The organism is Enterobacter sp. 22452 (assembly GCF_052045065.1).
Classification (GTDB): domain Bacteria; phylum Pseudomonadota; class Gammaproteobacteria; order Enterobacterales; family Enterobacteriaceae; genus Enterobacter; species Enterobacter mori.
In genome coordinates, this window is sequence record NZ_JBQEOB010000010.1 from 56,062 (window position 1) to 113,732 (window position 57,671).

Sequence of the window (57,671 nt, forward strand, 5' to 3'; positions counted from 1 at the left end):
GGTTTTGTCCAGATACGTAAATCTATGAGCCCCGTCGCGGTTAACAACCTCAGAAAAACCCTACAATTTCAGGCAGTACATATTGGCTAAGGAGCAGTGATATGCGTGTTACTGGTTTAACCCCGCAAGATCTCATGGCTTATGGTATTCACGACGTCCAGGAAATCGTCTACAACCCCGATTACGATACGCTGTATCAGGAAGAGCTCAATCCAGCACTGGAAGGATACGAGCGAGGTGTGTTGACAAACCTTGGTGCTATCGCCGTCGATACCGGTATTTTTACCGGTCGTTCGCCGAAAGATAAGTATATCGTCCGAGACGAAACCACCCGCGATACGCTGTGGTGGGCTGATAAGGGCAAAGGGAAGAACGACAACAAACCGCTCTCCCCGGAGACCTGGCAGCATCTGAAAGGGCTCGTCACTCACCAACTCTCCGGCAAGCGTCTGTTCATTGTCGACGCTTTCTGCGGCGCTAACGCCGACACCCGCCTTTCCGTGCGTTTCATTACCGAAGTGGCCTGGCAGGCGCATTTCGTTAAGAATATGTTTATTCGTCCGACCGACGAAGAGCTGCAGGACTTCACCCCAGACTTCATCGTGATGAACGGTGCGAAATGCACGAATCCACAGTGGAAAGAGCAGGGTCTGAACTCCGAAAACTTTGTTGCCTTCAACCTGACCGAGCGTATCCAGCTGATTGGCGGTACCTGGTACGGCGGCGAGATGAAGAAAGGGATGTTCTCTGTCATGAACTACCTGCTGCCGCTGCGCGGTATCGCCTCCATGCACTGCTCGGCGAACGTCGGCGAGAAAGGCGACGTGGCGGTATTCTTCGGCCTGTCCGGCACCGGGAAAACAACCCTCTCTACCGACCCGAAACGCCGCCTGATTGGCGATGACGAACACGGCTGGGACGACGACGGGGTGTTTAACTTCGAAGGCGGCTGCTACGCGAAGACCATTCGCCTGTCTGAAGAGGCCGAACCGGATATCTTCCACGCGATCCGCCGCGACGCGCTGCTCGAAAACGTCACCGTGCGTGCCGACGGCTCCATCGACTTCGACGATGCGTCGAAAACCGAAAACACCCGTGTGTCGTATCCGATTTACCACATCGACAATATCGTAAAGCCGGTGTCAAAAGCGGGTCATGCTACGAAGGTGATTTTCCTGACGGCGGATGCGTTCGGCGTGCTGCCACCGGTTTCCCGCCTGACCGCCAGCCAGACGCAGTACCACTTCCTCTCGGGCTTTACCGCCAAGCTGGCAGGTACCGAGCGCGGTGTGACGGAGCCAACCCCAACCTTCTCCGCCTGCTTCGGCGCGGCCTTCCTGTCGCTGCATCCGACGCAGTACGCTGAAGTGCTGGTAAAACGCATGCAGGCATCCGGCGCGCAGGCTTACCTGGTGAACACCGGCTGGAACGGCACCGGCAAGCGTATCTCCATCAAGGATACTCGCGCGATTATCGACGCCATTCTGGATGGTTCTCTGGACGACGCTGAAACCTTCACGCTGCCAATGTTTGACCTGGCGATCCCAACGTCTCTGCCGGGTGTGGATACGCATATCCTCGACCCGCGCAATACGTACGGTTCACCGGAGCAGTGGCGTGAGAAGGCGGAATCGCTGGCGAAGCTGTTTATTGAGAACTTCGAGAAGTATACCGACACCCCGGCAGGCGAAGCGCTGGTGAGCGCGGGTCCGAAGCTGTAATGCCTTCCCCCTCTCCCCGTGGGAGAGGGGGAAGGCATCAGGCCGCAGAGGTCTTATGTTGTCGGGTGGCGGCTTCGCCTTACCCGACCTACAAAAAAGGGTGGCGAGTGCCACCCTTTTTTTAACCCTCTTTCACCTGCCCCCGCGTCACCGGTACCGGCAGCCAGGCGCGAATGCTCAGCCCACCCCGTTCGCTGGTGCCAATCTCCAGCAATCCGTTATGGTTATCGATAATACGCTGCACAATCGCCAGGCCTAAACCGGTTCCGCTGGTGCTGCGCGCGCTGTCGCCACGTACAAACGGCTGGAACAGATGCTTACGCTGCTCAGGCTTAATGCCAGGGCCATCGTCTTCCACCTGGAACCAGGCGCGGTTGAGTTCAGACCCGCTGCTGACTTTAATCCAGCCATTGCCGTAGCGCGCCGCGTTGACCACCATGTTCGCCACTGCACGTTTGATGGAGAGCGGGTGCATGCGTACCTGGATCTCCCCCGCCTGCAGGTCGGTATCAATCTCACGCTCGTAGCCGCTTTCCGCCGCCACCACCTCGCCCAGCACCGCGTTCAGGTCAGCCATTTCCATCGGCATCTCCTGCCCGGTGCGCAGGTAATCGATGAACTGCTCAATGATGGCGTTACACTCTTCGATATCCTTGTTGATGGACTCGGCAAGGTAGCCGTCCTCTTCCCCCATCATCTCCGTCGCCAGGCGAATACGCGTCAGCGGCGTGCGCAGATCATGGCTGACCCCCGCCATCAGCAGCGTACGGTCATCCGCCAGCTGCTTCACGCCTGCCGCCATATGGTTAAACGCGCGCGTCACCGAACGGACTTCTGAGGCGCCATACTCGCGCAGCGGTGGAGGAATAATCCCTTTACCGACCTGCAGCGCCGCGTGCTCCAGGTCGACCAGCGGTCGGTTCTGTATACGGATAAACAGCCACGCGCCACCTATCGCCAGCAGCATGATGGCCAGGGTGTAGCGGAACAGCGGCGAGAAGTCGCCCTGATGGATTTCGGTCAGCGGGACGCGCACCCAGATGTTGGGTGAGAGCCAGGTTTTCAGCCAGACGACCGGCGAGCTTTTGTTGACCTCAACGCGCACTTCCGTTGGGCCGCCCAGCTGCTGCGCCATCTGCTGGCTAAGGAATTCGTAGTGCTGCGCCCAGCGCAGGCCAGCGTCTTCTGCCGCTTCGTTGGAGTAGAGCGAAATGCCCAGCTCACGGTAGATTTCACGGCGAAACGCCGGGGGAACAACCAGCTGCGTGCCGTCCTCCAGCTGCAGCTTATCGGTCATCAGCATACGGACTTCGTAGGCAAGGACCTTATTAAACTGCTGGAGGCTCGGCAGGATCGCAAAGTTCAGCACCACCAGATAGGTCGTCACCAGGCTGACGAATAGCAGGGTGACGATCAATAACAGGGTGCGGGCAAACGAGCTTCGCGGCGAGAAGCGCATTCGCCTCATGCTTTAGAGCCGTCCGGGACAAACACGTAGCCCAGACCCCACACGGTCTGAATATAACGAGGATGCGCCGGATCTTCTTCCACCATGCGGCGCAGGCGGGAGATCTGCACGTCGATGGAGCGTTCCATTGCGGAGTATTCGCGACCGCGCGCCAGGTTCATCAGCTTGTCACGGGAGAGCGGCTCACGCGGGTGGCTGACCAGCGCTTTCAGTACCGCAAACTCGCCGCTGGTGAGCGGCATTGGCTCGTCTTCACGGAACATCTCACGGGTGCCGAGGTTCAGCTTGAACTTACCGAAGGCAATCACCGCTTCTTCCTGGGAAGGCGCGCCCGGCAGTTCGTTCGCCTGACGGCGCAGCACAGCGCGAATACGCGCCAGCAGCTCGCGCGGGTTAAACGGTTTTGGAATGTAGTCGTCTGCGCCAATTTCGAGGCCCACGATACGGTCAACCTCTTCGCCCTTCGCCGTCACCATGATAATCGGCATCGGGTTGCTCTGGCTGCGCAGACGGCGGCAGATGGAAAGCCCGTCTTCGCCCGGTAGCATCAGGTCAAGGACCATCAGGTGGAAAGATTCACGGGTCAGCAGACGGTCCATCTGCTCAGCGTTCGCGACGCTACGAACCTGGAAGCCCTGCTCGGTCAGATAACGCTCAAGCAGCGCGCGCAGGCGCATGTCGTCATCCACGACCAGAATTTTGTAGTTTTCTTGCATTGTGTGTACTCCCAAAGGTTCGGATAGTCTTTGTAACAGCGTATTCTAAAAAAGTGCACGTATTCGACCAGCTAATTCTGGTATAAATTCTAGTCGAAATTGTTACAAAGCATATTTAACAGCAGCTTATCTGCTCATTTCATCACATAAATCATTATTAATCCTGTCTGTTACACTGTGTGGTACGTATTGTGCGCAAGACAGTAAACCGGCAGCAAAGGCTTCACCATGAAAACGCCCCTGATCACCCGCGAAGGGTACGAGAAACTCAAAAAAGAGATGGATTACCTGTGGCGCGAAGAGCGTCCCGAGGTGACCAAAAAAGTTACCTGGGCGGCAAGCCTGGGCGATCGCAGCGAAAATGCGGATTACCAGTACAACAAAAAGCGACTGCGTGAGATCGACCGTCGGGTTCGCTACCTGACGAAGTGCCTTGAGAACCTGAAAATTGTCGATTACTCCCCGCAGCAGGAGGGCAAAGTGTTCTTCGGCGCGTGGGTTGAAATTGAAAACGACGACGGCAACACCCTGCGGTTTCGCATCGTGGGCTACGATGAAATTTTTGGTCGTAAGGATTACATCTCCATCGACTCACCCATGGCGCGCGCGCTGCTGAAAAAGGAAGTGGGCGATCTGGCCGTCGTTCAGACCCCTTCCGGCGAAGCCAGCTGGTACGTGAACGAAATCGAGTACGTTAAATAGTCCGAGAGCGCCCTCCACGGCTGGCATTTTGCCGTGTCAGCCCGTATAACTATCCCCTGATTTTTTCGACTCAACAGATGATAAAGCCATGATGAAAGATTCGCTCTGCCGCATTATTGCGGGTGATATTCAGGCCAGAGCCGAACAGGTAGAAGCTGCCGTTCGCCTGCTTGATGAAGGGAACACCGTGCCGTTTATTGCACGCTATCGTAAGGAAGTCACCGGTGGTCTGGATGACACGCAGCTGCGTAACCTGGAAACGCGTCTGGGTTATTTGCGCGAGCTGGAAGAACGTCGGCAGGCAATCCTCAAATCCATTGGCGAACAGGGCAAGCTGACCAGCGAGCTGGAAAACGCCATCAATGGCACCCTGAGCAAAACCGAACTCGAAGATCTCTATCTGCCGTATAAACCGAAGCGCCGCACGCGTGGGCAGATTGCGATTGAAGCGGGTCTTGAGCCGCTGGCCGACCTGCTGTGGAACGAGCCGTCCCACGATCCCGATACCGAAGCGGCGAAATTTATCGACGCTGACAAAGGCGTAGCGGACACCAAAGCCGCCCTCGACGGCGCGCGCTACATTCTGATGGAGCGTTTCTCTGAAGACGCCGCCCTGCTCGCTAAAGTGCGTGATTACCTGTGGAAGAATGCCCACATCGTCTCTACCGTCGTCACGGGTAAAGAGGAAGAAGGCGCGAAATTCCGCGACTACTTCGATCACCACGAACCGATCTCTACCGCCCCTTCACACCGCGCGCTGGCGATGTTCCGCGGCCGCAACGAAGGCGTGCTCCAGCTCTCCCTGAATGCAGACCCGCAGTTTGACGAGCCGCCGAAAGAGAGCCACTGCGAGCAGATCATTATCGACCATCTCGGCCTGCGCCTGAACAACGCCCCGGCGGACAGCTGGCGTAAAGGCGTGGTGAGCTGGACCTGGCGCATTAAGGTGCTGATGCACCTCGAAACCGAGCTGATGGGCACCGTGCGCGAGCGCGCCGAAGACGAAGCCATTAACGTTTTCGCCCGCAACCTGCACGACCTGCTGATGGCCGCCCCTGCTGGCCTGCGCGCGACCATGGGTCTCGATCCGGGCCTGCGTACCGGCGTGAAGGTTGCCGTCGTTGACGGCACCGGCAAGCTTGTCGCCACCGACACCATTTACCCGCACACCGGTCAGGCAGCGAAAGCGGCCGTCGTGGTGGCGGCGCTGTGCGAGAAGTACAACGTGGAGCTGGTCGCCATCGGCAACGGTACGGCCTCACGTGAAACCGAGCGTTTCTACCTCGACGTGCAGAAACAGTTCCCGAAAGTGACGGCGCAGAAAGTGATCGTCAGCGAAGCGGGCGCATCCGTCTATTCCGCGTCTGAACTGGCAGCGCTGGAGTTCCCGGACCTGGACGTTTCCCTGCGCGGCGCGGTCTCTATCGCACGCCGTTTACAGGATCCGCTGGCCGAACTGGTGAAGATCGACCCGAAATCCATCGGCGTGGGCCAGTATCAGCACGACGTGAGCCAGACGCAGCTGGCGCGCAAGCTGGATGCGGTGGTGGAAGACTGCGTAAACGCCGTCGGCGTTGACCTGAACACCGCCTCCGTTCCCCTGCTGACCCGCGTGGCGGGCTTAACCCGCATGATGGCGCAGAACATCGTCGCCTGGCGTGATGAGAACGGTCAGTTCCAGAACCGTCAGCAGCTGCTGAAGGTGAGCCGTCTGGGGCCCAAAGCCTTTGAGCAGTGCGCGGGCTTCCTGCGTATCAACCACGGCGATAACCCGCTCGATGCCTCTACCGTGCACCCGGAAGCCTACCCTGTAGTGGAGCGCATTCTGGCCGCGACCCAGCAGGCGCTGAAAGACCTGATGGGCGACAGCAGCGCGCTGCGTAACCTGAAAGCATCGGATTTCACCGACGAGCAGTTTGGCGTGCCGACGGTTAGCGACATCATCAAAGAGCTGGAAAAACCGGGCCGCGATCCGCGCCCTGAGTTTAAAACCGCGACCTTTGCCGACGGCGTGGAGACCATGAACGACCTGCTGCCCGGCATGGTGCTGGAAGGTGCGGTCACCAATGTCACCAACTTTGGCGCGTTTGTGGATATCGGCGTGCATCAGGACGGTCTGGTCCATATCTCTTCCCTCGCCGACAAGTTCGTTGAAGACCCGCATACCGTGGTCAAAGCGGGCGACATCGTGAAGGTGAAAGTGCTGGAAGTGGATCTGCAGCGCAAGCGTATCGCCCTGACCATGCGTCTGGACGAGCAGCCGGGCGAAACCAACGCGCGCCGCGGCGGCAACGGCGGCGGTCGCGAACAGCAGCGTCCGGCAGCGAAGGCCGCGAAACCGCGCGGGCGTGACGCGCAGCCTGCGGGCAACAGCGCGATGATGGATGCGCTGGCAGCGGCAATGGGTAAGAAACGCTAAGCTTGTCAATGCCCGGTGGCGCTACGCTTACCGGGCCTACGGTTTTGTAGGCCGGGCAAACGCAGTGCCGCCCGGCAAGCAGACCGCAGGTAATTAAAATAAATATGGCGACTCCATATTTAAACCACTATTTATCACTCCATTAACAAATAAGCTTTTTATTCCTTCCCGGGTAATTCTGCAAATATTGAGCAAGGTCAATCAGACCGCAAATTAATACGATTAACAACATTCCGTCACAGTTTTAATATTGCTGATAAAAACTATTCTCATTATCATCATTGTGTAGATTATTTAACCTCTCGTGGAATCAGGCGCTATGCAATTCACTCCAGACAGTGCATGGAAAATTACCGGTTTTACTCGTGAAATTAGCCCCGCCTATCGGCAAAAGCTCTTGTCACTCGGCATGCTACCCGGCTCGTCATTCCAGGTAGTACGCGTGGCCCCGCTGGGCGACCCCGTTCATATCGAAACCCGACGCGTCAATCTGGTACTGCGTAAGAAAGACCTCGCCTTAATTGAAGTCGAAGCGTTATCTCAATAACAAGCCAGCGGTTCAGTGAGTCTATTACAATGAAAAAATTAACTATTGGCTTAATTGGCAATCCTAATTCCGGCAAGACAACCTTATTTAATCAGTTAACCGGTGCGCGCCAGCGCGTCGGCAACTGGGCAGGCGTGACGGTTGAACGCAAAGAAGGCCAGTTCACGACAACGGACAATCAGGTCACGCTGGTTGACCTGCCGGGCACCTATTCGCTCACCACGATTTCATCCCAGACCTCGCTCGATGAGCAGATCGCCTGCCACTATATTCTGAGCGGCGATGCGGATCTGCTCATCAACGTGGTGGATGCGTCCAACCTTGAGCGCAATCTCTATCTGACGCTGCAGCTGCTTGAGCTGGGTATTCCCTGCATCGTGGCGCTTAACATGCTCGATATCGCAGAGAAGCAGAAATTGCGCATCGACGTCGATGCCCTCTCCGCCCGCCTGGGCTGCCCTGTGGTTCCGCTGGTCTCAACCCGCGGGCGCGGCATTGATGCCCTGAAGCTGGCCGTTGACCGCCACACAGGTAACGCCGACATTGAACTGGTGCACTACGCGCAGCCGCTGCTTCGCGAAGCCAGCCGGTTGGCGCAGGAGATGGACACCGCCATGCCTGCCAGACAGCGTCAATGGCTCGGCCTGCAGATGCTGGAAGGCGATATCTACAGCCGCGCCTATGCCGGTGACGCAGCAGATAAACTCGACGTGGCGCTGGCACGCCTGAGCGACGAGCTGGATGACCCGGCGCTGCACATCGCGGACGCGCGCTATCAGGCCATCGCCGCGATTTGCGACGTGGTCAGCAACGCCCTGACGGCGGAACCCAGCCGCTTTACCGCCGCCGTAGATAAGATTGTGCTCAACCGCTTTCTCGGTTTGCCCATCTTCCTGCTGGTGATGTACCTGATGTTCCTGCTTGCCATTAACATCGGCGGCGCGCTCCAGCCTGTCTTTGACGCCGGTTCCGTCGCGATATTCGTGCACGGTATCCAGTGGCTGGGCTACACCCTGCACTTCCCGGAATGGCTGACTATCTTCCTCGCCCAGGGGATTGGCGGCGGTATCAACACCGTGCTGCCGCTGGTGCCGCAGATCGGCATGATGTATCTGTTCCTATCCTTCCTCGAAGACTCCGGCTATATGGCTCGCGCGGCGTTCGTGATGGATCGCCTGATGCAGGCGCTGGGGCTGCCGGGTAAATCCTTCGTGCCGCTGATCGTTGGCTTCGGCTGCAACGTGCCGTCGGTAATGGGTGCACGTACGCTTGATGCGCCGCGCGAACGGCTGATGACCATCATGATGGCGCCATTTATGTCCTGCGGCGCGCGCCTGGCCATCTTTGCGGTCTTTGCCGCCGCTTTCTTTGGTCAGCAGGGCGCGCTGGCGGTCTTCTCGCTGTACGTGCTCGGCATCGTGATGGCAATCCTGACCGGTCTGATGCTGAAGCACACCATTATGCGCGGTGAAGCGTCACCGTTCGTGATGGAGCTGCCGGTTTACCACGTACCGCATCTGAAGAGCCTGGAGATCCAGACCTGGCAGCGCCTGAAAGGCTTCGTGCTGCGCGCCGGTAAAGTGATTGTCATCGTCAGTATCTTCCTGAGCGCGCTGAACAGCTTCACGTTGAGCGGTCAGGCGGCAGATAACATCAACGACTCTGCCCTCGCCTCCGTCAGCCGCGTCATCACACCGGTCTTCAAACCGATTGGCGTGCAGGACGATAACTGGCAGGCGACTGTTGGCCTGTTCACCGGCGCAATGGCGAAAGAGGTGGTTGTCGGGACGCTGAACACGCTCTACACCGCAGAGAACATTCAGGAGCAAGAGTTCAATCCGGCAGAGTTTAAGCTCGGCGCCGAACTGCTGGGTGCCGTTGAGGAAACCTGGCAGAGCCTGAAAGACACCTTCAGCCTGAGCGTGCTGGCGAACCCGATTGAGGCCAGCAAAGGCGACGGCGAAATGGCGACCGGCGCCATGGGCGTGATGAGCGAGAAATTCGGCAGTGCGTCAGCGGCCTACAGCTACCTCATCTTCGTGTTGCTGTACATTCCGTGCATCTCGGTAATGGGGGCGATTGCCCGTGAGTCCAGCCGCGGCTGGATGGGCTTCTCCATTCTGTGGGGGTTGAATATCGCTTACTCCCTGGCGACGGTGTTCTATCAGACCGTTAACTTCAGCCAGCACCCGCGTTACAGTCTGGTCTGCATCCTGGCGGTGATCCTGTTTAACGTGATGGTGATGGGCCTGCTGCGCCGGGCGCGCAGCCGCGTTGATATCAACCTGCTGGCGACGCGTAAAACCCCGACCACCTGCTGCAACAGCCCGACCGGCGACTGTCACTAAGGGGCAAACAGATGGCATCGTTGATTCAGGTTCGTGATTTACTGGCGTTACAGGGGCGCATGGAGGCAAAACAGCTAAGCCTCAGCCTGCATACGCCCCAGCCGATGATCGATGCCATGCTGGAAAGACTCGAAGCGATGGGAAAAGCCGTGCGCATTCAGGAAGAGCCGGACGGTTGTTTGTCCGGCAGCTGTAAACGTTGCCCGGAAGGGAAGGCCTGCCTCAGGGAGTGGTGGTCGCTTCGCGAATAAAGCCGGACAGCGCCGAACAAAACTCGCCAGGGTGCGAGATGAACGGCGCGTGTGCCGCTTTGGCAACCACCCGCGATGCACTCTCCGGCCACAGGTCATCCAGCAGCGGAACCACCTTGCGCGGCACCAGCCCGTCCAGATAACCATAAATACGCAGATGCGGGACCGCCAGCGACGCCAGCGGTTCACGCAGATCGATCGTTTTCAGGATCTCAAGCCCCCCGTTAAGCACCTCAACGTCAGGCATCGGCAGCGAAAGCACGGTCTGTTTCAGCGTGCGCGCATCCTGACGCGCGGTTTCTGTTCCCATCGTCTGCAGCGCGAGAAAACGTTCCACCGTCCGCTGGAAGTCTTCGCTTAGCTGCTGCTGGAATCCGGCCAGCACTTCAGGCTTGATACCCGGCCACGCATCCTGCGCGCTAAAACACGGGGACGAGGCCACGGTAACCAGCGCGCTCACGCGCCCGGGGTTATCCAGCGCAATTCTGCTTGCCACCAGCCCACCCAGGCTCCAGCCCAGCCAGACGGCGTTTTGCGGCGCGGCATCCAAAACCTGCTGCGCCATCTCATCAAGCGACATCGCGCCAAAGCCGCGGCTGCGGCCATAGCCCGGCAAATCCACCAGATGCAGCGTAAATTGCGAGGCGAGTTCCTCACTTACGCAACGCCACACTTCCGCATTCAGTCCCCATCCGTGCAGCAGCACAAGATGACAATTTCCCGTCCCGACGGTCTGCCACCACAGCGTCTTCATCAGCTATCGTTCTCTTTTTTTACATGGAGGTTGCCTATGCTAACAGTGCCCGGCTTGTGCTGGCTATGCCGAATGCCGCTTGCGCTCAGCGCGTGGGGGATCTGTTCCGTCTGTACCCGCTCGCTGGAAGGACGAATCGCCGGGTGCCCGCAGTGTGGGTTACCGGCGGTCAGCCTGGCGATCCCCTGCGGTCGCTGCCTGAAAAAAGCGCCGCCGTGGCAAGCGCTTGTGGCGGTGGATAATTATGTTCCGCCGCTCAGTTCGCTTATCCACGCGCTGAAGTTTTCCCACCAAAGCGTACTGGCGACGCCCCTTGCACGCCTGCTGCTTCTCGCCGTGTTGCAGGCACGACGAACGCGCGCGCTGCCGCGGGTCGACATGCTGATGAATGTCCCCCTGCACCACCGTCGCCACTGGCGGCGCGGCTATAACCAAAGCGACCTGCTCTGTCGTCCGCTCGCCCGCTGGCTCGGATGCCGTTACGCTGCCTCAGCGCTCAGGCGCGTGCAGGCAACCGCAATACAGCATCAGCTCAGCGCGCGGCTTCGCAAAAGGAACCTGAAAAATGCCTTCCGCCTTGAATTGCCGGTTCACGGTCTCCATATCGCGCTTGTGGATGATGTCGTCACCACGGGCAGTACCGTTGCTGAACTTTCCCGACTGCTTTTGCAAAGCGGCGCCGCGTCGGTTCAGGTATGGTGTCTGTGCCGTACCTTGTAGCCCTTCTTCAATGGGCGTATGATTATACCCAGGTAATTTAGTCAACTATTAGGCCAAAGCTATGATCCGTATTTCCGATTCTGCACAAGCGCACTTTGCCAAATTGCTGGCAAATCAGGAAGAAGGGACGCAGATCCGCGTGTTTGTGATCAATCCAGGCACTCCGAATGCAGAATGTGGTGTCTCGTATTGTCCTCCGGACGCTGTGGAAGCAACTGACACTGCCCTTAAATTTGAACAGCTCACCGCGTACGTCGATGAACTGAGCGCACCGTATCTTGACGATGCGGAAATCGACTTTGTCACCGACCAGTTGGGCTCTCAGCTGACCCTGAAAGCACCGAACGCGAAAATGCGTAAAGTGTCTGACGATGCCCCGCTGATGGAGCGCGTTGAGTATCTGCTGCAATCGCAGATCAACCCACAGCTGGCAGGACACGGTGGCCGTGTAACCCTGATGGAAATCACGGAAGACGGTCTGGCGATCCTGCAGTTCGGCGGCGGCTGTAACGGCTGTTCTATGGTCGATGTGACCCTGAAGGAAGGGATCGAGAAGCAGCTGCTGAACGAATTCCCGGAACTGAAAGGCGTGCGCGATCTGACCGAGCACCAGCGCGGCGAGCACTCTTACTACTAATTCAGTACCCTTCTGTCTTGCCCGGTGGCGCTGCGCTTACCGGGCCTACAAAACAGTGACTGCATCCGAATCGTAAGCCGGGTAAGGCGTAGCCGCCACCCGGCTTTTGTTTTCCCCTCTCTATATGTTGACCTGCGTCTCATAATTCAAATTTAGCCTCCCAGGGTGATTCTCAATCACATCATGTTACCCGTATCATTCTCGTGGGCACTCAGCACCCTTATAACAGCCGACTAAACTTAATGGTTTCGAAGGCATCAGTATGAGTGCCGTTAACGCTCTGTTCCCAGTTGGGACAATCGGAATTTGTCGTTGAAACAATGACGTTACCCATAACAATTCAAAGGCCAGGTAAATCATGCCATTAGTCATCGTTGCTATCGGTGTTGTGTTATTACTGCTCTTGATGATCCGTTTCAAAATGAACGGATTTATCGCTTTGGTTCTGGTGGCACTTGCAGTCGGTCTGATGCAAGGGATGCCACTGGTGAAAGTCATCAGCTCGATTAAAGCCGGTGTCGGCGGTACGCTCGGCAGCCTGGCGTTGATCATGGGCTTCGGCGCCATGCTCGGCAAAATGCTGGCGGACTGCGGGGGGGCGCAACGTATCGCCACCACACTGATCGCCAAATTTGGTAAGAAGAATATCCAGTGGGCGGTGGTGTTAACCGGTTTTACCGTCGGTTTCGCGCTGTTCTATGAAGTGGGCTTCGTGCTGATGCTGCCGCTGGTGTTCACCATCGCGGCTGCGGCAAATATCCCGCTGCTGTATGTCGGTGTGCCAATGGCTGCGGCGCTGTCCGTGACCCACGGCTTCCTGCCGCCGCACCCGGGTCCAACCGCTATCGCCACCATTTTCCACGCAGATATGGGTAAAACCCTGCTGTTCGGTACGATTCTGGCAATCCCAACCGTGATTCTGGCGGGCCCGGTTTATGCGCGCTTCCTGAAAGGCATTGATAAGCCGATTCCTGAAGGTCTGTACAGCGCCAAAACCTTTACCGAAGAAGAGATGCCTGGCTTTGGCGTCAGCGTCTGGACTTCTCTGGTACCGGTGATCCTGATGGCGATGCGTGCCGTGGCGGAGATGGTCCTGCCAAAAGGTCACGCGTTCCTGGCGGTTGCGGAATTCCTGGGTGACCCGGTGATGGCAACGCTGATTGCGGTACTGATCGCGATGTTCACCTTCGGTCTGAACCGCGGTCGTTCAATGGATCAGATCAACGACACGCTGACCTCGTCCATCAAAATCATTGCCATGATGCTCCTGATCATCGGCGGTGGCGGTGCGTTCAAGCAGGTTCTGGTCGACAGCGGCGTGGACAAATACATCGCGGCCATGATGCACGAAACCAACGTGTCGCCGCTCCTGATGGCCTGGTCTATCGCTGCCGTGCTGCGTATTGCGCTGGGTTCTGCGACCGTTGCGGCGATCACCGCAGGCGGTATCGTTGCCCCGCTGATTGCGACCACGGGCGTAAGCCCTGAGCTGATGGTTATCGCGGTCGGTTCCGGTAGCGTGATTTTCTCTCACGTGAACGATCCGGGTTTCTGGCTGTTCAAGGAGTACTTCAACCTGACCATCGGTGAAACCATCAAGTCCTGGTCCGCGCTGGAAACCATTATTTCGGTGTGCGGTCTGGTCGGGGTGCTGCTGTTGAATATGGTGGTTTGATGTAAAAAAGCCGGGTGGCGCTTACGCTTACCCGGCCTACATTCTATTCCCTCTCCCTCTGGGAGAGGGTTAGGGTGAGGGTGAAACTACCGCTTCTTACCCACCGCTCTTCTGCGCTTGTCCAAATCCTTAATCAGCCTGTTCACCCCATCATCGGCAAACATCTTCTCAAGAGTTGTGGAGAGCTTGCGACGCCAGTTCTTGTACTGATAGCTGGTGCCCGGAATGTTCACCGGCTCCGCCATATCAATCCAGTCTTCCGGCTGCAGGCCCAGCAGAGCGCTGTTGCTGTCGGCAATATAGCGCTGCAAACCACGGTTAAGCGTGGAGGTCATCGACATCAACGACGCCTTATGCCCGGCGCGTTTCGGCAGACAGCCATGCTTGTGCAGCGCATCCAGCAGCCCCTGTTTGGAGAGTTCGCGATCCTGATACAGGCCGCGCAGAACCTCTTCATCAGGATAGAGTCCCAGCGTTTTACCGAGCGTCAGGTCGCCGCTTTCCCAATAGCCACGAAGCGTAGGAAGGTCATGCGTCGTCGCGACTGCCATTGACTGTTCAGGGTACGCTTTCGGCGCGCGGAAGGTTTTCTCATGGTCGTTTTCAAAATAGAGCACTTTGTAGGAGTAGACGCCGCTGTCGCGGAGCTTACTGACAATTTCCACCGGCACGGTACCGAGATCTTCACCGATCACCATGCACTGGTGACGCTTACTTTCCAGCGCCAGGATCGACAGCAGATCGTCAACCGGGTACTGCACGTACGCTCCGTGATCGGCGGTTTCACCGTACGGGATCCACCACAGACGCAGCACGGACATCACGTGGTCGATACGCAGCGCCCCGCAGTTCTGCATGTTCGCGCGCAGCAGGTCGATAAACGGCTCGTAGGCGCGCGCCGCCATCACGTGCGGATCCATCGGCGGCAAGCCCCAGTTCTGGCCGAGCGGGCCAAGGATATCCGGCGGCGCGCCGACGGAGGCTTTCAGACAGTAAAGCTCGCGGTCACACCAGGTTTCCGCACCGCCTTCCGCCACGCCGACGGCCAGGTCACGATACAGACCGATAGGCATTTTATAGCCCTGGCTCACCTGCCAGCAGGCGGCAAACTGGCTGTACGCCAGCCACTGCAGCCACAGGTAGAAGTCCACCTCGTCAGCGTATTTTTTGCAGAAGGCTTTCACTTCAGGCGTGTCGACGGTCTGATACGCTTCCGGCCAGACCGGCCAGCCCCAGCGCATTTCGTCCTCTTTCACCTGATACGCGTGCAGCGCATCAAACGCCGCCTGCCAGTACAGGCTCTCGCCCTCCTGGGTGACAAACTGACGGAAGGCCATCATCTGCTCGTCATCGCGCTTCGCAAAACCTTTCCATGCCAGACGCAGTGCCGCCATTTTCAACGCGGTGACGGTGGCGTAGTCCACCCAGTCGGCGTCGCGCGCCTGCTTCAGCGCGTACTGCGTGGTGCTGAGGTTCCACCACGCCTGCGCCTCTTTGCTGTTTTTGAAGTCATCTAACGCGTTAACGTCGATGTAAATCACGTTCAGCCAGCGACGGGACGACGGGCTATACGGGCTGGCACTTTCCGGGTTCGCCGGATAAAGCGCATGGATCGGGTTGAGGCCGATGAACGCGCCGCCGCGCTCGCCCACATCCACCAGCATCTTTTTCAGGTCGCCAAAATCACCGATGCCCCAGTTGCTGTCGGAACGCAGCGTATAGAGCTGCACGCAGGCGCCCCACAGCTTTTTACCTTCGAGCAATGCCTGCGGCTCGTAGCAGCGTTTTGGCGCGACGATCACCCGGCAGTGGAAACGCAGGTCATCCTGGGTGAGCGTTAAGGTGTGATAGCCCTCCGGCAGCTTCGCCGGAAGGTTGAGCGTTTTGCCACCGGTGGCGTGGCCTTTGTGCTGATGCCCCTCTTCGGTGGTGAGCAGCCAGCTAAACTCGCCGCGCCCCTCCACCGCCAGCGGCATCTTTTTGCCTGCAGTGAATACCTTCACGTTCGGCACCGGTGCAACCGACGCTTTCGCGTCGGCTTTGTGCATGGCATCCAGCAAACGTCTTTTGGTGTCGGCGCCAATAGACTGCGGTTTGCCGTGCGCATTGATGTAACTGAGGCTGATCCCCGCCGCCTGCGCGGCACTGTCCAGACGTTTACTCTCCATCGCGCTTCCTTAGCGTTTTGCCTGCCAGATACGGGCCTGATAATCACGGATTGAACGGTCAGAGCTGAACATGCCGCAGCGGGCGGTGTTCAGGATGCACGCGCGGGTCCACGCGTCCTGGTCGCGATACAGCACGTCGACCTGTTTTTGCGCTTCAACGTAGGCCGTGAAGTCCGCCATCACCAGATACGGGTCACCGCCGTGTTTGTCCATGCTGTGCAGCATCTGGTCAAACGCGTGCTTGTCGCCGTCGCTGTATTTGCCGCTTTCCAGCTCTTTCAGCACCGCGTCCAGCACTTTGTCTTTCTTACGCCATTTCACCGGGTCGTAGCCTTTGGCCTTGATGGCTTTCACCTCTTCCACGGTATGGCCGAAGATAAAGATGTTCTCTTCACCGACCTTCTCGGCGATTTCGACGTTTGCCCCGTCGAGCGTACCCACGGTCAGCGCGCCGTTCAGCGCCAGCTTCATGTTGCCGGTACCGGACGCCTCTTTCCCTGCGGTAGAGATCTGCTCGGAGATATCCGCTGCCGGGATCAGCATTTCAGCCGCTGAGACACAGTAATCCGGCAGGAACACCACCTTCAGCTTATCGCCCACTTTCGGATCGCTGTTGATCGCCGCCGCCACTTTGTTGATGGCGAGGATAATGTTTTTCGCCAGGTAGTAGCCCGGTGCCGCTTTCGCACCGAACAGGAACACGCGCGGCACGCGGTCGGCCTGCGGGTTCTCGCGGATCTCTTTGTACAGCGCCAGAATGTGCAGCAGGTTCAGGTGCTGGCGTTTGTACTCGTGCAGACGTTTGATCTGGATATCGAAAATGGCATTTGGGTTGATCTCAATCCCGGTACGCACTTTCACGAACTCCGCCAGGCGAACCTTGTTCTCCAGCTTGATCGCGCGGTACTGCTCGCGGAATTTCGCGTCGTCAGCCTGTTTTTCCAGGTTGATGAGCTGGTCCAGATCGTTGGCCCACTCTTTCTTCAGGGTCTTGTCCAGCAGGCCGGCCAGCAGCGGGTTGCACTGCTTGATCCAGCGGCGCGGCGTGATGCCGTTGGTCACGTTGTGGAATTTGGTCGGCCACAGCTGGTGGTATTCCGGGAACAGATCTTTCACCACCAGGTCCGAGTGCAGCGCCGCCACGCCGTTAACGGCAAAGCCACTGACAACGCACATGTTCGCCATGCGCACCTGTTTGTCGTGAACCACCGCCAGCTTCGCCCAGACCGCTTTGTTGCCCGGCCATGTTTTATCCACCAGGGTTTTAAACTGGTCGTTAATCTTGTTGATGATCTGCATATGACGCGGCAGCAGGGTTTTCACCAGCTTCTCATCCCAGCACTCCAGCGCTTCCGGCATCAGGGTGTGGTTGGTGTAGGCAAAGGTACGGCTGGTGATGGCCCAGGCGTCGTCCCAGCTCAGCTGATGTTCGTCGATCAGCACGCGCAGCAGTTCCGGGATGGCAATGGTCGGGTGCGTGTCGTTGAGCTGAATCACTTCGAAGTCCGGCAGTTGCGCCAGCTTGCGGCCCGCCAGGTGATGGCGACGCAGAATATCCGCCACGGAGCAGGCGCACTGGAAGTACTGCTGCATCAGGCGCAGCTTTTTACCCGCCAGGTGGTTGTCGTTCGGGTAGAGCACTTTCGTCAGCTTCTCGGCGTCGATACCCTGCTGCTCGGCGCGCAGGAAATCGCCGTCGTTGAATTTGGTCAGGTTAAACGGATGCGCATGCTTCGCCTGCCACAGACGCAGCGGCTGCGCCACGCCGTTACGGTAGCCGAGCACCGGCAGATCCCAGGCTTCACCGGTAAGGGTGAACGCCGGTTCCCAGAGTCCCTGCTTAGTGACTTTCCCGCCAATGCTGACCTGCACATCGAGCTGCGCGTTGTGGCGGAACCACGGATAGGTGTTGCGATGCCAGTCATCCGGTGCTTCCATCTGATGCCCGTCGGCAAACGACTGACGGAACAGGCCATACTGATAGTTCAGACCATAGCCAATCGCGGACTGACCAACGGTTGCCATAGAGTCAAGGAAGCAGGCCGCCAGGCGCCCCAGACCACCATTCCCCAGCGCCGGGTCAGTTTCTTCTTCCAGCAGGTCGGTCAGGTTAATGTCGTGTTCTTTCAGCACATCGCCGACGTCCTGATACCAGCCGAGGTTCAGCAGGTTGTTGCCGGTCAGGCGGCCAATCAGGAATTCCATCGAGATATAGTTCACGTGACGCTGGCCCTTAACAGGCTTCGCCACCGGTTGAGCATCCAGTTGCTCTGCGAGCGCACCGCTCACCGCCTGCCACCACTGGTGAGGCGTCATCTCGTTTGCAGCACGAAGGCCAAAACGCTGCCACTGACGCGTCAGGGCAGCCTGGAATTGAGCTTTGTTGAAGGTAGGCTGTGACATAGGGAATTGGCATCCTGTAGAAAGAAAACACATGTTGGCGCTAGTGTGCCTGGCTCATTCCGCCTCTTCCTCCTCCTGTGGGGGATTAGACAGGGAGGAGTAGCGGGGATGAGCATAAAAGTGTGATCGAGGCCACTCTGTAAGTGTGCACGGCGGGAGAAAAGATATCCTGGAAGAGTGTCAAAAAAATGAAATGCAGTTTCGTAAGAAATCATTCCACGCGGAAATGATTACTTACGTACAATAATATTTCTGCAATCGGGTAATAACTAAGGCGATTATTAATTTCCCTTAACTTTACCAGCAGTATATTAAATTTAACGTCACTATCCCTTTCTGAAACCAGTTTCAGCGCAGCCGCAACACAACCATACAAGCCAGCATTGACGGGGCGTCAAAGACCTTTCCAGAAAGTTCCATCATCTGCCTGAATGTTTTGTGACAGAGTGCAAATTCACAGCCACCAAATCCAGACATAACTTGCAATAGTTAACTTATTGGCCGAACTTATATCCATTAATTACGAAGCGCAAAAAAAATAAAATCTCTCGTTCCCCACAGTGAAGTGAAACCTATGTTGATTCCGTCAAAATTAAGTCGCCCGGTTCGCCTTGACCATACCGTGGTCCGCGAGCGTCTGTTGGCTAAACTTTCCGGCGCGCATAATTTCCGACTGGCGCTGGTTACGAGCCCTGCAGGCTATGGAAAAACAACGCTCATTTCGCAATGGGCCGCAGGTAAGAGCGATCTCGGCTGGTACTCCCTTGATGAGGGCGATAACCAGCAGGAGCGTTTTGCCAGCTATTTGATTGCCGCCATTCAACAGGCCACCAACGGACACTGCGTCGCCAGTGAGGTGATGGTGCAAAAGCGCCAGTACGCCAGCCTGTCTTCCCTTTTCTCACAGCTGTTTATCGAACTGGCCGAATGGCATCGCCCGCTTTATGTGGTGATTGATGACTATCATCTGATCACAAACCCGGTGATCCACGAGTCGATGCGCTTCTTCCTGCGCCATCAGCCGGAAAACCTGACCTTAGTTGTCTTATCGCGTAACCTGCCGCAGCTGGGTATTGCCAACCTGCGCGTGCGCGATCAGCTTCTTGAAGTGGGCAGCCAGCAGCTGGCCTTCACCCACCAGGAAGCGAAACAGTTCTTTGACTGCCGCCTGACCTCACCGATTGAGGCCGCCGAAAGCAGCCGCCTGTGCGATGATGTCGCGGGCTGGGCCACGGCGCTGCAGCTGATCGCGCTCTCTGCCCGGCAAAACAACAGTCCGGCGCATCAGTCTGCGCGACGTCTGGCGGGCATCAACGCCAGCCACCTTTCTGATTATCTGGTGGATGAGGTGCTGGACAGCGTCGATCCCTCCACCCGTAATTTCCTGCTGAAAAGCTCCCTGCTGCGTTCCATGAACGATGCGCTGATTGTGCGCGTCACCGGCTGTGAGAACGGCCAGCTACAGCTTGAAGAGATTGAACGTCAGGGGCTGTTTCTGACGCGCATGGACGACCCCGGCGAGTGGTTTAGCTATCACCCGCTGTTTGGCAGCTTCCTGCGCCAGCGCTGCCAATGGGAACTGGCGGTTGAACTCCCGGAGATCCACCGCGCCGCTGCCGAAAGCTGGATGGCACAAGGCTTCCCGAGCGAGGCCATCCACCACGCGCTGGCCGCCGGTGATGCCAGCATGCTCCGCGATATCCTCCTGAACCATGCATGGGGCCTGTTCAACCACAGCGAGCTGACGCTGCTTGAAGAGTCGTTAAAAGCGCTGCCGTGGGAAAGCCTGCTGGAGAACCCGCGTCTGGTGCTGCTTCAGGCCTGGCTGATGCAGAGCCAACATCGCTACAGCGAAGTTAACACCCTGCTGGCGCGTGCCGAGCAGGAGATGGAAAGCGAAATGGATGCCACCCTGCACGGCGAGTTCAACGCCCTGCGCGCTCAGGTAGCCATTAACGACGGCGACCCGGACGAAGCTGAACGGCTGGCGATGGTCGCGCTGGATGAACTGCCGCTGGCTAACTTCTACAGCCGCATCGTTGCGACCTCGGTGCATGGCGAAGTGCTGCACTGCAAAGGCGACCTCACCCGTTCGCTTTCACTGATGCAGCAAACCGAGCAGATGGCACGTCGGCACGATGTCTGGCACTACGCGCTGTGGAGCCTGATCCAACAGAGCGAGATTTTATTTGCGCAGGGGTTCCTGCAGGCCGCCTGGGAAAATCAGGAAAAAGCGTTCCAGCTGATTCGTGAACAGCATCTGGAACAGCTGCCGATGCATGAGTTCCTGTTGCGTATTCGCGCTCAGCTGCTGTGGGCATGGTCACGTCTGGACGAGGCCGAAAGCTGCGCCCGTCAGGGTGTAGACGTACTCTCCAGCTTCCAGCCGCAGCAGCAGCTACAGTGTCTGGCGCTACTGGTCCAGTGTTCGCTGGCGCGTGGGGATCTGGATAATGCCCGCAACCACCTTAACCGCCTGGAGAACCTACTCGGCAACGGTCAGTATCACAGCGACTGGGTGTCAAACGCCGATAAGGTTCGGGTAATTTACTGGCAGATGATTGGCGATAAAAAGTCCGCCGCCAACTGGCTGCGTCAAACGCCGAAACCGGAATTTGCCAACAACCACTTCCTGCAGAGTCAGTGGCGGAACATTGCCCGCGCGCAGATCCTGCTGGGTGAGTTTGAACCGGCGGAGATCGTGCTGGAGGAGTTAAACGAAAACGCGCGCAGCCTGCGGCTGATGAGCGACCTGAACCGCAACCTGCTGCTGCTGAACCAGCTCTACTGGCAGGCCGGGCGTAAAAATGACGCCCAGCGCGTGCTGCTGGAAGCGCTACAGCTGGCTAACCGCACCGGGTTTGTCAGCCACTTTGTCATTGAAGGCGAAGTCATGGCGCAGCAGCTGCGCCAGCTTATTCAGCTCAATACGCTGCCGGAACTGGATCAGCATCGCGCTCAGCGTATTCTGCGCGAGATTAACCAGCACCATCGCCATAAGTTCGCGCATTTCGATGAGAACTTTGTAGAACGTCTGCTGAACCACCCGGAAGTCCCGGAACTTATCCGCACCAGCCCGCTCACTCAGCGTGAATGGCAGGTTCTCGGGCTGATTTATTCCGGCTACAGCAACGAGCAGATTGCCGGCGAGCTGGCGGTGGCGGCGACCACCATCAAAACGCATATCCGCAATTTGTATCAGAAGCTGGGTGTGGCGCATCGACAGGATGCGGTGCAGCATGCGCAGCAATTGTTGAAGATGATGGGGTACGGCGTGTAGGTTTTGTGCGGCCTGATGCCCTCACCCCGCCCCTCTCCCACAGGGAGAGGGAGAAAGGCTTTTCAACACAACTCTAACTGCAAATTATTATCTTTAATCACCTGCATCACGCCCGCTGGCGGCATCACGTCGGTATAAACCGCATCCACCATGCTGATGCTGCCCATGTTCACCATCGCGTTACGGCCAAACTTGGAATGGTCTACCACCAGCATCACGTGGCGTGAGTTTTCAATAATCGCGCGCTTGGTGCGCACCTCGTGATAATCAAACTCCAGCAGCGAGCCGTCGCTGTCGATGCCGCTGATCCCCAGAATGCCGAAGTCGAGGCGGAACTGGGAGATAAAATCGAGCGTCGCTTCGCCAATAATCCCGCCGTCGCGGCTGCGCAGTTCGCCGCCCGCGAGGATGATGCGGAAATCGTCTTTCTGCATCAGGGTATTGGCCACGTTCAGGTTGTTCGTCACCACGCGCAGGTTCTCGTGATCCAGCAGCGCATGGGCCACCGCTTCCGGCGTGGTGCCGATATCAATAAACAGCGTCGCCCCGTTTGGGATCTGGCTGGCGACCTTGCGGGCAATCCGCTCTTTCTCTGCCGTCTGCGTGGCTTTACGGTCATGCCAGGAGGTATTGACCGAGCTGGACGGCAGCGCCGCCCCGCCGTGGTGGCGCAGAATGCGGTTCTGATCGGCCAGATCGTTCAGGTCACGACGGATGGTTTGTGGACTGACGGCAAACTGCTCCACCAGCTCTTCGGTGCTGACGTATCCCTGTTTTTTAACCAGTTCGATAATGGCGTCATGACGTTGTGTTTGTTTCATCAATTATCCCTGAGAATTATGTTCGTTTTCGCGCATGGAGCGTGTCGGCGAAGGCCATCGCCAGCCCCACGGCCAGCCCGGTGACGTGCGCACCGTTGGCGATAGACATACCAAACAGATCAAACCATCCGGCAATTAGCCATATTAACGCAAAGGTTATCAAACCGCGTTGCAGATAGATGCCGCTTTCAGGGTCGCGTTCGCCTCTGAGCCAGACATAGCCCATCAGGGCGTACACCACGCCCGACAATCCGCCAAACCACGGGCCACTGAATTTATGCTGCACATAGCCGCTCAGCAGGGCGCTAATAATGGTGATAACGATCAGCTTGCCGCTGCCGAGCCGCTTCTCCACGATACCGCCGAGATACCACCACCACAGCAGATTAAAGAGGATGTGCATCACCGAGAAGTGCATCAGCGCGTGGGTAAAGTAGCGCCAGACGTCAAACTGCAGCGACGGATCGTACGGCCACGCCAGGGCAATAATCACGCTCTGGTCGCCCGCCACGTTCATAATGATGAAGACGATAATGCAGGCCGCCATCAGCAGCAGCGTAAACGGCCCTGCGCGTTCGCGGATGGTGGCAAGGAAGGGAAAACGACTGTAGTGCAACCCGCTGCCGGTGTGGCCGGATTGCCAGCTTGCCGCCAGATAGCGCGGATCGCCAGGGTTCTCAAGGAAACGCGCCAGTTCTTCATTTACACGCGCGGCCTGGCTCTCGTCGGCCAGCCAAACGTCGGTCTGATTATGTTGCTGAATGGTCAGGATAACGCCCTGCGTCGCCATATAGTCGACAAACGCCTGGGCGACGCGCGGGTTGGTAAAGGAGGTAATCATCAACATGGGCGACGGTCGCTTATTTCCACACAAAAGGGGACAGTATAGCGGGATCAGCGCTCAAAAGCGTATTCCACTTCTGCAGGGAAATGACGATGCCAGGCATCGAAGCCGCCGTCGACGCTGTACACCGCGTCGTAACCCTGCTGAAGCAGATACTGCGCCGCGCCTTTGCTGCTGTTGCCGTGGTAGCACATGACCATTACCGGCGTCTCGAAGTCGTTATCGCGCATAAACGCGCCCAGCGTGTCGTTGGTGAGATGGAACGCGCCCGGCGTGTGGCCCATCGCAAAGCTTTGCGGATCGCGGATGTCCACCAGCACCGCTTTTCCCTGGTGCATCTTCTGGTGGGCTTCTTCTACGTTAATACATTCAAACTGATCCATGGTGTTCTCTTTCGATTATTCAGATTTTATGCGGCTTGCTGACCCTCACCCCAGCCCTCTCCCTATAAGGGAGAGGGAGCAAACCATTCCCTCGCCCCTCCGGGGAGAGGGTTAGGGTGAGGGGAAAGGGCATCAGACCGCACTATGTTACCCCGTAGTGTACGTCCTGGCGGCGGGTAAACGCCATTATGTTATCCATATCACTCTAAATTGTTTTTTTGATGTTACCAAAAGCGCGTTCCTTTGCTATTATGAGCGATATCGAACATTTCTGAGCTTTAACGAAAGTGCGTGAGGGTGTTATGGAAACCAAAGATCTGATTGTGATAGGCGGTGGCATCAACGGTGCCGGTATTGCGGTCGATGCCGCAGGACGCGGTTTATCCGTGCTGATGCTGGAAGCTAACGATCTCGCCTGCGCGACCTCGTCCGCCAGCTCCAAACTGATCCACGGTGGCCTGCGCTACCTGGAACACTACGAATTCCGCCTGGTCAGTGAAGCACTGGCCGAACGCGAAGTGCTGCTGAAGATGGCCCCGCATCTGGCTATTCCGATGCGCTTCCGCCTGCCCCATCGCCCGCATCTGCGTCCGGCGTGGATGATCCGAATTGGTCTGTTTATGTACGATAATCTGGGTAAGCGCACCAGCCTGCCGGGTTCGAACGGTTTGCGTTTTGGCTCAGAATCGGTCCTTAAGCCTGAAATCGTGCGCGGTTTCGAATATTCCGACTGCTGGGTGGACGATGCGCGTCTGGTGCTGGCGAATGCGCAGATGGTAGAGAAAAAAGGCGGCAAGGTGAAAACCCGTACCCGCGCCACCGCCGCGCGTCGTGAAAACGGTCTGTGGATTGTGGAAGCGGAAGACGTGGATACCGGCGAGAAGTTCAGCTGGAAAGCGCGCGGTCTGGTGAACGCCACCGGCCCGTGGGTGAAGCAGTTCTTCGATGACGGCATGCACCTGCCTTCTCCGTACGGCATCCGCCTGATCAAAGGCAGCCACATTGTGGTGCCGCGCGTCCATACCCAGAAGCAGGCCTACATTCTGCAAAACGAAGATAAACGCATCGTGTTTGTCATCCCGTGGATGGACGAGTTCTCGATCATCGGCACCACCGACGTGGAGTACAAAGGCGATCCGAAAAACGTCGAGATCGACGAGAGCGAAGTGAACTACCTGCTGAAAGTGTATAACGCGCACTTTAAGAAGCAGCTGGCGCGCGATGACGTGGTCTGGACCTACTCCGGCGTGCGTCCGCTGTGCGATGACGAGTCTGACTCACCGCAGGCCATCACCCGCGACTATACGCTCGATATTCACGACGTAGACGGCCAGGCGCCGCTGCTGTCGGTGTTTGGCGGCAAGTTGACCACCTATCGCAAGCTGGCCGAGCACGCGCTGGAAAAACTGGCACCGTACTATAAAGGCATTGGCCCGGCATGGACCAAAGGCGCGGTTCTGCCTGGCGGTGATATCGGCGATAACCGCGATGATTATGCCGCGAAGCTGCGCCGTCGTTTCCCGTTCATCACCGAAGGCATGGCGCGCCACTATGCCCGCACCTACGGCAGCAACACCGAGCTTTTCCTGGGCGACGCGAAAGCGCTAGCCGATCTTGGCGAGCATTTCGGTCACGAGCTGTATGAAGCCGAGCTGCGTTACCTGGTGGAGCACGAGTGGGTTCGCCGCCTGGATGATGCCATCTGGCGTCGTACCAAAGAGGGGATGTGGCTCAACGCCGAGCAGCAGTCTCGCGTGGCGCAGTGGCTGCAGCAGCATGCGGGAAAGCGTGAGTTGTCACTCGCGTCCTGATGTAAAAAGCCGGGTGGCGGCTCCGCCTTACCCGGCCTACTCTATCCCGTAGGCCCGGTAAGCGCAGCGCCACCGGGCTTTGTTTTTATAACCGCACCGGATCAATATGCCAGATCGTCTCGGCATACTCCTTGATGGTCCTGTCAGACGAGAAATACCCCATATTGGCGATGTTGTGCATCGCGGTGATGGTCCACTTCTCCTGCTGACGATACAGCTCGTCCACCCGGTCCTGACAATCAACGTAGCTACGATAATCCGCCAGCACCTGGTAGTGATCGCCAAAGTTAATCAGCGAATCCACCAGGTCCCGGTAGCGTCCAGGCTCTTCAGGATTAAACAACCCGGTCGCGATTTGGGTCAGCACCTGACGTAGCTCTTCATCCTCTTCATAATACTCACGCGGTTTGTAGCCCTGCCTGCGCAGTTCCTCCACCTCCTCCGTGGTATTACCGAAAATAAAGATATTCTCCTCCCCCACATGCTCCAGCATCTCAACGTTCGCGCCGTCCAGCGTGCCGATGGTCAGCGCGCCGTTCAGGGCAAACTTCATGTTACTGGTGCCGGACGCTTCCGTCCCCGCTGTGGAAATCTGCTCTGAGAGATCCGCCGCCGGGATGATCAGCTGCGCCAGGCTCACGCTGTAGTTAGGGATGAATACCACCTTCAGCTTGTCGCCGATGTCCGGATCGGTATTCACCACCTTCGCCACGTCGTTAATCAGGTGAATGATGTGCTTCGCCATGTAATAGGCGGAAGCCGCCTTACCGGCAAAGATCTTCACGCGTGGCACCCAGTCAGCCGTAGGGTCGGCCTTGATACGGTTGTAGTGCGTGATCACATGCAGCACGTTCATCAGCTGGCGTTTGTACTCGTGAATACGCTTGATCTGCACGTCGAACAGCGCTTTCGGGTTCGCCACTACGTTCAGATGCATCGCCAGCCAGACCGCCAGACGCTTTTTGTTGAGGAGCTTGGCTTCACGCACGGCTTTATTCACCGTCGGGAAATCAATGTGCTGTTCCAGTTCGCTCAGCTGGCTCAAATCGGTGCGCCAGGTGCGGCCGATATTCTCGTCCAGCACGTCAGACAGCGGCGGGTTCGCCAGCGCCAGCCAGCGGCGCGGCGTGACGCCATTGGTCACGTTGCAGAAACGCGTCGGGAAGATCTTCGCAAAATCCGCAAACAGCGACTGCACCATCAGGTTCGAGTGCAGCTCGGATACCCCGTTGACCTTGTGGCTGATCACCACCGCCAGCCAGGCCATGCGCACGCGGCGACCATTGGATTCATCGATGATCGACGCACGGCTCAGCAGGCCGGTATCGTTCGGGTACTGTTCCTGCAGGGTCTTGAGGAAGTAGTCGTTAATTTCAAAGATAATCTGCAGGTGGCGCGGCAGAATTTTGCCGAGCATATCCACCGGCCAGGTTTCCAGCGCTTCGCTCATCAGCGTGTGGTTGGTGTACGAGAACACCTGACAGGTCACTTCAAAGGCGTCATCCCAGCTGAACTTATGTTCGTCGATCAGCAGGCGCATGAGTTCAGGAATGGAGAGCACCGGATGCGTGTCGTTGAGGTGAATCGCCGTTTTCTCCGCCAGATTGGCGTAGGTTTTGTGCAGCTGGTGATGACGGCTGAGGATGTCCTGAATCGTTGAGGAGACGAGGAAATACTCCTGACGCAGGCGCAGCTCGCGGCCCGAGTAGGTTGAATCGTCCGGATACAGTACGCGGGACACGTTCTCGGAGTGGTTTTTATCTTCCACTGCCGCAAAGTAGTCGCCCTGGTTAAATTTACCGAGGTTGATCTCGCTACTGGCCTGGGCATTCCACAGGCGCAGCGTGTTGGTGGCGTCGGTGTCGTAGCCGGGGATGATCTGGTCATAGGCTACGGCGAGGATCTCTTCGGTTTCGACCCAGCGGGATTTTTTGCCTTCCTGCTGAATACGCCCGCCAAAGCGCACTTTATAGCGCGTGTTGTGACGCTTGAACTCCCACGGGTTGCCGTATTCCAGCCAGTAATCCGGGGACTCTTTCTGGCGGCCATCAACGATGTTCTGCTTGAACATGCCGTAGTCGTAGCGGATGCCGTACCCGCGGCCCGGCAGCGCCAGCGTCGCCAGCGAGTCAAGGAAGCAGGCGGCAAGACGTCCCAGACCACCGTTTCCGAGGCCGGGGTCGTTCTCTTCGTCGATCAGCTCTTCTAAATCCAGCCCCATCTCTTCCAGCGCGGTTTTGACGTCGTCATAAATACCGAGCGACAGCAGCGCGTTGGAGAGGGTGCGGCCAATCAAAAATTCCATCGACAGGTAGTAAACCTGACGCGTTTCCTGCGAGAGCTGGGCGCGGTTGGAGCGCAGCCAGCGTTCGACTAAACGGTCACGCACTGCAAACAGGGTGGCGTTCAGCCACTCGTGTTTGTTGGCGATAACCGGATCTTTCCCGATGGTGAACATCAGCTTGTAGGCGATGGAGTGCTTTAACGCCTCAACGCTGAGCGTGGGTGAAGAGTAGCTAAATGGAGCGTTCATATCAGTAACTTCGCCTCGTTACATCAAGCGTTGATAAAGGTCGCGGTAGGACTGCGCCGCAACGTGCCAGCTAAAGTCCATGGACATCGCCTGACGTTGTACGTAACGCCACAGCGATGGACGGGACCACAAGACGAACGCACGCCGAATCGCGCGAAGCAGCGACCAGGCATTACTGTCCTCAAAAACAAAGCCGCTGGCGATACCGTCCGCCAGGTTTTCCAGAGAGCTGTCGGACACCGTATCCGCCAGCCCGCCCGTGCGGCGTACCAGCGGCAGCGTGCCGTATTTCAGGCCGTAGAGCTGCGTCAGGCCGCAGGGTTCAAAGCGGCTTGGCACCAGAATGACGTCTGCCCCACCCATAATGCGGTGTGAAAATGCTTCGTGATAACCAATCTGCACACCAACCTGCCCCGGATGTTCTGCGGCGGCGGCAAGAAAACCTTCCTGCAGCACCGGATCGCCCGCGCCGAGAAGCGCCAGCTGGCCGCCCTGCTCCAGGAGTCCCGGCAGCGCTTCGAGCACCAAATCCAGCCCTTTCTGGCTGGTCAGGCGGCTGACCACGGCGAACAGCGGCACTTTGTCGTTCACCTTCAGCCCCATCGCAATTTGCAGCTGGCGTTTGTTTTCGGCTTTGTCTTCCACCGAATCGCGGCCATAGCGCGCAGCCAAAAGGAGATCGGTATCCGGACTCCAGATCTTTTCATCCACGCCGTTCAGAATGCCCGACAGACGGCCTTCACGGTGGCGCTGTTGTAACAGCCCTTCCAGACCGTAGCCAAACTCGGATTGGGTGATTTCACGCGCGTAGGTTGGACTCACCGCCGTGATGTGATCGGCGTAGTACAGCCCCGCCTTCAGGAACGAGATCTGCCCGTTAAACTCCAGACCGTGCATGTTATAGAACGACCATGGCAGATCGATGTCATTCATATGATGGGCATAGTACATGCCCTGATACGCCAGGTTGTGCACCGTAAAGACCGATTTGGCCGGATGACCTTTCGCCGCCAGATACGCAGGCGCCAGGCCAGCATGCCAGTCATGCGCGTGTACAACATCCGGTCGCCAGAACGGATCCAGCCCGACGGCCATCTCCGCCCCCACCCAGCCGAGCAGCGCAAAGCGCAGCACGTTGTCGGTATAGGCGAACAGGTTCGTATCGTGATACGGACTGCCCGGTCGGTCATACAGGTGAGGCGCGTCGATCAGGTAAATCCCTACGCCATTGTAATGTCCAAACAGCAGGGTGATGCGTCCGGCGAAGGTTTCACGGCGGGTAACGACCTTTGCATCAGGAATACCACGCCGGATATCCGGGAAGGCGGGCAACAGGACTCGGGTATCCACCCCACCGGCGATTTGCGCCGCCGGTAATGCGCCAAGAACGTCCGCCAGCCCGCCCGTCTTCAGCAACGGGAACATCTCAGAACATACGTGTAAAACCTGCATCATCGCTCCTGTTTGATTTGCAGCTTCCGCAACATTTCCCGTGTGACTAACACGATCCCCTCTTCAGAACGGTAGAAGCGACGCGCATCTTCTTCCGCGTTTTCACCAATCACCATCCCTTCAGGGATGACGCAGGCACGGTCGATCACGCAACGGCGAAGACGACACGAGCGCCCTACCCAGACATCCGGCAGCAGGACTGCCGAGTCGATATTACAGAATGAATTCACACGCACGCGGGGGAACAGCACGGACTGCACCACCACGGAGCCGGAGATAATGCACCCGCCGGAAACCAGCGAGTTCAGCGTCATGCCGTGGCTGCCGGAGCGGTCCTGCACGAACTTCGCGGGCGGCAGCGATTCCATGTGGGTGCGAATCGGCCAGTTCTGGTCGTACATATCCAGTTCAGGCGTAACGGACGCCAGGTCGAGGTTCGCTTTCCAGTAGGCTTCCAGCGTACCGACGTCGCGCCAGTAAGGTTCCGCATTCGGGTCTGACTGCACGCAGGACAGCGGGAAAGGATGTGCATACGCCATGCCAGCTTTGGTGATTTTCGGGATGATGTCTTTACCGAAGTCGTGGCTGGAGTTTTCGTCTTTGTCGTCTTCTTCCAGCAGCTCATAAAGGTATTCTGCATCAAAGATATAGATCCCCATGCTGGCGAGCGATTTGGTGTCATCTCCCGGCATGGTCGGCGGGTTCGCCGGTTTTTCAACAAAGTCGATAATCTTGTCGTCGGCATCCACGTGCATCACACCAAACGCCGTCGCCTCAGCAACGGGCACCGGCAGACACGCCACGGTGCAGCGCGCGCCTTTTTCGACGTGGTCGATGAGCATGTGCGAGTAGTCTTGCTTGTAGATGTGGTCACCCGCGAGGATGACAATATATTCCGCGCTGTAGCGGCGAATAATGTCGAGGTTCTGGGTCACCGCATCCGCCGTGCCGCGATACCAGTTTTCCCCGTGAACGCGCTGCTGCGCCGGGAGCAGATCGACAAACTCGTTCATCTCTTCGCTGAAGAATGACCAGCCGCGCTGGATATGCTGCACCAGCGTGTGCGACTGATACTGAGTAATGACGCCAATGCGGCGAATGCCAGAGTTCAGGCAGTTGGAGAGCGCAAAGTCGATAATGCGGAACTTACCACCAAAGTGAACGGCCGGTTTGGCGCGCTTGATGGTCAAATCTTTCAGACGGGTTCCACGCCCGCCAGCGAGTATCAGGGCAACAGTTTTTAATGGTAGCTGGCGCGCCAACATTAACGGATCGTTCTTCTCTAATCTAACCATGACTAACTCCTTTTTTATCATCTTTGGAATACGCACACTCCGTGCGCAGGCCCGTGCCAGACAGCCATAACAACCGGATTATCCGCTCCGGCAAAGGGGGGAACGGCTCGCCACTCCCCGTCAGGTAAAACAATCTCTGCGACGTCATCCGTCGCGTTCAGCGTGACCAGCCACGTATCCGAGAGCAGGATTTGCAGACAGGTTATGCCGTGTTGCCACTCTTGCGCGCTCAGCGGTTGCGCGTCTTTATTCAGCCAGCGAACGTTGCCGTCGCCCTCTTCCCACCAGCTGTCGGCGGTAAGCGCCGGGATTTGCTGGCGAAGGTGGATCAGCGCCGCGGTGAAATGGGTCAACCCGCTGTTTGCTTCTCCCCAGTCGAGCCAGGTTAAGGTGTTATCCTGACAATAGGCGTTGTTGTTGCCGTGCTGGCTGTGGCCGTGCTCGTCGCCCGCCAGCAGCATCGGCGTGCCCTGCGACAGCAAAAGCGTCGTGAGCAGCGCGTGAACGCTGGCGCGTCGCCGCTCGATCACGTCCAGACTTCCGCCTAACCCTTCTATACCATGGTTAAAGCTATGGTTATTGTTAGTCCCATCGCGATTCTCCTCACCGTTTGCCTCATTGTGTTTCTGATTGAAACAAACGCAGTCGCGAAGCGTGAAACCGTCGTGCGCCGTTACCAGGTTGATGGTGGCCGACGGACGTTTACCGTCGCGCTTAAAGAGATCGCTGGAACCGGCAAACCGTCCTGCGAATTCCCCCAACGACAGATCGCGCGCCAGCCAGAAGCGGCGGATGGCATCGCGGTAGTGATCGTTCCACTCGGCAAACAGCGGCGGGAAATTTCCCACCTGGTAGCCGCCCTCACCGATGTCCCACGGCTCGGCAATCAGCTTCACCTGCGACAACACCGGGCAATTTTTGATTGCCTCAAACAGCGGTGCCTGCTGGCTGAACGCCGGCGTGCGCCCCATGACGGGGGCCAGGTCGAAACGAAAACCGTCGACATGGAAGGTTTCCACCCAATATTTCAGGCACTCATACGCATAATGCGTCACCGCCGGATGGCTGAGATTGAGCGTGTTACCGCAGCCGGTCCAGTTGGCGTAATCACCATCTTCCCTGATCCAATAATAGCTACGGTTATCAATTCCGCGCTGCGAGAGCGTCGGGCCATCGAGATCGCTTTCGGCGCTGTGGTTGAGCACCACGTCCAGAATGACCTCAATGCCCGCCGCGTGGAGTGCCTTCACCGCATCGCGGAACTCGTCCCGGGCTTTTTCAGGATGGGCGGCATAGCGGGGTTCAAGGGCGAACATCGCCAGCGGGTTGTAACCCCAGTAGTTGCTCAGCCCAAGGCGCTGTAACCGCGGCTCGCTGGCGAAATGCGCCACGGGCAGCAGCTCCAGCGCGGTGATCCCTAAGTGCTTCAGGTAGGCAACCAGCGTCGGATGCCCGAGCGCTTTATAGGTCCCGCGCATCTCTTTGGGAATCGACGGGTGCAGATACGTCAGCCCTTTCACATGCGCTTCGTAAATGACGGTATTGCCCCACGGCGTGCGCGGCGGGGCATCGTCTTCCCAGTCGTAGAGGTCGTTCACCACCACGCTTTTTGGCGCGAGCGGCGCACTGTCGCGGTGGTCGGGTTCACCGTAGCCGACGTGGAATATTGGGTCGTCTTTAAACTCGCCGTCCACACGGTGCGCACACGGGTCAATCAACAGCTTCGCCGGGTTAAACCAGTGTCCCTGTGAAGGCTCCCATGCGCCGTGAACGCGAAAACCGTAGTGCATTCCCGGACGCCCGCCGGACAGGTAACCGTGCCAGATATCTCCCGTGCGGGACGGTAAATCGTAACGGTGCTCGTTACCTTCCCCGTCAAACACACAGAGTTCAACCCGCTCCGCGTGCGCAGAAAAGAGCGTGAAGTTCACCCCCTTCCCGTCAAAGCGCGCCCCGAGCGGTTCGGGATTACCTGCCGTAAGCTGCGTCATTCCCCCTCCCGCACCAGCCAGATGGTGCTAAGCGGCGGCAGCGTCAGGCTCAGGGAATGAGGTCGCCCGTGGCTTTCGAGTGCATCGCTCTGCACCAGACCGCCGTTACCCGCGTTGCTGCCGTGATAATGCATGGAATCGGTGTTCAGTATTTCGCGCCATTTCCCCGCCTGGTTAATGCCGAAGCGGTAATGTTCGCGCGGCACCGGCGTGAAGTTGCTGGCAACGATAATTTCATTGCCTGCTTTATCGCGACGCACAAAGACAAATACCGAACGTTCACGATCGTCCACCACCAGCCACTCGAAGCCGTACGGGTCAAAATCCAGCTCGTGCAGCGCTTTGTGGTGGCGATAGGTCAGGTTCAGGTCACGCACCAGACGCTGTACGCCGTGGTGCCAGTTGTCACCGCCTTCCAGCAGGTGCCAGTCGAGGCTGGAGTCGTGGTTCCACTCGCGGCCCTGCGCGAATTCATTGCCCATAAACAGCAGTTTCTTGCCCGGGAAAGCGAACATCCAGCCGTAGTAAGCGCGCAGGTTGGCAAACTTCTGCCACGCGTCGCCCGGCATGCGGTCGAGTATGGATTTTTTGCCGTGCACCACTTCATCATGCGACAGCGGCAGCATGAAGTTTTCGGTGTAGTTGTAGAGCAGCCCGAAGGTGAGCTTGTCGTGGTGATACTGACGGTGAACCGGGTCGAGCTTCATGTAGTCGAGCGTGTCGTGCATCCAGCCCAGGTTCCACTTGTACCAAAAGCCCAGGCCGCCCATTGACGGAGGGCGAGAGACGCCGGGGAAGTCGGTGGACTCTTCCGCCATCGTCACCGCGCCTTCCACCTGCTCGCCGAGAATGCGGTTGGTGTTGCGCAGGAACTCAATGGCTTCCAGATTTTCACGGCCGCCAAACTCGTTCGGGATCCACTCCCCCTCTTTACGGCTGTAGTCGCGGTAGATCATCGACGCCACCGCATCGACGCGCAGGGCATCAATACCGAAACGCTCGATCCAGTACAGCGCGTTGCCCACCAGGAAGTTTGTCACTTCACGGCGACCGTAGTTATAGATCAGCGTGTTCCAGTCCTGGTGATAGCCTTCGCGCGGGTCGCTGTGCTCGTACAGCTTCGTGCCGTCAAATTCCGACAAACTGAAATCATCAGACGGGAAGTGGCCGGGCACCCAGTCGAGGATCACGTTCAGCCCGGCGGCATGCGCGGCATTGATGAAATAGCGGAAATCATCGCGCGTGCCGAAGCGGCGCGTTGGCGCATACAGCCCGGTAGGCTGGTAGCCCCAGCTTCCGTCGAACGGGTGTTCATTAACCGGCAGCAGCTCAAGGTGAGTAAAGCCCATCCATTTGGCGTACGGCACCAGCTGATCGGCCAATTCACGATAGCTGAGCCAGAAGTTATTATCGGTGTGGCGACGCCAGGAGCCGAGATGCACCTCATAGACGGAGATTGGCGCGTCGAAGCGGTTGGCCTGCTTGCGTTCTTCCGTCTGGACGACCTTCTCCGGCAGCCCACAAATCAGCGACGCGGTATCCGGGCGCATCTGCGCTTCAAAGGCATACGGGTCAGCTTTAATGCGCAGCTTGCCGTTGGCATCGATCATCTCGAACTTATAGAGCTGGCCGTTTTGCGCGCCGGGGATAAACAGCTCCCAGATGCCGGTTTCACGGCGCAGGCGCATCGGATGACGACGACCGTCCCAGTAGTTGAACTGCCCGACAACGGAAACCCGCCGGGCATTCGGTGCCCACACGGAAAAACGCGTGCCGGTGATCCCATCCATGGTATCGGCATGCGCGCCCAGCGTTTCATAGGGCCGCAGGTGAGTCCCTTCGGACAACAGCCAGGCGTCCATCTCTTTCAGGAGCGGGCCGAAGCTGTAAGGGTCGTCAATCAGGTTCTGCTGGCCGTGCCAGATGACGGCAAGCTGATAGCGAAAAGGGTTTTTACGACGGGGCATCACGCCCGAGAAGAAGCCACGAGAATCGAGGCATTCCAGATTGCCGACCTTGCGGCCGGTTTTGGGTTCAATCACCCAAACTTCTGTGGCATCCGGCAACAGCGCCCGAACTTCCAGTCCAGCCTCCGTTCGGTGCATCCCAAGCACAGAAAAGGGGTCAGCAAAATGACCCGCAATAAGCGCATTAATCACGTCTCTATCCACACGATCGGACATGGTATTCATCCTGTTTTTTATGTCGTCCTTTTTACGCGCTCCGGGACGACTTTTAATGTGACCTGAACGGGACAGCACAAATATGTGCATCCTTTCTGCTCCGTTCGAACCTCAGGTAAGAAATGACTCTTCCTTAAAGCATAGCCAACGCTCTAAATGACTCCTGATAAAAAATAAGACATCCGCGTGTTACTCCATGTAGTACGCAAAAAAAGGGGGTGAAAATCACCCCCGGTATTTAACAAATTATTACGCCAGCTGGCGCAGCATGCGGCGCAGCGGTTCGGCGGCGCCCCACAGGAGCTGGTCGCCGACGGTGAACGCGGAGAGGTACTCCGGCCCCATGTTCAGCTTGCGCAGACGGCCAACCGGCGTGGTCAGCGTGCCGGTCACGGCTGCCGGGGTCAGTTCACGCATGGTGATATCGCGATCGTTTGGCACCACTTTCGCCCATGGGTTGTGTGCGGCCAGCAGCTCTTCCACGGTCGGAATAGACACATCTTTTTTCAGTTTAATGGTGAAAGCCTGGCTGTGGCAGCGCAGCGCGCCGATACGCACGCACAGACCGTCAACCGGAATGGTGTTCGCGGTCGCGAGGATTTTGTTGGTCTCAGCCTGGCCCTTCCACTCTTCACGGGTCTGGCCGTTATCCAGCTGTTTGTCGATCCATGGGATCAGGCCACCGGCCAACGGTACGCCGAAGTTGTCCACCGGCAGCTCGCCGCTGCGGGTCAGCTGAGTGACCTTACGCTCGATATCAAGAATCGCGGACGCCGGGTTTGCCAGCTCGGTCGCGACGCTCTGGTGCAGCTGGCCCATCTGGGTCAGCAGCTCGCGCATGTGACGCGCGCCGCCGCCGGACGCGGCCTGGTAGGTCGCCACGGAGACCCACTCCACCAGATCCTGCGCGAACAGGCCGCCGAGGGACATCAGCATCAGGCTGACGGTACAGTTACCGCCAACAAAGGTTTTCACACCGTTGTTCAGGCCGTCGGTGATCACGCCCTGGTTAACCGGGTCGAGAATGATGATGGCATCGTCCTTCATGCGCAGCGAAGAGGCCGCGTCAATCCAGTAACCCTGCCAGCCGCTTTCACGCAGCTTTGGATAGATTTCGTTGGTATAATCGCCGCCCTGGCACGTCACAATAATGTCGAGTGCCTTCAGCGCTTCCAGATCGTAAGCATCCTGCAACGTGCCTGTGGTACCACCAAAGGACGGAGCAGCCTGGCCGAGCTGGGAAGTGGAGAAGAAGACCGGGCGGATAGCGTCGAAATCGCGCTCTTCAACCATGCGTTGCATGAGTACAGAGCCGACCATACCGCGCCAGCCGATAAAACCAACGTTTTTCATAGCATTTTTTTCCTGCTGAGGGTGTGTGCTGATTGTGCAAGCCAGTATTGAACTGGGATATGCTTCACATTACAAAATGCTGCCAAAGTCGCAAGCGAAATTAATCGATGATTGCCCGGCAATCAGAAATACAGCTAATTATCATAATAACCATAAAGAGTTTCAGGGATAATTTACATGAGTGAAATCATTTCCGCGGCGGTTTTATTGATCCTGATAATGGATCCACTGGGGAACCTGCCGATTTTCATGTCGGTGTTAAAGCACACCGAGCCGAAGCGCCGTCGGGCGATCATGATCCGCGAGCTGCTCATCGCCCTGCTGGTGATGTTTATCTTCCTGTTTGCCGGGGAAAAAATTCTCGCGTTCCTGAACCTGCGCGCCGAAACGGTCTCCATTTCCGGCGGGATTATTCTGTTCCTGATTGCCATTAAGATGATTTTCCCGAGCGCGGAAGGCAGCAGCAGCGGCTTGCCAGCGGGTGAGGAGCCGTTCATCGTGCCGCTGGCGATCCCGCTGGTTGCCGGGCCAACGATTCTGGCGACGTTGATGCTGTTGTCGCACCAGTACCCGAATCAGATGAGCCACCTGGTGATTGCCCTGCTGATTGCCTGGGGCGGGACGTTTATCATCCTGCTGCAGTCGTCGCTGTTCCTGCGCCTGCTGGGGGAGAAAGGGGTGAACGCCCTGGAGCGCCTGATGGGTCTGATTCTGGTGATGATGGCGACGCAGATGTTCCTGGATGGGATCCGGGCATGGATGAAGGGGTAGGTAAAAGCAAAACGGCAATCTTCGATTGCCGTTTTTAGTGTTTGCCCCCTCTCCCCGTGGGAGAGGGTTGGGGTGAGGGCAACAGGCCGCAGAGGCCGTATGTTTGTCGGGTGGCGGCTTCACCTTACCCGACCTACAAGTCACTCCGGTTTTCTCCCTCTCCCACAGGGAGAGGGAGAAAACCCATTAGCTCAACAACGTAAACGCAATCATCCCGACAATCGCACCCGTCGTGCCGAGGATGGTTTCCATCAGCGTCCAGGTTTTCAGGGTTTGCGCTTCGGTCGCGCCGGTAAATTTACCGAACAGCCAGAAGCCTGCGTCGTTCACGTGGGATACCACAATCGAACCGCCCGCGATACAGATAGACAGCGCCGCCATCTGCGCACCGGAGTAGTTCAGCTGTTCAATCACCGGCATCACCAGGCCCACCGCAGTTAAGCACGCCACGGTTGCGGAACCCTGGATGATACGCACCGCCGCCGCCAGCACGAAGCAGGTGACCGCAATCGGCAGACCCATCCCGGTCAGCGCTTCACCCAGAGCCGGACCCACGCCGGAATCCACCAGCACCTGCTTGAACACGCCACCGGCACCGATCACCAGCAGGATGATACCCGCAGGCTGCAGCGCGGCACCGCAAATCTCCATCACGCGGTCTTTCGGCATCCCCTGACGCATTGCCAGGCCGTAAATCGCCACCAGACAGGCCACCAGAATCGCCGTGAACGGGTGGCCGATGAACTCAAACCACTCGTAAGCGCTGGAACCGACCGGCACAAAGCGCGCGGCGATGGTTTTCAGACCCACCAGCACCAGCGGGAGCAGGATCAGCGACAGGCTGAAGCCGAAGGAAGGCATTTTGCCCTCGCCCAGGTGCGGCTCGGTGATGTCATCAGGAATGTGCAGCTCAACGTAGCGGCTAATAAAGTTGCCCCACAGCGGACCGGCGATAACCATCCCCGGGATCGCGGCGCAGAGGCCAATGAGGATCATCCAGCCAAAGTCAGCGTGCATCTGGGAGGCCAGCAGCATCGGCGCAGGCCCCGGCAGCAGAAACGCCGCGGCCGCCGCCACGCCCGCAAACAGCGGAATGACCAGCTTCACGAGGTTCGTACCGGTATGGCGCGCCATCGAGAACGCGACGCTAATCAGCAGCACTACCGCCACTTCGAAGAACAGCGGCAGCGCGCAAATCAGGCCAGCCAGACCAATCGCGTAGTGCGCGCGGCTGTGGCCGAAAGATTTCAGCATCTTGACGGCAATCTGATCGACCGCGCCCGTCTCGTGCAAAATCTTGCCAAACATCGCGCCGAGCGCGACTACAATCGCCAGGAAGCCCAGCGTGCCACCCATCCCTTTTTCCATCGTCGCGGCGATCTTGTCGAGCGGCATACCGGAAAAGAGACCTGCACCAATAGAAACCACCATCAAAGCAACGAAGGCATGCATACGCGCCTTCATCACCAGAAACAGCAGCAGTAATACGGAACCCACTGCTGTCAAAACAAGCGTTAATGTACTCAAAACTTACTGCCTTTTATTAATGACCTCGATGGTGCTGGCGACAACACCTTCCAGTGACTGATCGATATCAACCACTAAGACGTCCTGCTCATCCGCACCCGGCTCCTGCAGCGCTTCGAACTGCGTGACCAGCATCTGGGTTTTGAAGAAGTGACCTTTACGCGCCTTCAGACGGCTTTCAATCACCTCGAAATCGCCCTTCAGATAGATGAAGGAGAGGTTCGGGTTGCCGTCGCGCAGCAGGTCGCGGTAGGTTTTTTTCAGCGCGGAGCAGACGATCAGGGAGACTTTGTTAGTACGCTGCATCGCAAAGGCGGCATCGTTCAGCGCCTGCAGCCACGGTTTGCGGTCGTCGTCGTTCAGCGGCTCGCCGGAGGCCATTTTCATGATATTGCTGCGCGGATGGAGGAAGTCGCCATCAAGAAACGCAGCCTGAAGTTGATGCGCCACTTCGCTCGCCACGGCAGATTTACCGCTACCGGACACGCCCATCAGGACGTAAACGTGGTGATCGTGATTAGTCGTGCTCAAAGGGTGTCCCTCAGTCAATTGTTACGGGTAACAGTTATCGGTAACATTGTCCTGCCGGGGCAAAAGAGAAGCAATATCCAAACGTGCGCGAAGTGAATAAGTGTGAGCTACTTCAAATTTGTCGGATTAAATAGATCCACCCGGTGACAAGGTGAAACCTAAATCTAACATTTTAGGGGTAACTGCCTCACCACGAATGCGCGCCAGCAGGCGTTCTGCACCAATGCGGCCCATACGTTCACGCGGGGTCAGGACGCTCGCCAGACGCGGCTCCATCACCTGGCCGATGTCGTGGCCGTGGAAACCGGCAATCGCCATATCGTCGGGGATCTTCAGCCCCAGACGCTGGCACTCAAACGCCGCGCCGACCGCAAGGTCATCGTTGGTACAGAAAATACCGTCCAGTTGCGGATACTCGCGTCGCGCCTGACGCATCAGCTCAATACCCGAGGTGTAGGACGAGGATTGCTCCACCATCACGCTGTACGGGGTTAAACCGGCGTCGAGCATCGCCTGCTCGTATCCCTTCTGTTTGATGATAGTACGTTCATCAAGGCGCGCCCCCAGATAGGCAATGTGGCGATGACCGCGCGCGATGATCGCCGCCGTCATCTGACGCGCCGCTTCAAAGTTATCGAACCCAACGGCGATATCGAGGCACGGCGACTGGCTGTCCATCAGCTCCACCACCGGGATACCGGCCACTTCGATCATTTTGAGCGTACGGGCAGTGTGGGTACGTTCCGTTAAAATCAGGCCGTCGATGTTCCAGGAAAGCATCGATTCAAGACGTTCCTCTTCCAGTTCCGGCTTGTACCCGTAGTGCGCGAGCATGGTCTGATAGCCAAAGGCATCGGTCACGCTTTCGATTCCACGCAATACTTCTGCGAAAACCTGGTTGGTCAAGGAAGGAAGCAGGACGCCCACCGCACGGCTGGTCGCATTGGAGAGAATATCGGGTGCGCGGTTGGGGATATAACCCAGTTCATCAAGGGCAGCGGCAATCTTGCCACGTAACGCCACGGAAACCTGCTCCGGGTTACGTAAAAAACGGCTGACCGTCATTTTGGTCACACCGACGCGATCGGCGACATCCTGAAGTACGGGGCGTTTCTTTTTCATCGTCCTGAGAAATCTTGAAGTGAGAGATTTTCTCAGTTTATCACGGACAAAGCTCAACCTTCCCCGTTTAAAGGGAAGGTTGAGTAATTATTTATACCGGCGGCAGGTCAAACAGCAGGATTTCGCTTTCGCTGTCGGCATGCACGGAGAGCGCCTGCTCATCCCAGATGGCAAGACCATCGGCGGTTGTGGCTTTGGTGCCGTTGATGGACACGTCACCTTTCACCACCTGGATCCAGACGCGGCGGTTGGCGGCAATCTGATGCACGGACTGTTCGTCTTTTGCCAGCGCCCAGCGGTACAGCTCCATATCCTGATGCACTTTCAGGGAACCTTCACGCGCATCCGGGGACAGCACCAGCTGTTTGCCCTGTTTGGCGTCGAAGCGGCGCTGCTCGTAGCGCGGCGCGATGCCGGTCTCTTCTGGAATGATCCAGATTTGATACAGGTGCAGTTTTTCCGTTTTGCTCGGGTTGTACTCAGAGTGACGCACCCCGGTGCCCGCACTCATAATCTGGAACTCACCCGCCGGAACCTGCTCTTCGTTACCCATGCTGTCTTTGTGCGCCACGGCACCTTCGAGCACATAGGTCAGGATTTCCATGTCTTTGTGCGGGTGGGTGCCGAAGCCCTGGCCTGCATCAATCACGTCGTCGTTAATCACGCGCAGTGCGGAGAAGCCCATGAAATTCGGGTCGTAGTAGTCGGCAAACGAGAATGAATGCCATGAGTCCAGCCAGCCATGATTCGCGTGACCACGTTCGTTTGCTTTGCGTAAGTAGATCATTGTTTTCACCCTCAGTTCGTTTCGATGGAGTAAGTGTGGACGCAAACCGCCTGGGATCATAGAGGGTGAAAATTGACTCCTCTGTTCAAAAATTATGAACAAGCGCAGAGGAGCCGTTTTTGCTTATTTCGCGAGGGTTACCGTGGCAGGAGAAGCCTGCTCAAAGGCCCGTTCGAGGATTTCCAGGTTGGTCAGAACGTCAGATTCCTTGACGTAATTCGGCGTACCCGTGGTAAGGGTTTCATACAGCGCATCGTAGACGCGGCCATAGTCGCCTGGTTCCGGCTTGAGTTCTTCTTTTACTGTTGTGCCATCTGCCTTCACATACTCCAGCACGCCTACGGAATCATCCGCCGCAAAGCCCGGTTCGCCCGGCATGATGTTAGCCTTCAGGCTGGTCTCCTGCTGGTCGATGCCGTACTTGATAAACGAGCCGCGGGTGCCGTGAACGATAAACTTGGGATAGTCGATTTTCACCAGATGGCTGGTTTTGACGATGGCCTTCAGGTCGCCGTAGAACAGCTGCGCTTCGAAGGTGTCGTCCGGGTTGGCTTTGTTGCGCAGGCTGCGGATGTCGTACGCCACGTGGTCCGGTCGACCAAACAGGGAGATGATCTGGTCCATGGTGTGCACGCCCAGACCATAGAACGAGCCGTCCTGCGGCAGGCCGGGCTGGGTTTCCGCGACCGGACGGTAGTAGTCGAAGTGGCTTTCAATTTCCACAATGTCGCCGAGCTTGCCGCTCTCAATCGCCTTTTTCGCCGTCAGGAAGCAGCTGTCAAAACGGCGGTTCTGATACGGCGTAACGGTCAGCCCTTTGCTCTTCGCCAGCGCAAACAATTCCTTCGCTTCGGCGATGGTCGGGGTGAATGGCTTTTCCACCAGCACGTTTTTGCCCGCTTCCAGCGCGCGCTTCGCGTAGTCGAAGTGGCTGTCGGCGTGGGTGCAGACAATGATCAGATTCACCTGCGGATCGTGAAGCACCTCGTTCAGATCGCCGGTGAAATGAATGTGGGAATACTGCGGAGACTGCTCTTCCGGCTTCGCACTGCGTCGGTAGATATGGGCGACGTGCCAGCTGTCTTTACGGTTGAGAACATAGGGTAGGTGATAGCGGGTGGTGCTTTTGCCAAATCCAATAAATGCGCAATGTAGTGTCATGGCTCAGTCCTTTTTAAGGTTACTGAGTCTAACCATAACAAAAAAAAAGCCAGCGAAACGCTGGCTAAAGTAATACTGGAAGCAATGTGAGCAATGTCGTGCTTTCAGGTTCCCGTAGCGGTCTTCCTGAATGCAGAGCAATAATAATCATTCTCATTCGCACTTGTCCACTTCTTTTTGCAAAAAATAGCGGTTGACTCAAATTTTAAAGTCATTGATGTTGGAAGGGAGATTTAACTGACTGAGGAATAAGGAATGAGTGAGATAGTGATACGCCACATCGAATCCAGTGATGCAGAAGCTTTGCGTGACATCATGTCGCATCCTGATGTGTATCACGACACGCTACAGCTCCCTCATCCCTCAATGGAAATGTGGCACGAACGCGTTGCGACAAAACCAGGCCGACGCCATCTTGTTGCCTGTCTGGAACAGCGCGTCATCGGGCATATGGCGCTGGACGTGATGGAAAACCCGCGTCGAAGCCACGTTGCCACATTCGGCATAAGCGTGGCTGCGGATATGCAGGGTCGCGGCGTAGGCCGCAGGCTCATGAGCGAAATGATTAACCTTTGCGACAACTGGTTACGCATTGAACGCATCGAACTGACGGTCTTTGCCGATAACCCAGCGGCAGTTGCACTCTATAAAAATTTTGGGTTTGAAATCGAAGGCACCGGCAGGAAATTTGCCCTGCGCAACGGCGAGTATGTGGACGCGTATTATATGGCGAGAATGAAGTAGTTATTTGCCGGGTGGCGGCTTCGCCTTACCCGGCCTACGTTCGTGCAGTTGTAGGCCCGGTAAGCGCAGCGCCACCGGGCAATATATCAATACCCCGCCGTCAAATCATCCACCGAACGCGGATCCGATGCCCCAAACAGCGCACCGTCCGGCCCCACCATAATGCTCTGGGTGCTGCCCATCGCCTCTTTCACCGCCACTTTTTGCCCGCGCTGTTCAAGCAGCTTAATGGTGTCCGGGCTAAAGCCCTTCTCGACGCGCAGTTCGTCCGGCAGCCACTGGTGGTGGAAACGCGGGGCGTTGGTCGCTTCAGCGACGTTCATCCCAAAGTCGATGCTGTTCACCACCATCTGCAGCACGGTGGTAATAATTCGACTCCCGCCCGGGCTGCCGGTTACCAGCCAGGTTTTTCCGTCTTTCACCACGATGGTGGGCGACATGGACGACAGCGGGCGCTTCTTCGGCCCGACGGCGTTGGCGTCACCGCCCACCAGCCCGTAGACGTTCGGCACGCCCGGCTTGGCGGAAAAGTCATCCATCTCGTTGTTCAGCAGAATGCCGCTGTTGCCCGCCACAATCCCGGTACCAAAGGTGGTATTCAGCGTATAGGTCACCGCCACCGCGTTGCCGTCTTTATCCACCACTGAGAAGTGGGTGGTCTGGTTGCTTTCATAAGGCGCCAGCTTGCCGGGGCGGATCTCGCTCGACGGCTTCGCCTTGTTGATGTCGATCTGGTCGGCCAGGGATTTGGCATAGGCTTTGTTGGTCAGCGCCTGCCACGGCACCTTCACGAAGTCCGGGTCGCCGAGGTACTCCGAGCGGTCGGCGTAGGCGCGTTTTTCCGCTTCCGCCATCACCTGCATGGCGTCCGCGCTGCCGAAGCCGAACTTGTGCATATCGAAGTTTTCAAGAATGTTGAGGATCTGCACGATGTGGATCCCGCCGGACGACGGCGGCGGCATGGAGAAGACCTCGTAGCCGCGATAGGTGCCGCTAATCGGCTCACGCTCCACCGCTTTGTACTCCGCCAGATCCGCTTTCGTGATTAGCCCACCGTTCTTTTGCATTTCATCGGCAATCTGGTCAGCAATCGCGCCTTTATAGAAGGCATCCGGGCCGTGTTCCGCAATCCGCTCCAGGCTGGTCGCCAGGTTCTTCTGCACCAGCTTATCGCCCTTCTTCAGCGGCTCGCCGTCTTTCCAGAAGATGGCCTTACTGTTTTCGTGATTCGGAATGACTTCACTGCCGTAGGTTTTGAGATCGTCCGCGAGCGCGTCATTGACCACAAAACCGTCGCGCGCCAGCTTGATGGCAGGCTGCACCACTTTGTTCAGCGGCAGCGTGCCGTATTTTTCCAGCGCCAGCGAGAAGCCCGCAACGGTGCCCGGCGTGCCGGAGGCGAGGTGCGAGGTCAGGGATTTCTTGCTGTCCGGGTTGCCCTGCTCGTCAAGGAACATATCGCGGGAGGCCTGATTCGGTGCCATCTCACGGAAGTCGATGGCGGTGGTTTTCCCGTCTTTGGTACGCAGCATCATAAACCCGCCGCCGCCAAGGTTACCCGCCTGCGGATGCGTGACCGCCAGCGCGTACCCGACCGCAACCGCCGCATCCACCGCGTTACCGCCCTGCTTGAGAATATCGACGCCCACCTGGGTTGCCAGCGCGTCAACCGAGGCCACCATGCCATGCGTCGCCCGCACGGGATGGAAAACGTCTTCCTCCACGCCGTAGGAGACGGGAGGCGCCGCGGGCGGGTTGGCCGCCACGCTAAATGTGCCGCCTGCAATCAGCGCGGCGATCGCTACCCAGCGCAAAAACGTTGGTTTCATCATTATTGTTCTCCAGGTGATGGGGTCCATACTCCCCGCTTAAGCCTGGTTCACAACTCCTAAAAAATCATCGTCATGGTGAAATCGGGGTAAACTTAAGAGAAACCTCAAAAGGAGGAGATGACAATGAAACGCTTGATGATTCTTACGGCACTGCTTCCCTTTGCCGCGCTCGCACAGCCACTCAATACGATGAACAACCCTAACCAGCAGGGTTACGTCATTCCCAGCCAGCAGCGGATGCAAACGGAGATGATGAGCCAGCAACAGCAGCAGAAAGGGATGCTTAATCAACAGTTGAAAACGCAAACCCAGATGCAGCAGCAGAGCCTGCAAAACCAGATGAACGCCAACACCCAGCGCATCCAGCAGGGTCAGGTGCGCGAGCAGCCGCTGCCGAATAAAAACGGCGGGATGTTAGGCGGGGGTTCAACCCTGAACAGCGGCCAGCAGCATATGCTGCCGCCGCAGTCGAACGGCAGTATGCTTAATCTGCAGAACTAAAGTTCGGGCCGATGCGGTCAATCGCATCGGTACAAATGCTGTCCACGCCCCAGCGCAGCAGTTCGGCTGCACGCTGGGGTTTGTTAACGGTATACACCAGAATATGCAGACCCGCCGCTTTCAACATCTTCACCCGCGCCTCATCCAGCAGCTTGTGATTGAGATGAATTGAAACGCACGCTAAGCGTGTCGTCAGCTCGTGCCAGTCCTCGCGCCACTCGTCCAGCAGCAGCCCACGCGGCAGCGCCGGCACGGCCGCCTGTGCCGCTTCCAGCGCGTCGATCTCAAACGACGACAGCAGCGGTGCCGTCATCCCTTCCCACAGCTCACGCGCGGCCAGCGCGATGACTTTGCCCGTCAGCGGCCCGGTGCCGGTGGTCGGTTTGATTTCGATATTGGCCATCATGCCGTGCTGGCGACAGCGATCCGCCACTTCCGCCAGCAGCGGCAGCGGTTCGCCTTTGAATTCGCCGCTGTACCAGCTTCCGGCATCTACCTTCAGCAGATCGCGCCACGGCAGTTCCCCCGCCACGCCCCAGCCGTTGCTGGTGCGTTCGAGGTTATCGTCATGCAGCAGGAAAATTTCGCCGTCTTTCGACAGCTTGGCGTCGAACTCGATCATCGTGTGGCCGTAGCGCGCGCCAACGTCAATCGCCGCCAGGGTATTTTCCGGCGCCAGCTTACCGCCGCCCCGGTGGGCGACGATGTGGGGATAAGGCCAGTTGCTCATACTCGTTGTCCTGTTTCACCGTCAAAGAAGTGCAGGTGATTTTCCGGCAGGTGCAGCCACAGCGTACTGCCTGCTTTCGGGCGCTCCTGATGTGCCAGGCGCACCACTATTTTTTGCTCACCCCAGCGTCCGTGCGCCAGGTTATCTGCACCCAACATTTCCAGCGTGTCCATCACCAGCGGCACGCCGCCGTCCGCCTGAGAGGTTAAACCAATATGCTCCGGGCGGATACCGAGCGTCATCTTACGCCCGGCGTAGCCACGATAGTACCAGTTGATGGGCAATGGCATCCCGCTTTCCAGTTCAAAGTGGGTGCCCGCGCTGCTGATCCGTCCTTCCAGCAGGTTCATTGCCGGGCTGCCGATAAAGCTCGCCACAAAGCGGGTGGCCGGTTTCTCATACACCTCCACCGGGGTGCCAATCTGCTCGGCGATGCCTTTGTTCATCACCATCACGCGCTGGGCGAGGGTCATGGCTTCGACCTGATCGTGGGTCACGTACAGGGAGGTGGTTTTCAGACGACGGTGCAGCTGCTGCAGCTCAAGACGCATCTGCACGCGCAGCTTGGCGTCGAGGTTAGAGAGCGGCTCGTCGAACAGGAATACCGCCGGATCGCGCACGATGGCGCGCCCCATCGCCACGCGCTGGCGCTGGCCGCCGGAGAGCTCGCGCGGGCGGCGCTTCAGCAGGCCGTCCAGCTCAAGAATGCGCGCCGCCTCTTTCACGCGCTCGTCGATATGGCCTTTGCCCATGCCGCGAATTTTCAGCCCCCAGGCCATATTCTCTTCCACGCTCATGTGCGGATAAAGCGCATAGTTCTGGAACACCATCGCGATGCCTCTGTCTTTTGGTTCCATCTCGGTGACGCGCTGGCGGTCAATCCAGATATCCCCGGACGTCACGCGCTCAAGCCCGGCCACCATGCGCAGTAGGGTGGATTTGCCGCAGCCGGACGGACCGACCATCACGATAAATTCCCCGTCCGCCACGTCGAGCGTCAGCGGTTGAATAACCTGGGTTTTGCCGTCCCAGCTTTTGGTTACTGCCTGAAGTTTTAAACCTGCCATCTTATTTCTCGCTATCGACCAGGCCACGGACAAACGCACGCTGCATGGCTAAAACAATGACTACGGGTGGGATAAGGGTGAGCAGCATCGCCGCCATCACCTGGTTCCAGAGGGTGGTGCCTTCACCGGTGGCAATCATGCCTTTGATGCCCGCCACGGCGGTGCCGAGGTTGACGTCCTGAATAATCAGCAGCGGCCACAGGTACTGGTTCCAGCCGTAGATAAAGGTGATCACAAACAGTGCCGCGAGGTTGGTTTTCGACAGCGGCAGCACGATGTCGCGAAAGAAGCGCATCGGCGAGGCGCCGTCGATGCGTGCCGCTTCAATCAGCTCGTCCGGCAGGGTCATAAAGAACTGTCGGAACAGGAAGGTCGCGGTCGCCGAGGCCATCAGCGGCAGGGTCAAGCCCGCGTAGCTGTCGAGCATCTTCAGGTTGGCGATCACCTCCACCGTCGGGAAGATACGTACTTCCACCGGCAGCATCAGGGTAATGAAGATCATCCAGAAGAACAGGTTGCGCAGCGGAAAGCGGAACCAGACGATGGCGAAGGCCGAGAGCATCGACACCGTGATTTTGCCGACGGTAATGCCGAACGCCATGATGAAGCTGTTGAGCATCATCAGCCAGAACGGCGCGCTGTTGGCGCCCACGCCCTGTGTCCAGATGGTCTTCATGTTCTCGAAAAGATGTGTGCCTGGGATCAGCGTCATCGGCGTGTCGAACACCGCTTTGGTGTCCAGCGTGGCGGCGACAAACGCCACGTACAGCGGGAAAAGGATGACGATAATCCCTAAAATCAGCATGGTATGGCTGAAAATCGTCAGCCCGCGACGGTTCTCAATCATTGGTAGCGCACCTTACTTTCGACATAGCGGAACTGCACCACCGTGAGGATGATGACGAGGAACATCAGCACGACGGACTGCGCGGCAGAGGCGGAGAGATCCAGACCGGCGAAGCCTTCGCGGTAGATCTTATAGATAAGCGTCGTTGTCGCCTGCACCGGTCCGCCTGCGGTCGCCGCGTCGATCACCGGGAAGGTGTCGAAGAAGGCGTACACGAGGTTAACCACCAGCAGGAAGAAACTCACCGGGGCGATCAGCGGCAGCGACAGCCTGAAGAAGCGGCGAACCGGGCCTGCACCGTCAATCGCCGCCGCTTCCACCAGCGAGCGCGGGATGGACTGCAGCGCGGCAAAGAAGAACAGGAAGTTGTAGCTGATCTGCTTCCACACCGAGGCAAACACCACCAGGAACATCGCCTGGCCGCTGTTCTGGGCGTGGTTCCAGTCGTAGCCCAGTTCGGCCAGGAAGTGGGTAATCAGCCCGCGCCCCGGGTTAAACAGGAAGATCCACAATACGGCGGCGACGGCGGGAGCCACGGCGTAAGGCAGCAGCATCAACGTTTGATAAATACGGCTGCCGCGCACCACATAGTCCACCAGCGCGGCGAAGAACAGCGAAGCAATAAGGCCGCTCACGGTGACCAGCGCGCTGAACTTGATCGTCGTCCAGATGGAATCCAGGTAGTAGCTGTCATGGAACAGCGCGGTGAAGTTGTCCAGCCCGACAAACTGGCTGGAAAGCCCGAACGGATCGACGCTTTGTACCGAGTACCACAGCGCTTCGCCCGCAGGCCAGATAAAGAAAATAACGGTGATGACCAGCTGCGGCGCGACCAGCAGGTACGGCAGCCAGCGGGAACGGAACACCGGACGGGATGAGGACATTGAGATTTGGTTCCTGAACAATGCCGGGTGGCGGCTACGCCTTACCCGGCCTACATGTGGCACATCGTAGGCCCGGTAAGCGCAGCGCCACCGGGCATTTTTTTACGATTTGGTCGACTGCTCAAAGCGGCGCAGCAGCTGATTCCCGCGCTCTACCGCTGAATCCAGCGCCTGTTGTGGCGTTTTCTTCCCGGTCCACACGCTTTCCAGCTCTTCATCCACGATAGTACGGATCTGCGGCATGTTGCCCAGACGCAGGCCCTTGGTGAACGGCAACGGCGGCTTGTTCAGCATCTGGCGCGTCGCAATGTCCGCCCCTGGGTTCTTGCTGTAGAAGCCCTGCTCGCGGGTCAGGTCATACGCGGCTTTGGTGATCGGCAGGTAGCCGGTCTTCTGGTGCCACTCGGCAGCATTTTCAGGCTTCGCCAGGAAGTCGAGGAACTCGGCCACGCCTTTGTAGGTGCCGTTGTCTTTACCCTGCATGACCCACAGGCTCGCTCCGCCGATGATGGCATTCTGCGGCGCGCCCTTCACGTCGGCGTCGTACGGCATCATGCCCACGCCGTAGTTGAATTTGGCGTAGTGACGAATATCGGCCAGCGAGCCGGAAGAGGCGGTGGTAATGGCGCAGTCGCCGTTGTAGAACTTCTCGGTGGATTCGTCTTTACGCCCGAAGTAGCTGAAGTCGCCCTTCTTGTTCAATTCTTCCAGCAGCGCGATGTGCTTCACCTGCTCCGGCTTGTTGAACTCCAGCACCGCATCGGTGCCGTCGAAGCCGTTGTTTTTGGTGGCAACCGGCAGGCCGTGCCAGGCGCTGAAGTTTTCAATCTGGATCCAGCCCTGCCAGCCGCTGGCATAGCCGCACTTCATTCCCGCCGCTTTCAGCTTCGCGGTGTACTCGGCCAGATCCTGCCAGGTTTTTGGCGGCTGCTCCGGGTCTAAACCGGCTTTCCTGAAGGCGTCTTTGTTGTAGTACAGCACCGGCGTGGAGCTGTTAAACGGCTGGGACAGCAGGTGGCCGGTTTTGGAATCGGTGTAGTAACCGGAAACGGTCGGCACGAACTGTGATTCGTCAAAGGTGATACCCGCCTCTTTGAACACTTCATACACCGGCTTGATGGCTTTAGAGGCCATCATGGTGGCGGTGCCCACTTCATAAACCTGTAACAGGGCTGGCGCATTGCCGGTACGGAAGGCGGCAATGCCCGCGCTCAGGCTCTGCTCGTAGTTGCCTTTGTACACCGGCACAATTTTGTAATCCGGGTGGGTGTCGTTGAAACGCTGCGCCAGGGAGTCAACCTCTTTACCCAACTCCCCTTCCATGGAATGCCAGAACGGAATGGTGGTCACAGCCATTGCGTTCGTCGCAAAAGCCAGACCGATTGCCAGACCCAAAGCTGTGTGTCGTAACGATGTCATTGTCATCTCTCTTATTGTGCCGGATGCGCGATATCACGCGTTTTATGCTCGCGAGGTAACATGACATGCTCGAATTACAGAAAAATAACTGTTTGTTTACAGATAAGTGACAGCCAGGCGTCAGGGTGATGATGGTTGTGTGAAGGGGTTTATGTGAAAAAGCCGGGTGGCGGCTTCGCCTTACCCGGCCTACTCGATACCGTAGGCCCGGTAAGCGTAAGCGCCACCGGGCAATACAGACGGCTTAGCCTCCGAGGTACGCGCTCCGCACCGCCTCGTTTGCCAGCAGCGCGTCGCCGGTATCCTCCAGCACCACGCGACCGTTCTCCAGCACGTAGCCACGGTCGGCGAGCTTCAGCGCCTGGTTGGCGTTCTGCTCGACGAGGAAGATGGTCATCCCCTCTTTACGCAGTTGCTCAATGGTGTCGAAGATCTGCTGAATGATGATCGGCGCAAGACCGAGCGACGGTTCATCCAGCAGCAGCAGACGCGGCTGGCTCATCAGCGCGCGGCCAATCGCCAGCATCTGCTGCTCGCCGCCGGACATGGTGCCCGCACGCTGGATGCGGCGCTCCCACAGGCGTGGGAAGAGTTCGTACACCCACTTGATGCGGGTCTGGTATTCATCGCGGTGAGCAAAGAAGCCGCCCATCGCCAGGTTCTCTTCCACCGTCATGCGGGAAAACACGCGACGCCCTTCCGGGACAATCGCCACTGCTTCACGCATGATTTTGGCGGTCTGCCAGTCGGTAATGTCTTTGCCATCGAACACAATCCGCCCGCTGGTGGCGCGCGGGTCGCCGCACAGGGTGCCGAGCAGCGTGGTTTTACCCGCGCCGTTGGCCCCGATCAGGGTAACGATTTCGCCCTGATTGATGTGCAGGCTGACGTCGTGCAGCGCCTGGATCTTGCCGTAGTGCGCGTTGACCTTGTCGAACGTTAACATCGCTTTTTCCATCTTATGCCTCACCAAGGTATGCGCGGATCACGTCCGGGTTGTTGCGGATCTCTTCCGGCGTGCCGTTCGCCAGCGGTGTGCCCTGGTTTACTACGTAGATACGGTCCGAAATGCCCATCACCAGCTTCATGTCGTGCTCAATCAGCAGAATGGTGGTGTCGTGATGGTCGCGCAGCTCGGCAATCAGCTCGTCCAGCTCTTTGGTCTCTTTCGGGTTGAGGCCAGCCGCCGGTTCGTCGAGCATCAGGATTTCCGGCTGCGTCACCATGCAGCGCACAATCTCCAGGCGACGCTGATCGCCATAGGCCAGGTTGCTCGCCTGACGGTTGGCGTGCTGCAGCAGGCCAATTCGGTCAAGCCAGGTGGCGGCGCGGTCAAGCGCTTCATCCTGCGCGCGGCGGAAGGCCGGGGTTTTCAGCAGGCCGGAGAACAGCCCGGTTTTCAGCTGCTGATGCTGTGCCACCAGCAGGTTCTCAATCACCGTCATCTCGCGGAACAGACGCACGTGCTGGAAGGTACGCACCACGCCCATGCGGGCAATCTGCTGGCCCGGCAGCCCTTCCAGGTGCTGGTCGCGCAGCATGATGGTGCCGCCCGTCGGCTTGTAGAAGCCGGTCAGGCAGTTGAAGACCGTGGTTTTCCCCGCGCCGTTCGGGCCAATCAGGGAGACAATCTCTTTCTTGTGCAGATCCAGATTCACGTTGTTGACCGCCAGAAGGCCGCCAAAACGCATCATCAGACCGTTAACGGATAATAATGGCTGGCTCATGCCTGCTCTCCTTTCGCTTGCCCGTTCTTCAGCTTCAGCTGTGGACGAGTCATCGGCAGCAGACCCTGCGGACGCCAGATCATCATCAGCACCATCAAACCACCCAGCATCAGCATGCTGTATTCGTTAAAGTCGCGCATCAGCTCGCGCGAGACCACCAGCAGGATGGCCGCGAGGATAACGGCGAACTGCGAGCCCATCCCGCCGAGTACCACAATCGCCAGCACGAAGGCCGATTCGGCAAAGGTGAAGGATTCCGGGCTAACGAAGCCCTGACGCGCGGCAAACAGCGTTCCGGCGAAACCGGCAAACGCGGCGCTGATGGTGAACGCGGTCAGCTTGATGCGGGTCGGGTTCAGGCCCAGGGAACGGCAGGCGATCTCATCTTCGCGCAGCGCTTCCCACGCGCGGCCCAGCGGCATGCGCAGCAGACGGTTGATCACGAACAGGGTAATCACCACCAGCAGCAGCGCCACCAGATAGAGCCAGATCACGCGGTCGGACGGGTCGTACTTGATGCCGAAGAAGTTGCTGAAGGTATCCCAGCCGCCTTCGCGGGCGGTACGGCTGAACTCCAGGCCGAAGAAGGTCGGTTTCGGGATCTGGCTGATGCCGTTCGGGCCGCCGGTCACTTCGGTATTGTTGAGCAGCAGGATACGGACGATTTCGCCGAAGCCCAGGGTCACAATCGCCAGGTAGTCACCGCGCAGGCGCAGCACCGGGAAGCCGAGCAGGAAGCCCGCGGCGGCAGAGACCAGCCCCGCCAGCGGCAGGCAGGTCCAGAAGCCGAGGCCGTAATAGTGGTTCAGCAGCGCGAAGGTGTAGGCACCGATGGCATAGAAGCCGCCGTAGCCCAGCACCAGCAGGCCGGAGAGCCCCACTACCACGTTCAGACCGAGACCCAGGATCACGTAGATCATGGTCAGGGTGGCGATATCCACGGTCCCGCGCGATACCACAAACGGCCACGCCACGGCGGCCACCAGCAGCGCCACGAGGAACAGCTTCTGCTTCACAGTAGTACCGTCGATAGCGGGCAGCACGAATTTCGGCCCGGAGACGTTTTTCAGCGTCTTCTGGAAGGCCGGGCGCAGCAACTGGAACAGGAATACCACGGCGGTGCCGATAAACACCCACTGCCAGCGAATATCAGCGGCGGTGTCGACCACCAGCTTAGTGCCGTCCAGCTCTAACTGGACGCCCATAAAGACGCCCGCCAGCACGAAGAACATGGCGGCAGAGAGCAGCGCCATTGCAAAATGCATCGGTTTCATACTTTCTCTACCTCCGGACGGCCCAGAATACCGGTAGGCATCACCAGCAGAACCAGAATCAGCAGGGCAAACGACACCACGTCTTTATATTCTGTGCTCAGGTACGCCGAGGAGAGCGCTTCCGCCACGCCCAGGATCAGGCCGCCGATCATCGCCCCCGGAATACTGCCGATACCGCCCAGTACCGCGGCGGTGAAGGCTTTCATCCCGGCCATAAAGCCGATGTACGGGTTAATCACGCCATAGAACTGGCCGAGCAGCACGCCTGCCACCGCTGCCATCGCGGCACCAATCACGAAGGTCAGGGCAATCACGCGGTCGGTGTTGATGCCGAGCAGGCTCGCCATCTTCAGATCTTCCGCGCAGGCGCGGCAGGCGCGCCCCATGCGGGAGTAGCGGATGAAAATAGTCAGAGCCAGCATTGCCAGGAAGGTTACAACCCAGATAACCAGCTGCATGGTGGTGATAGAAGCAGAGAAGTTCTCGCTGGCCCCCACAATCCACTGGCCGTTAAACAGGCTTGGCAGCGCCACGTCACGCGAGCCTTCGGTCAGGCTGACGTAGTTTTGCAGGAAGATGGACATCCCGATGGCGGAGATCAGCGCAATCAGGCGTTTTGAACTGCGCACGGGCCGGTAGGCCACGCGTTCGATGCTCCAGCCGTAGGCGCTGGCAATCACAATCGCGCCGACAAACCCGGCGGCGACCAGCAGCCAGCTGCTGTCGATGCCCATCATCATCAGGGCGGCAATGATCATAAAGGAGACGTAGCTACCGATCATGTACACCTCGCCGTGGGCGAAGTTGATCATGCCGATAATGCCGTAAACCATCGTGTAGCCGATGGCGATCAGCGCGTAGGTGCTTCCCAGCGTAACGCCGTTAAACATCTGCTGCAGGAAATAGAGAAACTGCTCGGACATATGCAAACCTTTTTATACCCGCCCGGTGAGCCGGGCGGTGGGATAGTTATTTGGCGGCCGAGGACGAACCGTCGGCGTGCCACTTAAAGACACCAAATTCAAATCCCTTCAGATCGCCTTTCTCATCCCAGTTCAGCGGCCCAATCACGGTGTTCGCCCCGTGTGCTTTTAAATCTTTCACCAGATCCAGCGGCTCTTTGCTGCCGGTACGCTCCAGCGCGGTGGCCAGAGACTGTACGGCCGCGTATGTGATCCAGACGTACGGACCGCTCGGATCCTTCTTCTGCGCCTTGAGCGCCTCTACGATAGCCTTGTTGGCCGGATCCTGGTCATAGCGTTTTGGCATCGTGACCAGCATGCCTTCGGCAGAATCCCCGGCGATGTTTGACAGGGAGGCGTTGCCCACGCCCTCTGGTCCCATAAACTGGGTTTTCAGGCCGGTGGCGCGAGCCTGGCGCAGCATCTGGCCCATTTCCGGGTAGTAGCCGCCGTAGTAAACGAAGTCGATATTCTCTTTTTGCAGACGGGCGATCAGCGCGGAGAAGTCTTTCTCACCGGCGGTAATGCCGTCGAAGAAGACGATGTTCGCGCCGCCTTTTTTCAGGCCGTCCTGCACGGAGCGCGCCAGGCCTTCGCCGTACTGCTGTTTGTCATGAATGATGGCAATACGCGTTGGCTTAACGGTGTCGAGGATGTATTTGGCGGCGGTGGGTCCCTGCGAGGAGTCCAGACCGGCGGTACGCATAATGTGCTGGTAGCCGCGCTGGGTCAGCTCCGGGTTAGTTGCGCCCGGGGTGATCATCAGAATGCCTTCGTCTTCGTAAATATCAGACGCGGGCTGCGTGGACGATGAGCACAGGTGGCCGATAACGTACTGGATACCGTCGTTGACGATTTTGTTGGCGACCGCGACGGCCTGTTTTGGATCGCAGGCGTCGTCATATTCTACGCCCACCAGCTTGTCGCCTTTGATGCCGCCTTTGGCGTTGATGTCTTTAATGGCCTGACGTGCGCCGTTGAACTCCATATCACCCCACTGGGCAACAGGACCGGACATCGCGCCGACCACAGCAACTTTTATGTCGTCCGCCATAGCCGCCTGCGAAATTGCCAGTGCGACCATTCCCGCGATTATTGCTTTCGCGTTCCTTTTCATCTCTGAATCCCCATTCGTGATGTCGTGTATATATTTTGTTTTATTATGGTTAAAAAGCATTCTGTACTTTTAATGAACAACGCTATTTTTACCAGTGCCCTTAATGGTTTAGCGAGGTTTTTTATTAAAAACCAGACTAATATCTCTATTTTTCAGGCGATTAAGCAAAGATAATATTCTGAAATCAGGCAGAGATAAACAAATAAAAGTGCAGTTTACAGCATAAAATAACGGTACAAAGCGCCGAATAAATCACTGCCTGTCAGGTTAAAATTCTGCTTAATTTTCGATCCATGTGTTTTCGAACTGCGCAATGCGTTGCCAAAAAACTAATCACCTGGTAAATGGGAATAAAAAGAGAAAGCACCCGAGCAAATAAATTGAGTACACTGGCCCTACTCAATCTGATTTGGACAAGTAGCTAATGAAACTGACTATCGTGCGTCTGGTGACCTTTAGCGACCAGGATCATATCGACCTGGGCAAGATCTGGCCGGAATATTCCCCTTCGTCGCTGGCCGTCGACGAAAATCACCGTATCTATGCCGCACGCTTTAACGAGCGTCTGCTGGCCGCCGTTCGCGTGACGCTGAGCGGCACGGAAGGGGCGCTGGATTCCCTGCGCGTGCGCGACGTCACCCGCCGTCGCGGGGTCGGACAGTATTTAATTGAAGAAGTCATTCGTGAAAACCCGAGCGTGACTTCCTGGTGGATGGCCGACGTGGGCGTGGAAGACCGCAGCGTGATGGCGGCGTTTATGCAGGCGCTAGGGTTTACGGCGCAGGCGAACGGGTGGGAGAAGCGCCAGGGCTGATGTGTGCGGCCTGATCTGTGCGGCCTGATGCCCTCACCCCGGCCCTCTCCCACGGGGAGAGGGAGAACACCGAGCGATCCCCTCTCCCTGTGGGAGAGGGTTAGGGTGAGGGCATCAACCCGCACCAGTATTATTTTGCGTCAGTAGCAGTCCCGTTAGCATGCCAGTCAAACACGCCGAACTCGAAGCCCTTCAGATCGCCCTTCTCATCCCATGACAGCGGCCCCATGACGGTCTCCACGGAGTTCGCTTTCAGCCAGGTGGCAATCTCAGCCGGATCGGCTGACTGGTTCAGGCCCGCCTGCAGCGACTGCAGTGCCGCGTAGGTGGTCCAGACGAACGCGCCGCTTGGATCCTGTTTCTTCGCCTTGATCGCATCTACGATTGGCTTGTTCGCAGGGACCTGGTCGTAGTTCTTCGGCTTGGTCACCAGCAGGCCTTCGGCTGATTCACCCGCGATGTTAGACAGAGAGACGTTCGCCACGCCTTCCGGCCCCATGAACTGGGTTTTCAGACCGGCAGCGCGCGCCTGGCGCAGGATCTGGCCCATTTCCGGGTGGTAGCCACCGTAGTAAACGAAATCAATATTCTCTTTCTTCAGACGCGCCACCAGCGTGGAGAAGTCTTTCTCACCGGCGGTAATACCGTCGAAGAACACCACGTCAGCATTGGCTTTCTTCAGGTTGTCCTGGACGGAACGCGCCAGACCTTCACCGTATTGCTGCTTGTCATGAACGATAGCGATGCGCTTCGGCTTCACTTTTTCAACGATGTATTTCGCTGCGGTTGGGCCCTGGTCAGAGTCCAGGCCGGTGGTGCGCAGGGTCAGCTTGTAGCCGCGCGCGGTCAGTTCCGGCGCGGTTGCAGCCGGGGTGATCATCAGAATGCCTTCGTCTTCGTAGATGTCAGACGCGGGCTGCGTAGAAGAGGAGCACAGGTGACCGATAACGTATTTGATCCCGTCGTTCACCACTTTGTTCGCCACCGCGACCGCTTGTTTCGGGTCACAGGCATCATCATATTTTACGATCTGCAGTTTTTCGCCCTTGATGCCGCCCTTAGCATTAATGTCTGCAACCGCCTGTTCTGCGCCCGTAAATTCCTGGTCGCCGTACTGAGCTACCGGACCGGACATCGCGCCAACCACAGCAACTTTGATATCTGCCTGTGCCATGGTGCTGAATGCCAACGCGATACATCCTGCCAGTAACGCTTTACCCTTCATGTTCATCCTGAGATTCCCCATTATTATGGTTATTACGATTGTTGTGATGTTGTTGTGCAGCGCTTTATGTCAGTTATAGGTGTGCTGTTCGCGCTTTTTCAGCATACTCTGCTAAAACATACCCGATTTTTATGATTTTGGAATAGCTAATTTG

Annotated in this window: 46 protein-coding genes; 15 read left to right on the forward strand and 31 right to left on the reverse strand. The window is 57.7% G+C overall.

Annotation, left to right across the window (positions count from 1 at the left end):
- Positions 1 to 101 precede the first annotated feature (101 nt).
- Complete coding sequence (gene pckA, locus ACTJJA_RS21370) at positions 102 to 1,721, forward strand: phosphoenolpyruvate carboxykinase (ATP) (RefSeq protein ID WP_420984708.1); 1,620 nt, start codon at positions 102 to 104, stop codon at positions 1,719 to 1,721.
- A gap of 121 nt (positions 1,722 to 1,842) precedes the next feature.
- Here the strand turns inward: pckA and envZ are convergent, their stop codons facing one another.
- Positions 1,843 to 3,189 carry a two-component system sensor histidine kinase EnvZ gene (gene envZ / locus ACTJJA_RS21375; protein ID WP_010436407.1) on the reverse strand — a complete coding sequence of 449 codons (1,347 nt, stop codon included), beginning with the start codon at positions 3,187 to 3,189 and terminating at the stop codon, positions 1,843 to 1,845.
- Entirely contained in the window at positions 3,186 to 3,905 is a 720-nt protein-coding gene (ompR, locus tag ACTJJA_RS21380; RefSeq protein ID WP_001157751.1) for an osmolarity response regulator transcription factor OmpR, read from the reverse strand. Before ompR ends, envZ begins: the two co-directional genes overlap by 4 nt.
- 228 nt (positions 3,906 to 4,133) lie before the next feature.
- Between ompR and greB the strand changes: the two genes are divergently transcribed.
- From greB to feoC, 5 genes are all read left to right on the forward strand, one after another.
- Positions 4,134 to 4,607, forward strand: coding sequence for a transcription elongation factor GreB (gene greB, locus ACTJJA_RS21385; protein WP_010436410.1), 474 nt, complete (start codon positions 4,134 to 4,136; stop codon positions 4,605 to 4,607).
- 88 nt (positions 4,608 to 4,695) lie between these two features.
- Positions 4,696 to 7,026, forward strand: coding sequence for a Tex family protein (locus ACTJJA_RS21390; protein ID WP_341494497.1), 2,331 nt, complete (start codon positions 4,696 to 4,698; stop codon positions 7,024 to 7,026).
- A 319-nt stretch (positions 7,027 to 7,345) separates the two neighbouring features.
- Positions 7,346 to 7,573 (forward strand): ferrous iron transporter A, encoded by a 228-nt coding sequence (gene feoA / locus ACTJJA_RS21395; RefSeq protein WP_010436417.1) that lies wholly within the window; start codon positions 7,346 to 7,348, stop codon positions 7,571 to 7,573.
- 29 nt (positions 7,574 to 7,602) lie between these two features.
- A complete protein-coding gene (gene feoB / locus ACTJJA_RS21400) occupies positions 7,603 to 9,921 on the forward strand; it encodes a Fe(2+) transporter permease subunit FeoB (RefSeq protein ID WP_440669162.1) in 2,319 nt (772 codons plus the stop codon).
- An 11-nt stretch (positions 9,922 to 9,932) separates the two neighbouring features.
- The gene (gene feoC / locus ACTJJA_RS21405; RefSeq protein ID WP_420984704.1) at positions 9,933 to 10,172 is read left to right on the forward strand and encodes a [Fe-S]-dependent transcriptional repressor FeoC; all 240 of its coding nucleotides are present in this window, start codon (positions 9,933 to 9,935) and stop codon (positions 10,170 to 10,172) included.
- Here the strand turns inward: feoC and bioH are convergent.
- The gene (bioH, locus tag ACTJJA_RS21410; RefSeq protein ID WP_440669163.1) at positions 10,144 to 10,926 is read right to left on the reverse strand and encodes a pimeloyl-ACP methyl ester esterase BioH; all 783 of its coding nucleotides are present in this window, start codon (positions 10,924 to 10,926) and stop codon (positions 10,144 to 10,146) included. The two genes, feoC and bioH, sit on opposite strands and share 29 nt — an antisense overlap.
- A gap of 36 nt (positions 10,927 to 10,962) precedes the next feature.
- Between bioH and gntX the strand changes: the two genes are divergently transcribed.
- The 3 genes from gntX to gntT all read left to right on the forward strand — a co-directional run bounded on the left by gntX (position 10,963) and on the right by gntT (position 13,958).
- Entirely contained in the window at positions 10,963 to 11,646 is a 684-nt protein-coding gene (gene gntX / locus ACTJJA_RS21415) for a DNA utilization protein GntX (protein WP_440669164.1), read from the forward strand.
- 61 nt (positions 11,647 to 11,707) lie between these two features.
- Positions 11,708 to 12,283, forward strand: coding sequence for a Fe-S biogenesis protein NfuA (nfuA, locus tag ACTJJA_RS21420; protein ID WP_010436427.1), 576 nt, complete (start codon positions 11,708 to 11,710; stop codon positions 12,281 to 12,283).
- 358 nt (positions 12,284 to 12,641) lie between these two features.
- Entirely contained in the window at positions 12,642 to 13,958 is a 1,317-nt protein-coding gene (gene gntT, locus ACTJJA_RS21425) for a gluconate transporter (protein ID WP_109082295.1), read from the forward strand.
- A gap of 86 nt (positions 13,959 to 14,044) precedes the next feature.
- Here the strand turns inward: gntT and malQ are convergent, their stop codons facing one another.
- Both malQ and malP read right to left on the reverse strand, forming a co-directional pair.
- Positions 14,045 to 16,126: a 4-alpha-glucanotransferase gene (gene malQ, locus ACTJJA_RS21430; protein ID WP_440669165.1), complete on the reverse strand. Its 2,082-nt coding sequence runs from the start codon at positions 16,124 to 16,126 to the stop codon at positions 14,045 to 14,047.
- Positions 16,127 to 16,135: 9 nt separating this feature from the next.
- On the reverse strand, positions 16,136 to 18,529 hold the full coding sequence (gene malP / locus ACTJJA_RS21435; RefSeq protein WP_440669166.1) for a maltodextrin phosphorylase: 2,394 nt from the start codon (positions 18,527 to 18,529) through the stop codon (positions 16,136 to 16,138).
- Between the two features lie 574 nt (positions 18,530 to 19,103).
- On the opposite strand from malP, the gene malT reads away from it, so the two are divergent.
- A complete protein-coding gene (malT, locus tag ACTJJA_RS21440) occupies positions 19,104 to 21,809 on the forward strand; it encodes an HTH-type transcriptional regulator MalT (protein ID WP_089598550.1) in 2,706 nt (901 codons plus the stop codon).
- A 62-nt stretch (positions 21,810 to 21,871) separates the two neighbouring features.
- Here malT and ACTJJA_RS21445 read toward each other — a convergent pair whose 3' ends face one another.
- From ACTJJA_RS21445 to glpE, 3 genes are read right to left on the reverse strand one after another with little or no spacing between them, the layout of a single operon-like run.
- Positions 21,872 to 22,630 (reverse strand): DeoR/GlpR family transcriptional regulator, encoded by a 759-nt coding sequence (locus ACTJJA_RS21445; RefSeq protein ID WP_008503060.1) that lies wholly within the window; start codon positions 22,628 to 22,630, stop codon positions 21,872 to 21,874.
- Between the two features lie 16 nt (positions 22,631 to 22,646).
- Positions 22,647 to 23,477, reverse strand: coding sequence for a rhomboid family intramembrane serine protease GlpG (gene glpG, locus ACTJJA_RS21450; RefSeq protein ID WP_440669168.1), 831 nt, complete (start codon positions 23,475 to 23,477; stop codon positions 22,647 to 22,649).
- A 47-nt stretch (positions 23,478 to 23,524) separates the two neighbouring features.
- Positions 23,525 to 23,857 carry a thiosulfate sulfurtransferase GlpE gene (gene glpE, locus ACTJJA_RS21455; RefSeq protein WP_006177908.1) on the reverse strand — a complete coding sequence of 111 codons (333 nt, stop codon included), beginning with the start codon at positions 23,855 to 23,857 and terminating at the stop codon, positions 23,525 to 23,527.
- Positions 23,858 to 24,159: 302 nt separating this feature from the next.
- Here glpE and glpD point away from each other — a divergent pair, with 302 nt between their 5' ends.
- A complete protein-coding gene (glpD, locus tag ACTJJA_RS21460) occupies positions 24,160 to 25,668 on the forward strand; it encodes a glycerol-3-phosphate dehydrogenase (protein WP_440669169.1) in 1,509 nt (502 codons plus the stop codon).
- Between the two features lie 85 nt (positions 25,669 to 25,753).
- On the opposite strand, the gene glgP is transcribed toward glpD, so the two are convergent.
- From glgP to asd, 6 genes are all read right to left on the reverse strand, one after another.
- Complete coding sequence (gene glgP / locus ACTJJA_RS21465) at positions 25,754 to 28,201, reverse strand: glycogen phosphorylase (RefSeq protein WP_089598547.1); 2,448 nt, start codon at positions 28,199 to 28,201, stop codon at positions 25,754 to 25,756.
- A gap of 18 nt (positions 28,202 to 28,219) precedes the next feature.
- A complete protein-coding gene (gene glgA / locus ACTJJA_RS21470) occupies positions 28,220 to 29,653 on the reverse strand; it encodes a glycogen synthase GlgA (RefSeq protein ID WP_440669170.1) in 1,434 nt (477 codons plus the stop codon).
- Positions 29,653 to 30,948, reverse strand: a complete 1,296-nt coding sequence (gene glgC, locus ACTJJA_RS21475; RefSeq protein ID WP_042718928.1) for a glucose-1-phosphate adenylyltransferase — start codon at positions 30,946 to 30,948, stop codon at positions 29,653 to 29,655. The genes glgA and glgC overlap by 1 nt, the downstream gene beginning before the upstream one ends.
- 17 nt (positions 30,949 to 30,965) lie before the next feature.
- Positions 30,966 to 32,939: a glycogen debranching protein GlgX gene (gene glgX, locus ACTJJA_RS21480; protein WP_411776744.1), complete on the reverse strand. Its 1,974-nt coding sequence runs from the start codon at positions 32,937 to 32,939 to the stop codon at positions 30,966 to 30,968.
- Complete coding sequence (glgB, locus tag ACTJJA_RS21485; protein WP_440669171.1) at positions 32,936 to 35,122, reverse strand: 1,4-alpha-glucan branching enzyme; 2,187 nt, start codon at positions 35,120 to 35,122, stop codon at positions 32,936 to 32,938. Before glgB ends, glgX begins: the two co-directional genes overlap by 4 nt.
- A 249-nt stretch (positions 35,123 to 35,371) precedes the next feature.
- A complete protein-coding gene (gene asd, locus ACTJJA_RS21490) occupies positions 35,372 to 36,475 on the reverse strand; it encodes an aspartate-semialdehyde dehydrogenase (protein ID WP_033146834.1) in 1,104 nt (367 codons plus the stop codon).
- Positions 36,476 to 36,652: 177 nt separating this feature from the next.
- Here asd and yhgN point away from each other — a divergent pair, with 177 nt between their 5' ends.
- Complete coding sequence (gene yhgN / locus ACTJJA_RS21495) at positions 36,653 to 37,246, forward strand: NAAT family transporter YhgN (RefSeq protein WP_003861574.1); 594 nt, start codon at positions 36,653 to 36,655, stop codon at positions 37,244 to 37,246.
- 186 nt (positions 37,247 to 37,432) lie between these two features.
- Here the strand turns inward: yhgN and gntU are convergent, their stop codons facing one another.
- From gntU to ACTJJA_RS21520, 5 genes are all read right to left on the reverse strand, one after another.
- The gene (gene gntU, locus ACTJJA_RS21500; RefSeq protein ID WP_440669172.1) at positions 37,433 to 38,773 is read right to left on the reverse strand and encodes a gluconate transporter; all 1,341 of its coding nucleotides are present in this window, start codon (positions 38,771 to 38,773) and stop codon (positions 37,433 to 37,435) included.
- A 3-nt stretch (positions 38,774 to 38,776) separates the two neighbouring features.
- Positions 38,777 to 39,304, reverse strand: coding sequence for a gluconokinase (gene gntK / locus ACTJJA_RS21505; protein WP_010436461.1), 528 nt, complete (start codon positions 39,302 to 39,304; stop codon positions 38,777 to 38,779).
- A gap of 126 nt (positions 39,305 to 39,430) precedes the next feature.
- Positions 39,431 to 40,426 carry a gluconate operon transcriptional repressor GntR gene (gntR, locus tag ACTJJA_RS21510; protein WP_089598541.1) on the reverse strand — a complete coding sequence of 332 codons (996 nt, stop codon included), beginning with the start codon at positions 40,424 to 40,426 and terminating at the stop codon, positions 39,431 to 39,433.
- Between the two features lie 91 nt (positions 40,427 to 40,517).
- Entirely contained in the window at positions 40,518 to 41,213 is a 696-nt protein-coding gene (locus ACTJJA_RS21515) for a pirin family protein (RefSeq protein ID WP_010436464.1), read from the reverse strand.
- A 123-nt stretch (positions 41,214 to 41,336) separates the two neighbouring features.
- Positions 41,337 to 42,374 carry an oxidoreductase gene (locus ACTJJA_RS21520; RefSeq protein ID WP_440669173.1) on the reverse strand — a complete coding sequence of 346 codons (1,038 nt, stop codon included), beginning with the start codon at positions 42,372 to 42,374 and terminating at the stop codon, positions 41,337 to 41,339.
- A 255-nt stretch (positions 42,375 to 42,629) separates the two neighbouring features.
- On the opposite strand from ACTJJA_RS21520, the gene yhhY reads away from it, so the two are divergent.
- Positions 42,630 to 43,118 carry an N-acetyltransferase gene (gene yhhY, locus ACTJJA_RS21525; RefSeq protein WP_420984693.1) on the forward strand — a complete coding sequence of 163 codons (489 nt, stop codon included), beginning with the start codon at positions 42,630 to 42,632 and terminating at the stop codon, positions 43,116 to 43,118.
- Positions 43,119 to 43,204: 86 nt separating this feature from the next.
- Here the strand turns inward: yhhY and ggt are convergent, their stop codons facing one another.
- Positions 43,205 to 44,950, reverse strand: coding sequence for a gamma-glutamyltransferase (gene ggt, locus ACTJJA_RS21530; protein ID WP_440669174.1), 1,746 nt, complete (start codon positions 44,948 to 44,950; stop codon positions 43,205 to 43,207).
- 123 nt (positions 44,951 to 45,073) lie between these two features.
- Here ggt and ACTJJA_RS21535 point away from each other — a divergent pair, with 123 nt between their 5' ends.
- Positions 45,074 to 45,451: a DUF2756 family protein gene (locus ACTJJA_RS21535; protein WP_440669175.1), complete on the forward strand. Its 378-nt coding sequence runs from the start codon at positions 45,074 to 45,076 to the stop codon at positions 45,449 to 45,451.
- On the opposite strand, the gene ugpQ is transcribed toward ACTJJA_RS21535, so the two are convergent.
- From ugpQ to livK, 10 genes are all read right to left on the reverse strand, one after another.
- Positions 45,435 to 46,181, reverse strand: a complete 747-nt coding sequence (ugpQ, locus tag ACTJJA_RS21540) for a glycerophosphodiester phosphodiesterase (protein ID WP_440669176.1) — start codon at positions 46,179 to 46,181, stop codon at positions 45,435 to 45,437. The genes ACTJJA_RS21535 and ugpQ overlap by 17 nt on opposite strands.
- Positions 46,178 to 47,248: a sn-glycerol-3-phosphate import ATP-binding protein UgpC gene (locus ACTJJA_RS21545; protein ID WP_440669177.1), complete on the reverse strand. Its 1,071-nt coding sequence runs from the start codon at positions 47,246 to 47,248 to the stop codon at positions 46,178 to 46,180. Before ACTJJA_RS21545 ends, ugpQ begins: the two co-directional genes overlap by 4 nt.
- A gap of 1 nt (position 47,249) precedes the next feature.
- Positions 47,250 to 48,095 (reverse strand): sn-glycerol-3-phosphate ABC transporter permease UgpE, encoded by an 846-nt coding sequence (gene ugpE, locus ACTJJA_RS21550; RefSeq protein ID WP_013099125.1) that lies wholly within the window; start codon positions 48,093 to 48,095, stop codon positions 47,250 to 47,252.
- Entirely contained in the window at positions 48,092 to 48,979 is an 888-nt protein-coding gene (gene ugpA / locus ACTJJA_RS21555) for a sn-glycerol-3-phosphate ABC transporter permease UgpA (protein ID WP_440669178.1), read from the reverse strand. The genes ugpE and ugpA overlap by 4 nt, the downstream gene beginning before the upstream one ends.
- Positions 48,980 to 49,081: 102 nt before the next feature.
- A complete protein-coding gene (ugpB, locus tag ACTJJA_RS21560) occupies positions 49,082 to 50,398 on the reverse strand; it encodes a sn-glycerol-3-phosphate ABC transporter substrate-binding protein UgpB (RefSeq protein WP_420984690.1) in 1,317 nt (438 codons plus the stop codon).
- A gap of 244 nt (positions 50,399 to 50,642) precedes the next feature.
- The gene (gene livF, locus ACTJJA_RS21565) at positions 50,643 to 51,356 is read right to left on the reverse strand and encodes a high-affinity branched-chain amino acid ABC transporter ATP-binding protein LivF (protein ID WP_006812273.1); all 714 of its coding nucleotides are present in this window, start codon (positions 51,354 to 51,356) and stop codon (positions 50,643 to 50,645) included.
- A gap of 1 nt (position 51,357) precedes the next feature.
- Entirely contained in the window at positions 51,358 to 52,125 is a 768-nt protein-coding gene (gene livG, locus ACTJJA_RS21570; RefSeq protein WP_008500101.1) for a high-affinity branched-chain amino acid ABC transporter ATP-binding protein LivG, read from the reverse strand.
- Complete coding sequence (gene livM, locus ACTJJA_RS21575; protein WP_431139293.1) at positions 52,122 to 53,399, reverse strand: branched chain amino acid ABC transporter permease LivM; 1,278 nt, start codon at positions 53,397 to 53,399, stop codon at positions 52,122 to 52,124. Before livM ends, livG begins: the two co-directional genes overlap by 4 nt.
- Positions 53,396 to 54,322 (reverse strand): high-affinity branched-chain amino acid ABC transporter permease LivH, encoded by a 927-nt coding sequence (gene livH, locus ACTJJA_RS21580; RefSeq protein ID WP_010436488.1) that lies wholly within the window; start codon positions 54,320 to 54,322, stop codon positions 53,396 to 53,398. Before livH ends, livM begins: the two co-directional genes overlap by 4 nt.
- A 46-nt stretch (positions 54,323 to 54,368) precedes the next feature.
- Positions 54,369 to 55,478 (reverse strand): high-affinity branched-chain amino acid ABC transporter substrate-binding protein LivK, encoded by a 1,110-nt coding sequence (livK, locus tag ACTJJA_RS21585; RefSeq protein ID WP_010436489.1) that lies wholly within the window; start codon positions 55,476 to 55,478, stop codon positions 54,369 to 54,371.
- A gap of 424 nt (positions 55,479 to 55,902) precedes the next feature.
- On the opposite strand from livK, the gene panM reads away from it, so the two are divergent.
- Positions 55,903 to 56,292, forward strand: coding sequence for an aspartate 1-decarboxylase autocleavage activator PanM (gene panM, locus ACTJJA_RS21590; RefSeq protein WP_214606136.1), 390 nt, complete (start codon positions 55,903 to 55,905; stop codon positions 56,290 to 56,292).
- A gap of 130 nt (positions 56,293 to 56,422) precedes the next feature.
- On the opposite strand, the gene livJ is transcribed toward panM, so the two are convergent.
- Complete coding sequence (livJ, locus tag ACTJJA_RS21595) at positions 56,423 to 57,523, reverse strand: branched chain amino acid ABC transporter substrate-binding protein LivJ (protein ID WP_072204584.1); 1,101 nt, start codon at positions 57,521 to 57,523, stop codon at positions 56,423 to 56,425.
- Positions 57,524 to 57,671: the final 148 nt, after the last annotated feature.

Bases quoted from the DNA above. Each gene is read 5' to 3' on its own strand.
- ACTJJA_RS21390 (WP_341494497.1), top strand. From the start codon at position 4,696: ATGATGAAAGATTCGCTCTGCCGCATTATTGCGGGTGATATTCAGGCC.
- yhhY (WP_420984693.1), top strand. From the start codon at position 42,630: ATGAGTGAGATAGTGATACGCCACATCGAATCCAGTGATGCAGAAGCT.
- ugpE (WP_013099125.1), bottom strand. From the start codon at position 48,095: ATGATTGAGAACCGTCGCGGGCTGACGATTTTCAGCCATACCATGCTG.
- ompR (WP_001157751.1), bottom strand. From the start codon at position 3,905: ATGCAAGAAAACTACAAAATTCTGGTCGTGGATGACGACATGCGCCTG.
- glpE (WP_006177908.1), bottom strand. From the start codon at position 23,857: ATGGATCAGTTTGAATGTATTAACGTAGAAGAAGCCCACCAGAAGATG.
- ugpQ (WP_440669176.1), bottom strand. From the start codon at position 46,181: ATGAGCAACTGGCCTTATCCCCACATCGTCGCCCACCGGGGCGGCGGT.
- feoB (WP_440669162.1), top strand. From the start codon at position 7,603: ATGAAAAAATTAACTATTGGCTTAATTGGCAATCCTAATTCCGGCAAG.
- feoC (WP_420984704.1), top strand. From the start codon at position 9,933: ATGGCATCGTTGATTCAGGTTCGTGATTTACTGGCGTTACAGGGGCGC.
- ACTJJA_RS21445 (WP_008503060.1), bottom strand. From the start codon at position 22,630: ATGAAACAAACACAACGTCATGACGCCATTATCGAACTGGTTAAAAAA.
- ACTJJA_RS21545 (WP_440669177.1), bottom strand. From the start codon at position 47,248: ATGGCAGGTTTAAAACTTCAGGCAGTAACCAAAAGCTGGGACGGCAAA.
- envZ (WP_010436407.1), bottom strand. From the start codon at position 3,189: ATGAGGCGAATGCGCTTCTCGCCGCGAAGCTCGTTTGCCCGCACCCTG.
- malP (WP_440669166.1), bottom strand. From the start codon at position 18,529: ATGTCACAGCCTACCTTCAACAAAGCTCAATTCCAGGCTGCCCTGACG.
- ACTJJA_RS21515 (WP_010436464.1), bottom strand. From the start codon at position 41,213: ATGATCTACTTACGCAAAGCAAACGAACGTGGTCACGCGAATCATGGC.
- gntX (WP_440669164.1), top strand. From the start codon at position 10,963: ATGCTAACAGTGCCCGGCTTGTGCTGGCTATGCCGAATGCCGCTTGCG.
- ugpA (WP_440669178.1), bottom strand. From the start codon at position 48,979: ATGTCCTCATCCCGTCCGGTGTTCCGTTCCCGCTGGCTGCCGTACCTG.
- livH (WP_010436488.1), bottom strand. From the start codon at position 54,322: ATGTCCGAGCAGTTTCTCTATTTCCTGCAGCAGATGTTTAACGGCGTT.
- glgA (WP_440669170.1), bottom strand. From the start codon at position 29,653: ATGCAGGTTTTACACGTATGTTCTGAGATGTTCCCGTTGCTGAAGACG.
- pckA (WP_420984708.1), top strand. From the start codon at position 102: ATGCGTGTTACTGGTTTAACCCCGCAAGATCTCATGGCTTATGGTATT.
- glpG (WP_440669168.1), bottom strand. From the start codon at position 23,477: ATGTTGATGATTACCTCCTTTACCAACCCGCGCGTCGCCCAGGCGTTT.
- gntR (WP_089598541.1), bottom strand. From the start codon at position 40,426: ATGAAAAAGAAACGCCCCGTACTTCAGGATGTCGCCGATCGCGTCGGT.
- livM (WP_431139293.1), bottom strand. From the start codon at position 53,399: ATGAAACCGATGCATTTTGCAATGGCGCTGCTCTCTGCCGCCATGTTC.
- yhgN (WP_003861574.1), top strand. From the start codon at position 36,653: ATGAGTGAAATCATTTCCGCGGCGGTTTTATTGATCCTGATAATGGAT.
- ugpB (WP_420984690.1), bottom strand. From the start codon at position 50,398: ATGACATCGTTACGACACACAGCTTTGGGTCTGGCAATCGGTCTGGCT.
- glgX (WP_411776744.1), bottom strand. From the start codon at position 32,939: ATGACGCAGCTTACGGCAGGTAATCCCGAACCGCTCGGGGCGCGCTTT.
- malT (WP_089598550.1), top strand. From the start codon at position 19,104: ATGTTGATTCCGTCAAAATTAAGTCGCCCGGTTCGCCTTGACCATACC.
- glgB (WP_440669171.1), bottom strand. From the start codon at position 35,122: ATGTCCGATCGTGTGGATAGAGACGTGATTAATGCGCTTATTGCGGGT.
- glgC (WP_042718928.1), bottom strand. From the start codon at position 30,948: ATGGTTAGATTAGAGAAGAACGATCCGTTAATGTTGGCGCGCCAGCTA.
- ggt (WP_440669174.1), bottom strand. From the start codon at position 44,950: ATGATGAAACCAACGTTTTTGCGCTGGGTAGCGATCGCCGCGCTGATT.
- nfuA (WP_010436427.1), top strand. From the start codon at position 11,708: ATGATCCGTATTTCCGATTCTGCACAAGCGCACTTTGCCAAATTGCTG.
- livK (WP_010436489.1), bottom strand. From the start codon at position 55,478: ATGAAAAGGAACGCGAAAGCAATAATCGCGGGAATGGTCGCACTGGCA.
- livG (WP_008500101.1), bottom strand. From the start codon at position 52,125: ATGAGCCAGCCATTATTATCCGTTAACGGTCTGATGATGCGTTTTGGC.
- livJ (WP_072204584.1), bottom strand. From the start codon at position 57,523: ATGAACATGAAGGGTAAAGCGTTACTGGCAGGATGTATCGCGTTGGCA.
- gntT (WP_109082295.1), top strand. From the start codon at position 12,642: ATGCCATTAGTCATCGTTGCTATCGGTGTTGTGTTATTACTGCTCTTG.
- asd (WP_033146834.1), bottom strand. From the start codon at position 36,475: ATGAAAAACGTTGGTTTTATCGGCTGGCGCGGTATGGTCGGCTCTGTA.
- ACTJJA_RS21535 (WP_440669175.1), top strand. From the start codon at position 45,074: ATGAAACGCTTGATGATTCTTACGGCACTGCTTCCCTTTGCCGCGCTC.
- feoA (WP_010436417.1), top strand. From the start codon at position 7,346: ATGCAATTCACTCCAGACAGTGCATGGAAAATTACCGGTTTTACTCGT.
- livF (WP_006812273.1), bottom strand. From the start codon at position 51,356: ATGGAAAAAGCGATGTTAACGTTCGACAAGGTCAACGCGCACTACGGC.
- ACTJJA_RS21520 (WP_440669173.1), bottom strand. From the start codon at position 42,374: ATGACACTACATTGCGCATTTATTGGATTTGGCAAAAGCACCACCCGC.
- glpD (WP_440669169.1), top strand. From the start codon at position 24,160: ATGGAAACCAAAGATCTGATTGTGATAGGCGGTGGCATCAACGGTGCC.
- malQ (WP_440669165.1), bottom strand. From the start codon at position 16,126: ATGGAGAGTAAACGTCTGGACAGTGCCGCGCAGGCGGCGGGGATCAGC.
- glgP (WP_089598547.1), bottom strand. From the start codon at position 28,201: ATGAACGCTCCATTTAGCTACTCTTCACCCACGCTCAGCGTTGAGGCG.
- greB (WP_010436410.1), top strand. From the start codon at position 4,134: ATGAAAACGCCCCTGATCACCCGCGAAGGGTACGAGAAACTCAAAAAA.
- panM (WP_214606136.1), top strand. From the start codon at position 55,903: ATGAAACTGACTATCGTGCGTCTGGTGACCTTTAGCGACCAGGATCAT.
- bioH (WP_440669163.1), bottom strand. From the start codon at position 10,926: ATGAAGACGCTGTGGTGGCAGACCGTCGGGACGGGAAATTGTCATCTT.